The organism is Variovorax sp. GW821-FHT09B01 (assembly GCF_059418345.1).
In genome coordinates this window covers 110,976-166,647 of the sequence record NZ_JBWKPQ010000007.1, presented here as the reverse complement: position 1 = coordinate 166,647, position 55,672 = coordinate 110,976, and the positions used below count along the sequence as shown (strand labels likewise).

The window sequence follows — 55,672 nt, the reverse complement described above, 5'->3', positions numbered from 1 at the left end:
TACGTGATCAGCGTGCTGCTGTCCGAGGTGGTGCGGCGCGCCGCGACGCTCGCGCCGCTGATGCAGTTCGACCTGCGCGCCATGAGCCCGCAGATGCGCGAGCACCTCGACAGCGGCGAGATCGAACTGCTGATCTCGCCCGATTTCGCGATCGTGCCCGGGCATCCGTCCGAGCCGCTGTTCGAGGACACCTTCTCCTGCCTGCTGTGCCTCGACCAGGCCGTGAAGGGCAAGCGGCTCGGCGCCGAGCAGTACTTCGAGTCCGCCCACGTCGGCATCGAATGGGCTGGCGGCCGGCGCGTGACCTTCGACGCGCGGCTCATCTCCACGGGCCGGCGCACGCGCCGCCAGGACGTGATCGCGCCCAACTTCACGCTGGTGCCCGAGCTGCTGCTCGGCACCGCGCGCATCGCCACCCTGCCGACGCGGCTCGCGCACCAGATGGCGCGGCGCTTTCCGCTGCAGGTGCAGCCCTGTCCGGTCGAGATCCCGGGCTTCACCGAGAAGCTGCAGTGGCACAGGCACCAGGACCGCGACCCGGCGATCGTCTGGCTGCGCTCGCTGCTGCGCGAGACCGCGCAGGGGCTGCCCGAATTGAAGAGCCTGAAGGCCGCGCGTTCAGCGGCGCCGCGGCGGCGCGCCTGAACTCAGTGCACCACCTCGGCCGGCGGCAGCAGCCGGTCGATGCGCTCGCGCAATGACTCGGCGCGTTCGGTGCCGGCGGTCTTCTCGACCTCGGTCAGCATCAGCGCGGCGATGGTCAGCATGGCCTCGCGGTCGCGCGCCTCGCGCAACGCGTCGCGCATCTGCAGCGCGAAGCGCGGATCGCGGCGCACGAACATGCGCTCGCAGATGTCGAACAGGAACATGCGCGTGGTGGCCAGCGAGCGCTTGCCGTCGAAGGTGTCGGCGGCGGTCGAGACGTGGATGGGTTCGACGGCCGGCGCGGGCTGCGGTGCGGGCGTTGCCTCGGCCGCGGCTTCGGCCGCTTTCGGATCGTGCAGGTAGCCGCGCTCCACCAGCGTCATCAGCGCCTGCTCGGCTTCGCCGCGGCTCGCGAACAGCGGGCTGAAGTCGGTCAGCGAACGGCGGCCGTCGGCCATCAGCAGCAACGCCCGTTCGCGCTGGCTCAGGGTGCGCTGTCCGCCCTGGAGTTCGTCGCGCGCCTTGTCGGTCTTGGTGGGAAACATGCGGTGCCGCCGGGTCCGGGATGGAGCCCGAGCTTCGGGGATGCGCGTGACACCTTCATGAAGCGCCGAAAACCAAAGGCCTCAAGGAATGTCGATCCGCCAAAGGGTTGTACCGCTGCCATGGCAGCCGGGCTCCGTGCTTCAATTTCTTCGCCTCGCGAAAATCAACAAAGGGAGTCAGCCATGCGTTTCCACAAGCTCGATCTGAACCAGCTCGTGATCCTCGATGCCCTGCTGTCCGAACGCAGCGTCGGGCGTGCCGCCAGGCGGCTCTACCTGAGCCAGCCCGCCACCAGTTGCGCCTTGAGCCGCCTGCGCGAGTACTTCGAGGACGACCTGCTGGTCATGGTCGGAAAGGCCCAGGCGCTGACGCCGCTGGCCTGCGAACTGCAGCAGCCGATCCGCGACGTGCTGCTGCAGGTGCAGACCATCACGCGCATCCGGCCCTCGTTCGATCCGACGACCTCGGCGCGGCATTTCACGCTCGAATCGTCGGACAACGTCATCCTGGTGTTCCTGCAGGAAGCGGTGCGCCAGGCCGCGCTGCGCGCGCCGCTGATGGAATTCGACCTGCGCCTGCTCGGCGCGCGCTCCAAGGAGCACCTGGACAGCGGCGAGATGGAGCTGCTGATCTGCCCCGATTTCGCGGCCGTGCCGGGCCATCCGATGGAGCCGCTGTACGAGGAGTCGTTCTCCTGCGCGGTATGGACCGGCCATCCGACGGTGCGCGACCGGCTGGACGTGGCGCAGTACTTCGACTGCGGGCACGTGGGCCTGGCCTGGCCCGACGGACGGCGCGTGACGGTGGACGCCCACGTGGTCGAGATCGGGCGGCACAAGCGGCGCCAGGAGGTCATCGCGCCGAACTTCGCGCTGATGGCGGAGATGGTGCTCGGCACTTCGCGCATCGCGACCCTGCCCACCCGGGTGGCGTTGAAGATGGCCGAACGCTTGCCGCTGCGCGTGCTGCCCTGCCCGATCGAGCTGCCGCACTTTCACCAGGTGCTGCAATGGCACAAGTTCCTCGAGCGGGACCCGGCGCTGGGGTGGCTGCGTGCGCTGCTGCTGGAGATCGGGCGGGCGATGCCGGCGCTGGCCGCGCTCGAGGGTGGGAGCGTTGCGGCGCCGGGCCGGCGCCGTGCCGCGAAGCCGGCCGCAACCGCGGCCGCCTGAACCTGCCGGCCGAAGAGCCGTTCAGAGGTCGAGCACCAGCCGCGTGCCGGTGCAGCGCGAGACGCAGATCAACATCGTCTTGCCCGACTGCTGTTCCTCGCGCGAGAGGATGCCGTCGTTGTGCTCGAGCGCGCCATCGAAGTCCAGCACCGGGGTTTCGCAGGCACCGCACACGCCGCCCTTGCAGCTGTACGCGGGGTCGAGACCGGCCTCGAGCAGCGCATCGAGCACCGACTGTCCCGCGGCGACCCGCACCGACCGGTTGCTCCTGCGGCACAGCACCTCGAAGCCCTGGCCCGTTGCCGCGGCGGCCGGCTGGAGCGCCGTGAAGCGTTCGATGTGGGCGTGCGGATATCGATGCCACTCGCAGGCTTGCAGGAAGGCTTCGAGCATCGGCGCCGGGCCGCAGCCGTAGTAGTGGCTGTCGCTGCCCCGGCCCGCGAGCAGGCGGGTCAGGTCGGGCGGTCCGCCTTGCTCGTCGTCGAAATGCCAGGCGACCCGCGCGTGCGGGCCGAGGGCCGCGATCGCTTCCCCGAAGGCCGCTTCCCTCGCGCTGCGCGCGCAGTAGACCAGTTCCACCGGCCGCCCCTGCGCGACCAGGTGCTGGAGCATGCAGAAGATCGGCGTGATGCCGATGCCACCGGCGACCAGCACGCTGCGCGGCGCGTCGGCGTGCAGCGCGAAATGGTTGCGCGGGGGCGAGATCGCGAGGCGGTCTCCCACGCGCAGCTGCCGATGCACGCAACGCGAGCCGCCGCGGCCGTTGCGCTCGTCGAGCACCGCCAGCACATAGCGGTGGCGTTCGCCGGGCGCATTGCACAGCGAGTAGCTGCGCACCAGGCCGTTGGGCAGGTGCAGGTCGATGTGCGCGCCGGCTTCGAAAGGCGGAAACGCGAGGCCCGCGCCGGCGGGCCGCAACTCCACGCCGAGGATGCCCTCGGCTTCGTGGCGCAGGGTATGGACCATGGCGTCGAGTGTCGAAGCGGTCATGGCGGGCTCACAGCTTGAACAGCGATCGGGCATTGGTCTCGAACAGCTGCGCCATCTGCTGCGCGCTGCAGGCGGTGGCCTCGGTTTCATGGACTTCGTCGGCCACGTACTCGAAGGGATAGTCCATGGCGTAGAGCACGCGGTCGGCGCCCAGCTGGGCCTGGCAGAACGCGATGACCGGCGCGGACGCCATGCCGCTGGTGGTGACGAAGATGTTCTGGCGCAGGTAGTCGCTGGGCTTGCGCTCCAGCTTGGCCCAGGAGCCGTAACGGCCGGTGGCGGCGCCGGCCCGGTACATGAAGTCGAGCCGGCTGAGCCAGAACGGCAGGCCCTCGCCGAGGTGGCCGAGCACCAGCTTGAGCCGCGGATAGCGGTCGAACACGCCCGAGACGATCAGCGCCAGCGCATGCATGCCGGTCTCGACCGCGAAGCCGAAGATCGCGCCGTCGAGGCCGCGCGCCAGCAGCGGCGCGATCAGGCCGCGCGAGGGCGAGGTCGGATGCAGGTAGATCGGCACGTCGAGCGCCTGCGCCGCCTCGAAGATCGGCCAGCAGCGTGGGTCGTCGAGGTAGCTGTCGTGCGTGTGGGAATTGACGATGGCACCCTTCAGGCCGAGCGTGCGGACCGCGCGCTCGAGCTCCCTCGCGGCGCGCTCCGGGTCGTGCGGCGCGATCGCCGCCAGGCCGGCGTAGCGGTCGGGGTGGCGCGCGATGTGCTCGGCCAATGCGTCGTTGAACGTGATCGCGAGCGAGCTGGCCGTGGGCGCGTCGAACACCTGGATGCCCGGCGAGGCCAGCGACAGCAGCTGCATGTCGATGCCCGCGGCATCCATGTCGCGCAGGCGCCCCTCGCCCAGGTCCTGCAGCTTGGCGATGATGGACTGCGTGCGCGGCGAGGGATTGTTCAGGAAGTAGCGCCACGAACTGGTGAAGCCGGGGTCGTCGCTGTGGCCGCCGTCGATCAGCCGGCGGTAGGCCTGGATCAGTTCGGGCGGGGCATAGGCCTCCTCGGTGGCGATGCGGCGATAGGCGCGCGCGGGCGGCATGTCGAGGCGGTGGTCGTTCATGGCTGGGGACCTTCCGGCGCACGGACCTGGTCGCCCGCGCGGAAGATGTCGTCGTAGTCGCGCCCGCCCAGGCACTGGAATTCCCACCAGTTGCCGTCGCGGTCCTCGAGGTAGAAGCCGTAGTCGCCGTGCAGTTCGCGCGCCGGCAGCACGCGCCGTATGCCGTAGTCCTCCTGGTGCTGCAGCGCGAGCGCGCGCGCGATGTCGACCGCGGCGCGCGATTCGAGGTCGAGGCCCCAGTGGTTGTGCACGTCGAGCTTCTGTTCGCGCGGCGAGGGCAGGCAGACCACGGTCCAGTAGCCGCCGAGGCGGATCATCATGGCCCGTCCGGCGACATGCTCGACGCAGTCGAGGCCGAGGAATTCCTCGTAGAAGCGGCGCGAGGCCGCGAGATCGCGGCAGCTCAGCGTGCCGTGGGACAGGCGCAGCGGGCGGTTCAACTTGAGGGTGCTCATGGCTGGAGGCTCCTGGGGGAATGAAGAGGGTGGGTGACGACCGGGTTGACGAGCGGGCCGATGCCCAGGCCTTCGATCTCGACGCGCACCACGTCGCCGGGTTGAAGGAAGACGTTTCGGGGCATGCCGACGCCGGCCGGCGTGCCGGTGGCGATGAGGTCGCCGGGGCGCAGCGTCACGCGGCGGCTGAGGTAGGCGATCTGCTCGGCGATGCTGAAGATCATCTGGTCGGTCGACGCCTCTTGCTGCAGCACGTCGTTGACCCAGAGCCGCACGGTCAGCGCGTAAGGGTCGGCGACCTGGTGCGCGGGCACGATGGCCGGTCCGAGCGGTGCGGAGCCCTCGAAGCCCTTGCAGCTGAGCCAATCGAGCCAGCCTGGCCATTCCTCGCGGCGGAACAGGTCGCGCGCCGACAGGTCGTTGAGGATGGAATAGCCGAACACATGGTCCATCGCGCGTTCCACCGGCACGTCGCGCGCGGGCCGGCCGATGACGACGGCGAGTTCGGCCTCCCAGTCCAGCTTGTGCGAGCCGGCGGGCAGCACGATCGGCGCGCCGGGACCGATGATCGAATGGACCGCGGGTTTCGAGAAGAAGAAGGGGGCGGCGACCTTCTTGTCGATGTCGCTGCGTTGGCCCGCCGTCATCTCGTTCAGATGGCAGCGGTAGTTCGGGCCGCTGCAGAACAGGCCGCCGCCGACGACGGGCGGCGCCGGCCGCACCTGCGCCAGGTCGCGCGGCGTGGCGAGCGACCCGTCCTCGACCGCGGCGAGCCGCGGTTCGAGCATCGGCCAGGCCGCGATGAGTTCGGGCATCGTGGCCTCGGCCAGCGGCAGACCGTGCGCGGTGGCGAGGTCGCTCCAGGCGACCATCGTGTCGCCGAGCGCGAGGCCCGGTCGGCTGCGATCGTTGGCGTCCAGGTAAGAGACCAGGGTGAAGGGGCGCATGCGGGTTCCTTGTCGAGCCAGGGTTGCGGGCCGGTCACGAGGACGCGGGCGATGATGGGAAACGGGGTGCCAGCAGGAACAGCGCGGCCGCGAGGACCAGCATGGCGGCCGACAGGACGAGCGGCACGTCGTAGCTGCCGGTGCGCGCATGCAGCTGGGCGATCAGCAGGGCGCTGCAGGCGCCGCCGGCCATGAGGGCACCGTAGAAGACGCCGTAGGTGCGGCCGAAGCGTGCGATGGGGAAGTAGCGCGAGACCAGGTAGGCCAGCACGTCGAGTTCGGCGCCCATCGCGAAGCCGATCGTGAACGCCGCGGGCAGCGCCAGCATCGGGTGGCCGGTCGTCAGTAGCAGCAGGCCGCCCGCGAACAGCAGCATGACCACGGCGATGACCCGCGGCGCGAACAGGTGGTCGATGAGCAGCCCGGTGACCAGGCGCCCCAGCAGCACCGCCACCCCGATCAGCGCCGCCATCGTGCCCGCCTCGGTGGCGCTCAGGCCGCGGTCGCGCATCATCGCGATGAAGTGGACGATGTAGCCCGAGCCGAACAGCATCGGCAGCACGAAGGCGGCGATCAGCAGCCAGAACAGCGGGCGCCGGTGCAGCGGCAGATCGTGCGTGGCCTGGGCCGGCGCGGCCGCAGGCCGCACGGGCGTGCGGTCCACCTCGGGCCCGAGCAGCCACATCGCGGGCGCGCCGAGCAGCACGACGAAGGCCGACAGCGAAAGGTAGCCGCCGCGCCAGCCCACCGCTTCCACGATCCGCGGCAGCACGAGCGGCGCGAGGATCGCCACCACGCCGAGGCCGCTCATGGCCAGCCCGAGCGCGAGGCCGCGCTTGGCATCGAAGCGCGCGCTGATGGCGCGCGAGTAGCCCACGGGCGTCGCGGCCACGCCGAGCAGCGACAGCAGGGCCTGCAGGCTCAGGAACAGCGGCAGCGTGGCCGGCAGCAGCGCGATCGCCGCATAGCAGGCCGCCTGCGCGCACAGCGAGAACACGATCGGCGCGCGGATGCCGTGCCGGTCCATGAACCGGCCCGCGAACGGGGACAGCAGCGCGATGGCCGCGGTGTGCACGACGTTGGCCAGCGCCAGTTCGCTGCGCGACCAGCCCAGCGCATGGTTCAGCTCGGCGAAGAAGACCGAGCTCGTGTAATAGAACAGGGCCGACGAGCTGACACAGATGCCCAGCGTCGAGCCCAGCAGCAGGCGCCAGTGGCGCGCGAGTTCGGCGTTGTCAGCGCGCATCGCGGTCTCCGTCCGGCGCGGCCGTGGCCAAGGTCGCGGCGATGCCGGGATCGAGCGCGCCGTCGATCAGCACGAACAGCATGCGGCAGGGCCGCTGCGAGCGATTGGCCCACGCGTGGTTGGTGCCGCGCTGCACCACCACGCTGCCCGCGGCCAGCTTCACTTCGGAGTCGTCGAGCACCAGCGTGATCTCGCCCTCCATCACGATGCCGTAGTCGAGCGAGGCGGTGCGGTGCATCAGCGGATGCGGCGAGCCGGCCCGCGCGGTGGAGTGGGCGTCGTTGCCGGTGCGCGCGAACAGTTCCTTCATGCGTTGCGCGCCCTGCGCGAGGAACTCGGGCGTGTCGGGCGGCATGTCGACGAAGCGCAGGCGGGTGCCGCGCGGCGCGGGCGCCAGCGTCAACGGGCCCGGTGTCGGGTCGGGGCCGTTGTCGATGGCCGCGGGGCTGGCGCTGGTGTTCCAGAGCTCATGGAACACGGTGCCCGGAATGGCCGCGAGCTCGACCACGGTGGGCAACGCTCCGTCGATGGCGACGATGGCCTTGCCGGTGGCATCGTGGCCGGTGACCACGCGGTGGACCGGAGGGAGGGGAGTCAGTGGCATGGCTGTTGTCTCGGTGGGAGGAAGCAATGTCAGAACGCGTGCGTGATGCCCGCGTCGACGCCGGTGGAGCGGCCGCCGGCGAAGTTGCCCGCGGTGGTGGGCGGTCCGCCGGGCAGTGCCAGGAACGAGGCGCCGCGGTTCGACAGGCGCGCGACGTTGGCGTAGAGCGAGGTGCGCCGCGACAACGGGTACACGTAGCCGAGCGCGAGCTGCGTGCTGCCGTTGCCGTCGATGGGGCCGGCGCGGGTGCCGGGGGCGGGATGGGCATCGATGCGGCCCGCCTGGCGGCTGCGCGCATACGAGGCATTGAGGTGGCCGTGCGGCATCGGCAGGATGGCCGTGAACCGGACGACCGACTCCTTGCTGCCGGCCGCGCGGAACTGCCGCCACGACAGCGCGAGCCTGGCGCCGTCGAGGTCGTAGGACACCGAGGCCACGCTGTCGGTCAAGCGCCGCGCGGGCCCGCCGGCCACCACCTGCGCTTCGGAGCGGGATTGCGAGAAGCCCGCGGCAAAGGGGCCGGCGTCGTAGCTCAGCCGGTACTGCCGCATGCCGGCCGCGCCGCTGGCCGAGACATCGCCCTCGCGCAAGGCGTAGGCCAGTTCGCCGGAGAAACCGCCGAAGCGGGGGCTCAGGTACTGCAGCATGTTGCGCGCGTAGTACATGGTGGTCTCGAAGCGCGAGACCGGGCCGAACACCTCGCGCCAGGGGCCGTTCTGCGGCGTGTCGAACAGGTTGCCCGAGCTGCCGATGCCGATCAGCCACGGCTCGTTGTCGAGCCAGAGGCGGTGGGTGGGCGTGTTGTCATAGCCCAGGCGCAGCCGGCCATGCACGCTGCTGCCGATCTCGAGATAGGAATGGCGGTTCCAGAAATGCTCGGCCAGCGTGGGCGAGCCGAGCTTGCCGGTGTCGGCATTGATCAGCGCCTCGAGGCGGAAGCCGGCCTGCCAGCCCGCGCCCAGTTCCTCGCTGCCGCGCAGGCCCAGGCGGCTGATGCGGTAGCCGCCGCTGGACAGCGTGGTCTTCGAGCCCAGGCCGCCGTTGTGCACGCTGCGAATGCCGAGGTCGATGGTGCCGTAGAGGGTGGCCGAGGACTGGGCGGCGCTGTCGGTGGCGAGCGCGGCCAGCAGCAGGGCCGCGAACGCAGGAGGGCAGGCAAGGCTTGTCATGGATCGTGGGGTCTTTGCGGATGAGGAGGTCGCGAGCCCTTCGCGCAGCCCGTCGTGCGGCGCTGCGAAGACTCGTTCGGCGGAATGCGGGAAGGCCTAGCGCTCGAACCAGCGGGCGAGCCGTGCCTCGAGCTGCGCGGTCCCCGCGAGCTCGTCGCTGGCCCAGTCCACGTAGGCGTCGGGGCGTATCAGCAGGGCCTTCACGCCAGTCATCGACGCGGGGGGACGGCCCAGGCGCGCCGGCACCAGGTCGACCGGCAGGCCCGTGAGATCGAGCTGCGCGAACTGGCCGCTGTAGCCCTCGAGGTCGAGCAGCACGAAGCGCCTGTTGCGCAGCATCTGCGCGACCCGTCGCGAACGGCCGTCGAGCGTGATCACGTCGAAGTCGGGCAGGCATCGGCCGGCCAGCGCATGGCTGCCCGGTCCGGTGTCATAGGGGTTCTCGAGCCCGCACAGCTCGCGCACCAGCTGACGCTGTACCTCGGGCAGGGGCAGCAGGTGTTGCGCGAAGCGGCGCTTGAGGGCTACGCCTTCGGGCGAGAAGTTGAACTGCAGCGCGCATTGCGCCCTGACGCTGGCCAGCAGCGCCTGCATGACCGGATAGCGCTCGGCGTGATAGCTGTCGAGCGTGGATTCGGGCGCAATGCCCTGGATCACGTTCGCCATCTTCCAGCCGAGGTTGAAGGCATCCTGCAGGCAGAAGTTCATGCCGACGCCGCTGGCCGGATAGTGCACGCGCGCCGACTCGCCGACCAGGAACACGCGGCCCCGGCGCAGGCACGGGACGGCACGCATCTGGTCATCGAAGCGCGAGGCCCAGCGCAGCCGTTCGATGCCGTAGTCGGTGCCGTGCACATCGCGGATGCACTGGCGCACTTCGTCCACGGTCACGGGCTCGTCCCTGGGCGCATGGCGGCGGTCGCGGTGCACGATGTTGAAGCGCGTGATGCCCGCGCCGAACACGTAGCCGCGCACCCAGCCCATGTGGTTGTCGATGTCGATGCGCCCGCCGGGCCAGGGCGCTTCGAGTTCGGCATCGACGGCGATGCCCCGGAAGGTGCCCGCGTGGCCGTCGAACGCGAAGCCCCCGAGTTCGCGCACGGTGCTGCGGCCGCCGTCGGCGCCGATCAGGTAGCGTGCCCGCAGCGTGTGGCTCTCTCCCGATGCATCGAGCGCCTCCACCCGCACGCCGTCTCCGTCCTCGCGAAATGCCTGGAGCGCGGTGCCGTGCCGGATCTCGGCGCCGCTGTCGCCGGCCCATTGGCGCAGGATGTCCTCGGTGTGGTTCTGCGGCAGGCCCAGCGTGAAGCCGAAGCGCGTTTCGAGATGGCGCCACTCGATCGGCGTGAAGCCGGCCCAGATGTGCGTGGGACGGAAGGGATAGGCCGCGATCTCGCGCGTTCGTTCGATGAAGCGCTCGGCGATGCCGCGTGCATCGAAGAGTTCGAGCAGGCGCGGCAGCACGGTGCCGGCCCGCGACTGAACGCCGCCCTGGCGCCGCTCCAACACCAGGGTCCGCGCGCCCGAACCCGCCAGTTCGGCCGCCAGTGTCAGGCCCGATGGCCCACCGCCCGCCACGATCACATCCCACTGCATGCTTGTCTCCCTGCGACGGCGCGGCAAGGGAATCGCCGCGCTCTTGTGGCAGCGATGATCGATTCGCGGTGGGCATCCGCAAAATCTATTCTTTGGATGCTCCGTATTTAGCGGATCAATTCGACCTGGGACGTGCGACCGACGCGGCGCGGCGCTGCGAGCGCGCGCCGTCTCGTCGAACGCCGGTGACCTGCGACGGCGTTCAGCCGCCCGCGCTTTCCTTGCGGATCAGCCAGCGTCCATCGACGCGCTGCAGCTCGAGCGTCTTGCGGCCGCTCTCCTTGATCTTGTCGGCGGCGTAGCTCTGCTTGAACTTCGCGGTGGCCGTGTTGCCGTTGATGCTGACCACCAGGTTGTCGACCTTCACGCTGATGCTCGACTTGTTGCCGATGCGCTTGCGGCGTTCCTCTTCCCAGGCCTTGTGGCTGCTGCCCTTGGCGGGCTGGAAGTCGCTCGCGTAGCTGGCGAGGTACTTGTCGACGTCCTTCGAGGCCCAGGCGGCGGCCCAGGCGCGCACGGCGGCCTCGACCTCGGCCGGCGCAGCGGCGGCCGCGGCGGGCGCAGGCGCGGGTGCAGCGGCCGGGGCCGGTGCGGCTGCGGCCGGCGCTGCTGCCGCAGGGGCCGCGGCGGGGGCCGGCGTCGCTGCCGGTGCGGGTGCCTTCGCGGGTGCATCGGCCGCCACGGCCGGTGCGACTGCACAGAGGCCGGCCAGGGCCGCCGCCGCGAGCACGGCACCTGCGGAGGGACGGGGAAGGAATCGATTCATGCGCATGTCCTGGTTGTGTTGATGTCGGAACCGGTCGCCGAGGGCGATTTTCGATTCTGGCAGTGAAACCCGGCCCGCATGTGTCGGATCGTCGCGGCTGTACGGCCGCCGCAACGACAGGCCCTCGCGCACTCACCGGTTCCGGTGGTTCAGGCGGCGCGCGCGGGGCGCGGCGAGACCACGGCCGCATCGAGCGTGCGGTTGCGCATGCGCAGCGACAGCACCGCCGCCACGCACAGCACGCACAGCACCGCGCTCAAGGTCACGCCCAATCCGCGCGCATCGGACAGCAGGCCGAACAGCGGCGACACCAGGCCACCCACCGAGAGCGCGAGTCCCAGCGTGATGCCGCTGGCCGTGGCCGGGTTGCGCGGCAGGTAGTCCTGCGCCAGCGTCACCTGCGCCGCGAAGGGCAGGAACATGCACAGCCCCAGCAGCGCCGTGCAGGCCAGCGCCCAGGCGGGCGAGGACGCGAGCACCAGCCCGGCCATGGCCGGCACCGCGAGCAGGTAGCCCGCGCGGATCGTGCCCATGCGCCCGATGCGGTCGCCGAGCCAGCCGCCCAGCAGGGTGCCCACGGCACCGGCGGCGGTGAAGCCGGTCAGCGCCACCGCGCCCTGGAAGGCCGAGCCGTGCAGGTCGCGCGTGATGCGCAGCGAGAGCATCGACAGCACCGTGACGTAGGGGATCGACCAGCCGACGATGGTGGCGACCAGCAGCGCGAAGGCGCGCCAGTCGTTCGGCGCCCGCTGCGCCGCGGCCTGCGCGCGCCGGGCCGCGCCGGCCCGTGCCGCGTTCGCCGCGCCCTGGCCGCGGTTGGCCAGCAGCCACACGGCGCCCATCGCCAGCGCGGGCAGCCCGAGCAGGTAGCTGCGCGACAGCGCACCGCCGCCGACCACCGTGGTGGCGAGCACCGGCGCGAACGAGGCGCCGATGGTGCCGCCGACCGAGAACACGCTCATCGCCTTCTGCGAGGCGCCGCCGGCCGCGCGCGCGGCCACGGTGGCGCTCGGGTGGTAGGCCGCGATGCCGAGGCCGCACAGCACGGTCGCGAGCCAGGTCCAGAGGTAGTTCGAGCCCAGGCCCGCGAGCACCAGCCCCAGCGCCGCCACCAGGAAGCCCACCGGCACCAGCCAGGGCCGCGGATGGCGGTCGGCATAGAGGCCGAACAGCGGCTGCACCACGCTCGACAGCCCGGTGGCCGCGAGCATCAGCCCGCTCACGGCCGTGTAGCTGTAGCCGCGCTCCAGCACCATCAGCGGCAGCAGCGCGGGCACCAGGCCCTGGTAGAGATCGTTGACGGCGTGGGTGCCGGTGAGAAGCCCGAGGCGGCCCTTGTTCATCGGTGGCCTCCCGGCGTGGCCGGCGGCGGATTGCATTGCATGCGATAGCCCTTTCTGTGAAACCTCGTGTCGAGGCCGGGCCATGCTAGGAAGCCGTGCGAAGATGATCTCGCTACGAAAGAACAAGGATCGTCGAGAAATGGACAAGCTGCAGCCGCCCGCCGAATTCGACCTGCGCCCCGAGCATGGCGAATCGACGCCGCGTGCGGTCGCGGTGCTGGCGACCGATGCCGAGGGCCACGCCGTCATTCCGCTGCACAGCCATCGGCGCGGCCAGCTGATCCACGCGATCTCGGGCGTGATGATCGTGAGCGCCGAGGCCGGCAGCTGGGTGGTGCCGCCGGGGCGCGGCGCCTGGCTGCCGCCCGGCATGGTGCACGGCATCCGCATGGCGGGCGACGTGCGCATGCGCACCGTCTTCGTCGAGCCCGGCACCCGCGCCGGCCTCGGCGCCGACTGCCGCGTGATCCCGGTCGATGCGCTGCTGCGCGAGCTCATCGTGAGCGCGATCGCGCTGCCGCTGGACTATGCGCAGGGCGGGCGCGACGAACGCGTGATGGAGCTGATCCTCGACGAGATCGAGCGTGCGCCCGCGCTCTCGCTGCACGTGCCGATGCCGCGCCATGCGCGCCTGGCGGCGCTGTGCGAGGAACTGGTGCGCGATCCCTCGCTGCCGGCCTCGCTCGAGGCCTGGGCGAAGCGGCTGCACATGAACGCGCGCACGCTGGCGCGCCTGTTCCAGCGCGAGACCGGCATGAACTTCGGCGCCTGGTGCCGGCAGGCGCGGCTGCTGCTGAGCCTGCCGCGGCTGGCCGCCGGCGCCTCGATCCTCGAGGTGGCGCTGGCACACGGCTACGAGAGCCCGAGCGCCTATGCGGCGATGTTCCGCCGCACGCTGGGCATGCCGCCGAGCCAGTACCTGCAGGCGCCCGGCCCCGCCGAGGGGACCGGATGAGCGAGCCCGCTCAGCGCGCGTACACCAGATCGCGCAGCGCGAGCGAGACCCACGGCACGTAGGTGATCACCATCAGGCAGGCCAGGATCACGAGCACGAAGGGCACCAGGTGCTTCACGATCCGGTCGAGCGAGATGCGCGCCACGGTGCAGGCCGCGAACAGGTTCACGCCGAAGGGCGGGGTGATCATGCCCAGCGCCAGATTCACCACCATGATCAGGCCGAAGTGCACGGGGTCGATGCCGAAGTGCTGCGCCACCGGCGCGAGGATGGGCGCGAGCACGATGATCGCCGCGCTGGTCTCGATGAACATGCCGATCACGAACAGCGCCGCGTTCACGCCCAGCAGGAACATCGCGGGCGACTGCAACACTTCCTGCAGCCAGTGGCCGATGGCGTCGGGCACGCCGGCGCGCGTGATCAGGAAGGCGAACAGCCCCGCGTTGGCGATGATGAACATGATCACCGCCGAGGACAGCACCGACTTGCGCAGGATCGCGAACAGGTCGGTGAACTTGATCTCGCGGTAGATCACCATGCCCACGATCAGCGCGTAGAACACCGCCACCGCCGAGGCCTCGGTCGGCGTGAAGATGCCGCCGTAGATGCCGCCCAGGATGATGACCGGCATCAGCAGCGCCCAGCCGGCCTGCCACAGCGCGCGGCCGAAGGGCATGCGGCCCTCGCCGTCGGTCTTGCCCCAACCCTTCCACTTGCAGTAGACCCACACGAACAGCATCAGCGCGAGGCTGATCAGGATGCCGGGGCCGAAGCCCGCGATGAACAGCTCGCCGATCGACACCTCGGCGCTCACGCCGTACAGGATCATCGGGATCGAGGGCGGGATGATCACGCCGAGCTCGGCGCTGGTGGCCTGCAGCGCGGCCGCGTAGGAGGTCGGATAGCCGTGCTTGATGAGCGCCGGGATCAGGATGGCGCCGATCGCGAAGGTGGTGGCCACCGAGGAGCCCGAGACCGCCGCGAAGATCATGCAGGTCAGCACGCAGGTCATCGGCAGCCCGCCCTGGATGCCGCCCACGATGCTCTTGGCGAACTCCACCAGCCGGCGCGAGATGCCGCCGGTTTCCATCAGGTTCCCGGCCAGGATGAAGAAGGGGATCGCCGCGAGCGGAAACTTGTTGATCGAGTTGAACATCTCCTTGGCGGAGATCAGCATGTTGGCGTTCGTGACCTGGATGCCCAGGATCGAGGCCAGGCCGATCGAGACGGCCACCGATACCGACAGTGCGAAGCACAGCACCATCGTCGCGATCATGGTCGTGGTCATTGCGCGGTCTCCAGTTCGAGGCGCTTGGGATCGAGGTAGTTGCCCACGATGCCGAACAGCGAGAACACCGCGCCGACCGGCAGCGCCATGTAGGCCCAGATCATGGAGATGCTCTCGAGGCCGGCCATGCTCTGCACGCGGCCGCGGATCGCGTAGTCCCAGCCCCACCACAGCACGACCAGCATGAGCGCGAGCGCGGCCACGCTCACCACCGCGTCGAGGATGCGGCGCGTGCGCGGCGAGCTCCAGCGGTACAGCACGTCGACGCTGACCATGGCGCCCTGGCGGAAGGCCATCGGGATGCCGAGGAAGACCATCCAGATCAGGCTCACGCGGATCAGGATCTCGCTCCACTCGGCGGGCTGCTCGAGCACGAAGCGGGTGACGATCTGGAACATGCCGAGCGAGGCGGCGACCAGTAGCATCGCGCAGGCCAGGACCATGGACACCATCGTGGTCCATCGTTCCAGGCCGAGGAACTTGTTTTTCATCAGGAAGGTCCCGGAAGGGAAGTCAAAAACAGGAACGCCCGCCGGGCGTCGTGCCTGGCGGGCGCGGCTTCGGCCGGGCGCGGGTCGAAGCTTCGACGCTCACGCGGCGCGGGCCATCGCTCTCACTTGAAGTCGCGGATCTTGTCGAGGTTGGCCTTGCCGAATTCCTTCTCGAACTGGGCGTTGACCGGCGCGAGCGCCGCCACGAACTTGGCCTTGTCGACGTTGTCGATAACCGTCATGCCCTTGGCGCGCAGGTCGGCCACGCCCTTGGCGTCGTCCTCGTCCACGCGCGCGCGGTTGGCCTTGGTGCCTTCCTTGGCGGCGTCGATGAAGGCCTGCTTGTCGGCGGCGCTGAGCTTGTCGAACACCGCCTTGTTCATCACGAAGATGCACGGCGAGTAGACGTGGCCGGTCAGCGACAGGTGCTTCTGCACCTGGTCGAACTTGGCCGAGATGATCACCGGCAGCGGATTCTCCTGGCCGTCGACCGTGCCCTGCTGGAGCGCGGTGAACACCTCGGGGAAGGCCATGGGCGTGGTGATGATGCCGAAGCCCTTGTAGGCCGCGATGTGCACCGGGTTCTCCATGGTGCGCATCTTCAGGCCCTTGAGGTCCTCGGGCGCCTTCACGTCGCGCTTGCTGTTGGTCATGTGGCGGAAGCCGTTCTCGGCCCACGCGAGCGCCTTGAAGCCCTTGGCGTCGAACTTGGTCAGCAGGTCCTGGCCGATCGGGCCGTCGAGCACCGCGCGCGCATGCGCCTTGTCGCGGAACAGGAAGGGCACGTCGAGGATCTTGGTCTCGGGCACGAAGTTGGGGATCGGGCCGGTGGAGGAGAAGGCCAGCTCCTGCGTGCCCAGCTGCACCGCCTCGATCGACTCGCGCTCGCCGCCGAGCGAGCCGTTGTAGAAGGTCTGGACCTTGTAGCGGCCGCCGGTGCGCTTCTCGACTTCCTTCGCGAAGGTGTCGATGGCCACGCCCTGGTGGGAGTTCTGTGCCACGGAGATACTGATCTTCATGGTCGTCTGCGCGAAGGCCGCGCAGGCCATGCCCATGCCCAGCACCAGGCCAGCGGCCAGTCGGGTCAATTTCATTCGGAGTCTCCTGGGATTGGGGGGAAGCGAGTGGCGCGAGGCGCGCCGTACCGCAAAGGTATGACTATGCAACAGTTGGTAGCTTCACCGCGTCGGGATTTTCACGGACGTATTCGCGTATCACCGCGTCGAAGCTCTCGTCCGACCCCAGGCCGAGCGCGCGGGCGCGCGGCGTGTCGAAGCGGCCGGGCCAGGACTTCACGATGCGCCGGATCGTCGGCTCGGGCGTGCGGTCGAGCAGCGCGGTCGCGGCCGGGCCGGCCACGCGCTCGAGGGCCGCGGCCATCTCGCCGACGGTCGTGGACAGCGAAGGCAGGTTCACGGCGGTGCGCGGGCCCCATTCGGCCTCGCTCGCCTCGGCCGCGCGGATCAGCCCCTCGATGGTGCGCGCCGGCGAGGCGACGGCCACCGGCGTCTCGTCGGGCACCGGGCAGGCCGCGCGCAGCCCGGCCAGCGGCTCGCGGATCATGCCGCTGAAGAAGCCCGAGGCCGCGCCGTTGGGCTTGCCCGGGCGCACGCTCACCGTCATCAGGCGCACGCTGCGCCCGCGGACGAAGCCCTTGCGCGTGAAGTCGGCCACCAGTTGCTCGCCGATGAACTTCTGGATCCCGTAGCTGGTCTGCGGCGTGGGCAGCGTGTGGTCGTCGATCACCGGCGGCAGCGGCTGCTCGGGCGAGTCGCCGAACACCGCGAGCGAGCTCGAGAACACCAGCACCGGCCAGGTGCCGAGCGCGCGCAGGCGCTCGAGCAGGGCGTGAGTGGCGGCGAAGTTGCTGCGCATGCCGAGGTCGAAGTCGGCCTCGCACTCGCCGCTGACCGCGGCCGCGAGGTGGAACACGGCCTCGGCCTCGCGCCAGGGCGTGGCGTCGGCATCGGCGCCAAGCTGGTCGTTGAGGTCGCCAGTCACGAAGGCGACACGCGGGTCGGCCGCGAGGTCGGCCGGCGGCGGCGCGCGGTCGACCAGGGTGATCCTGGCGATGGGGGCGGGGGCCGCGCCCGCGAGCGAAAGGCGGCCCTGCGCGAGCAGCGTGCGGGCGAGGCGGGCGCCCAGAAAGCCGGCGCCGCCGGTGATGACGATCTGCATGTCGGTCCTTGTCTCCTTGTCGAGGGTCCGAGGATAAGCGCGGCCGGCGCGACACTCGGGGCTTCGCCAGTCCGTCGAACCGAACGATGAACCTCCGATTCGTGGAAGCCTTCCACTGGGCCGTGGCCCTCAAGAGCGTGACGCGCGCCGCCGAGAAGCTGCACCTCACGCAGTCCGCGCTGTCCAGCCGCATCGCCGCGCTCGAGCGCGAACTCGGCACCTTGCTGCTCGACCGCCGCGACAAGCAGTTCCGCCTCACGGTGGCGGGACAGCGCTTCCATGCCTTCGCGCAGAAGCTGCTCGAGATGCAGATGCACATCAAGGCCGAGATGGGCTCGGGCGCGGTGCGCGAGACGGTGCTGCGCGTGGGCGCGATCGAGTCGGTGGTGCACAGCTGGCTCACCGGCTGGCTCAAGCACATGCAGGCCACCTACCCGGACTTCGAGCTCGAGCTCACGGTCGAAACCACGCCGGTGCTGGTCGACCAGCTGCAGCGCGGCAAGCAGGACCTGGTGTTCGCCGCGTTGCCCGCGGTGGGCGACGGCGTGCGCACGCGCGCGGTGCCGCCGATGGCCATGTGCTTCGTCGGCCACCGCGAGCTGCACCTGCGGCGGCGCTACCGCATCGCCGACCTGCTGTCGCTCGACCTGCTGACCTTCCAGCGCGGCTCGCAGCCGCATGTGGCGCTGCTCGAGTTCTTCCGCGAGGCCGGCGGCGCGGCGCCGCGCGTGCATGCGATCTCGTCGATCTCGGCGATGGCGCAGCTGGTGGAGGCGGGCTTCGGGGTGGCCACCTTGCCGCGCGCGGTGGTCGATGGCCTGGCAAGGCGGCTGCCGCTGCGGGTGCTGCCCAGCGAAGGCACGCTGGAGCCATTGCCGATCTATGCGAGCTATCGCGACGATCCTTCCTCCTTGCTGCTCGAAGCGGCGGTGAGCTCTGCCGTGGTGCACGGATCGCACCGCGCTGGGTCATCGAAAAAATCGATGAGCTGAGCAAGAAACTTTGCGTTGGCGTTCGGGCGCGCGGATTCCCACAATCCGCCCACCACAACGAAGAGACAAGCAGCCGCTCGCCAACGCCATGCCAGCCAACGACGTATCGACCTCCCTGCCCACCGGCGCGAGCAGCGCACGCGAAGTGCGGCAAGCTGCCCGCGCCGGCCGCCTGAGCGGCCACACCAGCGGCCTGGCCAGCGCCCATGTGCAGGGCAACCTCGTGATCCTGCCGCAGGCCCATGCGGGCGACTTCCTGCGCTTCTGCCAGGCCAATCCCAAGCCCTGTCCGCTGCTCGGCGTGACCGAGGTCGGCGATCCTTCGCTCCCCGCGCTCGGCGAGGACATCGACCTGCGCAACGACCTGCCGCGCTACCGCGTCTGGCGCGAGGGCGAACTGGTCGACGAGCCCACCGACGTGCGCGCGCTGTGGCGGGACGACATGGTCGGCTTCGTCATCGGCTGCTCGTTCACCTTCGAGCATGCGCTGCTGGCCGAGGGCATCGCGCTGCGCCACGTGGCGCAGGGCCGCAACGTCGCGATGTACCGCACCGGGCTGCAGACGGTGCCGGCCGGTCCGTTCCGCGGGCCCCTGGTGGTGTCGATGCGCCCGCTGCGCGCGGCCGATGCGATCCGCGCAGTGCAGATCACCTCGCGCTTTCCGGCCGTGCACGGCGCGCCGGTGCACCTCGGCGATCCCGCGCTGATCGGCATCCGCGATATCGGCCGACCCGAGTATGGCGATGCCGTCGAGGTGATGCCCGACGAGCTGCCGGTGTTCTGGGCCTGCGGCGTGACGCCCCAGGCCGCGCTCGCGGCCGCGCGGCTGCCGCTGGCGATCACGCATGCGCCGGGCGCGATGCTGGTCACCGACCTGCCGCACCACCGGCTCGCCGCGCTGTAGCGCGCCGCCCCTGGTTCCGATCGCCGCCGGTTCCCTGGGCAGGGACCGCGCGGCGCCGTTCCCGCCCCGACCCACCCTGGAGAAGACACACCATGAAAAACAGCACCCTCGAGGCCACCGCGCCGACGCCCGTCGACGGCACGGAGGACGCCGGCGACGCCGACTGGCTGCGCACCCTGAACCCGAACGAGAAACGCACGCTCGCGGCCTCGTTCAGCGGCTACGCGGTCGATGCCTTCGACTACTACACGCTGCCGCTGGTCACGCCGATCCTGCTGTCGCTGTGGGGCATGAGCAAGACCGAGGTCGGGCTGATCGGCACCGCCACCCTGGTGGCCTCGGCGCTCGGCGGCTGGGCCGCGGGCATCCTGGCCGACCGCTATGGCCGGGTGCGCATCCTGCAGCTCACGATCCTGGTGTTCGCGATCTTCACATTCGCCTGCGGCCTGGCCCAGACGCCCGGGCAGCTGCTGGTGGCGCGCACGCTGCAGGGCCTGGGCTTCGGCGGCGAATGGGCCGTGGGCTCGGTGCTGATCGCCGAGATGATCCGGCCGGCCTACCGCGGCAAGGCGGTCGGGCTGGTGCAGAGCAGCTGGGCCGTGGGCTGGGGCGCGGCGGTGCTGGTGTCGATGGCGCTGTTCTCGTTCCTGCCACCCGAGGTCTCGTGGCGCGTGATGTTCCTGCTGGGCCTGCTGCCGGCGCTGCTGATCGTCTTCATCCGGCGCTCGATCAGCGACCCCGAGATCTACGTGCAGACCCGCGCCGCGGTGGCGCGCGGCGAGCGCAGCGGCAACTTCCTCGCGATCTTCAAGCCCGGCGTGCTCGGCACCACGGTGCTCGCGAGCCTGCTGTTCACCGGCATGCAGGGCGGCTACTACGCCATCGGCGTGTGGCTGCCGACTTTCCTGAAGAACGAGCGTCACCTGACGGTGCTGAGCTCGGGCGGCTACCAGTTCATGTTCATCGTCGGCGCCTTCGTCGGCTACCTCTGCGGCGCCTACCTGTCGGACCGCCTGGGCCGCCGCCGCGCCTTCATCCTGTTCGCCATCGGCGCCGGCCTGCTGGTCTATGCCTACACGCTGCTGCCGATCACCGACGGCCTGATGCTGCTGCTGGGCTTTCCGCTCGGCTTCTTCATGTCGGGCATCTTCAGCGGCGCGGGCGCCTTCCTGGCCGAGCTGTTCCCCAACGAACTGCGCGGTTCCGGGCAAGGCTTTTGCTACAACTTCGGGCGCGGCATCGGCGCCACCTTTCCGGCGCTGGTCGGCGTGCTGAGCGACCGCATGCACCTGCCGCTGGGCACGGCCATCGGCGTCTGCGCGGCGGTGGCCTATGCGATGGTCGTGGTGGTGGCGCTGTGCCTGCCCGAGACCCGTGGCCGCGACCTGCGCCAGAACTGACCCGATTCCGCTCCCTTTCCTCGCGAAGACCTATCCTTGTTCCCCATGACCACGCAAACCCTTCTCCCGTCCCGCTGGCAGTTCTGGATCGACCGCGGCGGCACCTTCACCGACCTCGTGGGCCGCGATCCCGAAGGCGGCCTGCACACGCTCAAGCTGCTGTCGGAGAACCCCGAGCAGTACCGCGACGCGGCCGTCGAGGGCATCCGCCGGCTGCTGAAGCTGGCACCGGGCGAGGCCGTGACGCCCGAGCGCGTGGAGTGCGTGAAGATGGGCACCACGGTGGCCACCAACGCGCTGCTCGAGCGCAAGGGCGAGCCCACGGTGCTGGTCACGACGAAGGGCTTCCGCGACGCGCTGCGCATCGCCACCCAGGCAAGGCCGCGCCTGTTCGATCGCCGCATCGTGCTGCCCGAGCTGCTGTACCGGCGCGTGATCGAGGCCGACGAGCGCATCGACGCGCAGGGCGGCACCGTGCAGGCGCTCGACGAGGCGCCGCTGCGCGCGCAGCTGCAATCCGCCTTCGACGAGGGCCTGCGCGCCTGTGCCATCGTCTTCATGCACGGCTGGCGCCACACGGCGCACGAGCTGGCGGCCGAAGGCATCGCGCGCGCCATCGGCTTCACGCAGGTGTCGGTGTCGCACAAGACCAGCCCGCTGATGAAGCTGGTGCCGCGCGGCGACACGACGGTGGTCGACGCCTACCTGAGCCCGATCTTGCGCCGCTACGTCGAGCAGGTGTCGCAGCAGATGCCGGGCGTGCCGCTGTTCTTCATGCAGAGCTCGGGCGGGCTCACGCAGGCGCACCGCTTCCAGGGCAAGGACGCGATCCTCTCGGGTCCGGCCGGCGGCATCGTCGGCATGGTGCGCACCGCGCTCGATGCTGGCCATGCGCGCGTGATCGGCTTCGACATGGGCGGCACCTCGACCGACGTGTCGCACTACGCGGGCGAGTTCGAGCGCTCGTTCGAGACCCAGGTGGCCGGCGTGCGCATGCGCGCGCCGATGATGAGCATCCACACGGTGGCGGCCGGTGGGGGCTCGATCGTCTCCTTCGACGGCGCGCGGCTGCGCGTCGGGCCCGAGTCGGCTGGCGCCAATCCCGGCCCCGCGAGCTACCGCCGCGGCGGCCCGCTGACCACCACCGACGCCAACGTGCTGCTCGGCAAGATCCAGCCCGCGCACTTCCCGCGGGTGTTCGGCCCGGGCGCCGACCAGCCGCTGGACCGCGACGCGGCCGAGCGCGGCTTCGCCGCGATGGCACGGCGCATGACCGAGGCCACGGGCCGCGCGGTCGGCGCCGAGGAGGTCGCGAGCGGCGCGCTGCGCATCGCGGTGGCGAGCATGGCCAATGCGATCAAGCGGATCTCGGTGGCGCGCGGCTACGACGTCACGCAATACACGCTGCAGTGCTTCGGCGGCGCGGGCGGCCAGCATGCCTGCCTGGTGGCCGATGCGCTGGGCATGCGCAGCGTCTACCTGCATCCGCTGGCGGGCGTGCTCTCGGCCTTCGGCATGGGGCTGGCCGACCAGCTGGCGCTGCGCGAGCGCGCGCTCGAGCGTCGGCTCGACGCGGCGGGCCTGGCCGAGGCGCGCGAGGCCGCCATCGGCCTGGCCGGGCAGGCGGTGGAGGAACTGCGCGGGCAGGGCGTGGCGGAGGCCGCGATCGAGGTGCTGCATCGCGTGCAGCTGCGCTACGAGGGCACCGACACGGCACTGCCCTGCGCGCTGCCGATGGACACGCCGGCCGCCGAGGCCATCGCAGCGATGCGCGACGAGTTCGAGCAGGCCTACCGCCGGCGCTTCGCGTTCCTGATGAGCGAGCGCGCGCTGGTGATCGAGGCGGTGGCGGTCGAGGCGGTGGGCGCGGGCGAGCGCACGCGCGCCGCGGCGGCGACCGGCACGGCCGCATCGCATGTGCCCGAGTCGCTCGCAGCCGTGCGCATGTACTGCGAGGCCGACGAAGCCGCCGCGGGCTGGCGCGATGCCGCGCTGTTCGACGAGGCCGCGCTGCGCCCCGGCGCGGTGGTCGACGGCCCGGCGATCCTGGCCGGCCGCAACGCCACCACCGTGGTCGAGCCCGGCTGGCAGGCACGCGCCACGGCCGACGGCGTGGAGCTGCACCGCGTGCGCGAGCGCGCCACCAGCCACGCGATCGGCACGCGCGCCGACCCGGTGATGCTCGAGGTCTTCAACAACCTCTTCATGAACATCGCCGAGCAGATGGGGCTGCGGCTGCAGAACACGGCCTACTCGGTCAACATCAAGGAGCGGCTCGATTTTTCGTGCGCGCTGTTCGACGTCGAGGGCAACCTGATCGCCAATGCGCCGCACATGCCGGTGCACCTGGGCTCGATGAGCGAGTCGATCAAGACCGTGATCGCCTGCAACCCCGACATGAAGCCCGGCGACGTGTTCGTGCTCAACGACCCCTACCACGGCGGCACGCACCTGCCCGACATCACGGTGGTGACGCCGGTCTACCTCGACGCGGCCGATGCGCGGCCCTCGTTCTACGTGGCCTCGCGCGGCCACCATGCCGACGTGGGCGGCATTACGCCGGGATCGATGCCGCCGTTCTCGAAGACCATCGGCGAGGAGGGCGTGCTGATCGACAACTTCAAGCTGGTGGAGGGCGGCCGGCTGCGCGAGGTCGAACTCCGCGCATTGCTCGGCGGCGGCGCGCATCCCTCGCGCAACATCGAGCAGAACCTGGCCGACCTGCGCGCGCAGATCGCGGCCAACGAGAAGGGCGTGCAGGAGCTGCAGGCCATGGTGGCGCAGTTCGGCCGCGAGACGGTGGCGGCCTACATGGGCCATGTGCAGGACAACGCCGAGGAGTCGGTGCGGCGCGTGATCACGGCGCTGAAGGACGGCGAGTTCGTGCTGCCGCTGGACAACGGCGCGCGCATCCAGGTGCGCGTGAAGGTCGACGCGGCGGCACGCTCTGCGACGGTGGACTTCAGCGGCACGAGTGCGCAATTGCCGAACAACTTCAATGCGCCGCGCGCGATCACGATGGCGGCGGTGCTCTATGTGTTTCGCACGCTGGTCGATGACGACATTCCGCTCAACGCGGGCTGCCTCAAGCCGATCGAGGTGATCGTGCCCAGCGGCTGCATGCTGAACCCGTTGCCGCCCGCGGCGGTGGTGGCCGGCAATGTCGAAACCTCGAGCTGCGTGACCAATGCGCTCTATGGTGCGCTCGGCGTGATGGCGGCGAGCCAGTGCACGATGAACAACTTCACCTTCGGCGATGGCGCGCACCAGTACTACGAGACCATCTCGGGCGGTTCCGGCGCGGGCGAAGGCTTCGACGGCACGAGCGTGGTCCAGACCCACATGACCAACTCGCGGCTCACCGATCCGGAGGTGCTGGAGTTCCGTTACCCGGTGCGGCTCGACAGCTACAGCCTGCGTTCGGGGTCGGGTGGAGCGGGGCGCTGGCGTGGTGGTGACGGGGGTGTGCGGCGGGTTCGGTTCCTGGCACCGATGACGGCTTCGATCCTCAGCAATGGGCGGCACCATGGTGCGTTTGGTGGTTCTGGTGGTGAAGCAGGGGTGGTAGGGGTCAATCGCGTGGAGCGGGCTGATGGGAGTGTCGAGGCGCTTGATCACATCGGGCAGGTGCAGATGGAAGCGGGGGATGTGTTTGTGATCGAGACGCCTGGTGGGGGTGGGTGGGGCGCTTTGGGTTGAGGTTGGGGCGGGCGCGCGCCGACGGGGTACTCCCCTCCGCGAATGTCCCCCGGCCTTCGGCCTCCTCCTTGATTTCGCTGCGGGGAGTACCCCGCCGACGCGCGCCAGACGCGCAGCGCTTGATCGGCCGGCACAACCCGAGCGCCTCCGTGCACAGGGCAGTGGGTGCTTCCCGCAGCGAAATAAAGGAGGAGCCGAAGGCGGGGGACATTCGCGGAGGGAAGTACCCGCTGTCCTGTGCACGCGCCCCGAACCTCAACAAGAAAAACCACCCCCAAGCCAACAGAAAAACTGGTTGGACGCGATGGAGCAGCGCCCCTACGCTTGCAAGACCCAGCAAGGATCTCCATGCCAGCCAACGAAGCACCAGATTTCTTCATGACCGACGGCCAGTCGGACTACCAAATGGTGCGCCCCTGGCAGAAGCCTTCACCACGAGGCAATGTCGGTGTGATCAGCCAGTTGGCGCTCGACAGCCGCGGCCGCGTGTTCGTGCTGCAGCGCTCGGCACCGCAACTGCTGATCTACGGACCCGATGGCGAGCTCGACACGGTCTACGAAAACCCCAGGCTCACCAGCGGCCACGGTCTCTTCATCGATGGGGCCGACAACGTCTACCTCGTGTCGTACGACGCCCATCAGGTGCTGGCGCTCGATGCCGCGCTCGAAACGCGTTTCGAACTCGGCCACTTCAATGCGCCGCGCTGGGGTGCGCCGTTCAATCATCCGACCGACGTGGCGGTTGCGCCCGACGGCGAGATCTATGTGAGCGATGGCTATGGCAATGCCTGCGTCCATCGCTTCTCGGCCGAGGGGCGGCATCTGCAGACCTGGGGCGGCGTGGGGCAGGGGCCCGGAGAGTTCTCGACGCCGCATGGCGTGTGGGTGCTGGCCGATGACCGCGTGGCCGTGTGCGACCGCGACAACGACCGCATCCAGCTCTTTGATCGCGAGGGGCGCTATCTGACGCAGTGGGCAGGCCTCTTGCGGCCGATGGACATCTGGTCGAACGGCCGCGAGGTGTTCGTGACTGAGCAGGCGCCGCGCGTGAGTCGGCTCGATCTCTCAGGCGCCGTGCTGGGGCGCTTTCGCACTTTCGGCGTGTATGGCCATGGCCTGTGGGGCGCGGCCGATGGCAGCCTGTTCGTGGCCGAGCAGGGGCACGGCATGCATTGCGTGACCAAGTACGAACGCATCGGGCCGGCGGGGGCGGCTGCGCTACGCTCTCGTGCATGAAAGCGTTGCCTCAGGATTTTCTCGACGTTCTGCGCCTGCCCGTGCTGCACGAGGACGACCTCGATGCGCAGGCGAGCTTCTACGACCGCGATGCGGTGTCCGACTTCTACCGCGCCACGGTGAAGGAAGGCACGGGCGACGAGGTGCTGCAGGCCGCGGCCGCGCTACTGCCCGAACTGCATCCGCTGCGCGCCGCGCTGTTCGCGATCCTCTGCGGCGGGCTGGTGGAGAACGGTGCCGATCCGCGGCTGCTGTTTCCGGCGGCGCTGCGGCGCCTGGCCCAACTGCTCGCATCGCTCGCACCCTATTGCGCCGCGGAGCCGATGGAGGACGATGAAGAAGAGGAAGCGCCCGAGGAGGAACCGGCCGACGTCCTCGCCTGGCGCGCCGCCGAAGCCGCGCTCGAGGCGCTGCCGCCGGCCGAGCGCCTGCAGGTCGAGGCGAGCCGGCAGGCGGTCGATTTGCTGGTGCTGCCGCTGATGGCGATGCTGATGCGCGACGTCCGCAACCATCGCGAACTGCTGGCCGACGAGGCGCTGCGCGCGCGCATCGAGGCGTTGTCGGTCAACGACACCTTGCCCTTCGAGGAACTGCATTTCCTGCACCGCGCCGCCCAGATGGCCTACGAGGACGAACTGGTCGTGCTGCTGCCCGCTTCGAACGCCGGAATGATCGTGCGCGCCCACGGCATCAACAACAACTTCCACGCCTTCTCGCTGTTGCAGGACCTGTTCAGCGAGCATGCCGAGACCTTGGGCATCCGGCAGCCGCTGGCCGATCGTCTCGGCGCCGATGACGAGCCGCGCGACAGCGACTCGGCGCAGTACCTCTGGCTGCAGGCCAAGGCCTATGCCGGTGGTGAACTCGTCGACCGCATGGCCTGGGCCTGGGGTGAAGGCACTTTGCGCGAGAACGCACGCCGGCAGGGACGGCTGGTGCTCGTCGCGCTGGAGACCGAAGACAAGCCCGCGCGCGGCTGGAACGGTTTCAACCAAAACTTCCACTCAGAACAGAAGCCGCAAGTGAGCCTGGTGCGCTTCCTCACGGCCGAAGAGGTAGCCACGTACCTCGTGTGACCCCGACGGCGCTTCCTCGTGCACAGGGCAGTGGGTGCTTCCCGCAGCGAAATAAAGGAGGAGGCCGAAGGCCGGGGGACATTCGCGGAGGGAAGTACCCGCTGTCCTGTGCACGCGCCCCGGACAAGAAACATAAAGGCCCTCCGAAGAGGGCCCAAAGACGCAGACCTTACATCCCCACGTAGTTAGGCCCACCGCCCCCTTCAGGCGTGACCCACACGATGTTCTGCGTCGGATCCTTGATGTCGCAGGTCTTGCAGTGCACGCAGTTCTGCGCGTTGATCTGCAGCCGCTGCTTGCCCGCGCTGCCTTCGTCGGGCACGAACTCGTATACGCCCGCCGGGCAGTAGCGGCTCTCGGGGCCCGCGAACTTCGCGAGGTTGACGTTGACCGGCACCGACGCGTCCTTCAGCGTCAGGTGGGCCGGCTGCTGTTCCTCGTGGTTGGTGTTGCTGATGAACACGCTCGAGAGCCGGTCGAAGGTGAGCTTGCCGTCGGGCTTGGGGTAGGCGATCGGCTGGCATTCCGAGGCCGGCTTCAGGTACTGGTGGTCGGGCTTGGTGCGGCGCAGGGTCCAGGGGATGTTGCCCTTGAGCAGCCATTGCTCGATGCCGTTCATCAGCGTCGCGACCAGCAGGCCCTTCTTGAACCAGGCCTTGAAGTTGCGCGCCTTCTTGAGTTCGGCATGCAGCCAGCTCTTCTCGAAGGCCGCCGGGTAGGCCGTGAGCTCGTCGTGCTGGCGGCCGGCCTGCAGCGCGTCGAAGGCGGCTTCGGCGGCCAGCATGCCGGTCTTGATCGCGGCATGGCTGCCCTTGATGCGGCTCACGTTGAGGTAGCCGGCCTCGCAGCCGACCAGCGCGCCGCCCGGGAACACCGTCTTGGGCAGCGACTGCAGGCCGCCGGCCGTGATCGCGCGCGCGCCGTAGCCGATGCGCTTGGCGGGCTTGATGCCCTTGGCCTCGTCGCCTTCGAGATACCAGCGGATGTTGGGATGCAGCTTCCAGCGCTGCATTTCCTCGAACGGGCTCAGGTACGGGTTGCTGTAGTCCAGGCCGGTGATGAAGCCCATGGTGACCTTGTTGTCCTCCATGTGATAGAGGAAGGCGCCGCCGTAGGTGTCGCTCTTCATCGGCCAGCCGGCCGTGTGCAGCACGAAGCCGGGCACGTGGCGCTTGGGGTCGATCTCCCAGACTTCCTTGACGCCCAGGCCGTAGGTCTGCGGATCCTTGCCCTCGTCGAGCTTGAACTTGGCGATCAGCTGGCGGCCCAGGTGGCCGCGCGCGCCCTCGGCGAACACCGTGTACTTGCCCAGCAACTCCATGCCGAGCTGGAAGTTCTCGGTCGGCTCGCCGTCCTTGCCCACGCCCATGTTGCCGGTGGCGACGCCGCGCACGGCCCCCTTCTCGTCGTAGAGCACCTCGGCGGCCGGGAAGCCCGGGAAGATCTCGACGCCGAGGTTCTCGGCCTGCTGCGCCAGCCACTTGGTGAAGGCGCCGAGGCTGATGATGTAGTTGCCGTGGTTCTGGAAGCAGTCGGGCAGGAAGGCGTTGGGCGTGCGCAGGCTGGCCTTCTCGCCCAGGAACACCATCGCGTCGTCGGTCACGGGCTGGTTCAGCGGCGCGCCGAGTTCCTTCCAGTCGGGCAGCAGTTCGTTGAGCGCGCGCGGGTCCATGATGGCGCCCGACAGGATGTGGGCGCCGGGCTCCGAGCCCTTCTCGAGCACCACGACCGAGACCTCCTTCTCGTGCTGGGCGGCGAGCTGCTTCAAGCGGATCGCGGTCGAGAGTCCGGCCGGCCCGCCACCGACGACGACGACGTCGTACTCCATGGCTTCGCGGGGACCGTACTGGGCAAGGATTTCGTCGTGGGTCATGGGGGTCTCGTCGATATGATGGGAGGCACTGGCGCTTCGTGGCTGCCGGGCATTTTATGCGGGCGCCACGGGCCGCCCCCGCGGGGCGTGTCGCCCGTGTTTTCACGTCGCCTTCGCGACTCCACAGGAACAGCACTCCATGGCGTACAGCATCGATCTCTCGGGCCGCGTGGCCTTCGTCACCGGCGCCTCGAGCGGCCTCGGCGCGCAGTTCGCGAAAACGCTCGCGCGCGCCGGTGCCGCCGTGGTGCTCGCGAGCCGGCGCGTCGACAAGCTCAAGGAGCTGCGCGCGCGCATCCAGGGCGAGGGCGGCGACGCCCACGTGGTCGAGCTCGACGTGACCGACATCGGAAGCATCAAGGCGGCGGTGGCCCGCGCCGAGACCGAGGTCGGCGCCATCGACGTGCTGGTCAACAACTCGGGCGTGAGCACCACCCAGCGGCTGCAGGACGTGACGCCCGAGGACTACGACTTCATCTTCGACGCCAACCTCAAGGGCTCGTTCTTCGTCGCGCAGGAAGTCGGCAAGCGCATGCTGGCGCGTGCCAAGGGCGCGGCGCCGGGCACCTACATCGGCGGGCGCATCATCAACATCGCCTCGGTGGCCGGGCTCAAGGTGCTGCCGCAGATCGGCGTCTACGCCATGAGCAAGGCCGCGCTGATCCAGATGACAAAGGCCATGGCGCTTGAATGGGGCCGCTTCGGCATCAACGTCAACGCGCTGTGCCCGGGCTACATCGAGACCGAGATCAACGAATCGCACTGGAGCACCGAGGGCGGCGCCAAGCTCGTGAGCATGCTGCCGCGCAAGCGCGTGGGCAAGCCCGAGGACCTCGACGGCCTGATCGTGCTGCTGGCCAGTGGCGAGAGCCATTTCGTGAACGGCGCCGTGATCGCCGCCGACGACGGGTTCGCACTCTGAGCCCGCGCGCCTGGTTCGGGGTCGCGGCCGGCCTGGGCGCGGGGGCGCTCTGGGGACTGGTGTTCGTCGTGCCGCGCATGGTCGGGGACTTCGCCATGGTCGACATCGTCTCGGCGCGCTTCGCCGTCTTCGGCGCCGTGTCGGCGCTGGCCGTGTTCGCGCGGCCCGCGGCGCAGCGCTGGCCCACGGGGCGCCAGGCGCTGGCCGCGCTCGGCCTCAGCGTGCTGGGCTTCAGCGGCTATTACCTGCTGCTGGCCTTCGGCATCGTGGCCGCGGGCACCGAGGTGCCCAGCCTCATCATCGGCACCATCCCGGTCTGGATGATGCTGCTGGGCCGCCCGCCGGGGCTGCGCATGGCCGCGCTGCTGCCCGGCCTGCTGCTCACCGGCGCCGGCATCGCGCTGATGATCTGGGGCGCGTGGTCGGCGCAGCAGGGCGGCGCGCACGGCGGCGGGCGTTTCGCCTGGGGCATCGTGCTCTCGCTCGGCGCGATGGCGAGCTGGACCGTCTACGGCCTGCTCAACGCGGCCTGGCTGCAGCGCCACACCGAGATCCACGCGGCCGACTGGGCCAACTGGCTCGGCATCGCCACCGGCCTGGGCGCCGTCGGCCTCTGGCTCGCGGCCGGCAGCGACCTCGCGGCGCTGCGGGCCCAGCCCGACGGCCTGCTGTTCGTCGTGCTGGCGCTCGCGGGCGGCTTCGGCTCCTCGTGGCTCGCCACCATCCTCTGGAACATCGCGAGCCAGCGGCTGTCGGCCAGCCTCTGCGGCCAGCTCATCGTGAGCGAGACGCTGTTCGCGCTGGTCTATTCCTTCGTCTGGGACGGCCGCTGGCCGCAGGCCACCGAGCTGGTGGCTGCGCTGCTGTTCGTCCTCGGCATCCTCGCCTCGATCAAGGCCCACCGATGAGAATCGAAATCCCCGAGAAGAAGAAACTGGTCTATGAAATGTCGATCCCGATCCGCTGGGGCGACATGGATGCGATGGGCCACCTCAACAACGGCACCTACTTCCGCTACCTCGAGACCGCGCGCATCGACTGGATGCATTCGATCGGCTTCGAGCCCGAGCCCGGCGGCGAGGGCATGGTGATCGTGAACGCCTTCTGCAACTTCTACCGCCAGATCGAGTACCCGGGCAACGTGCTGCTCAAGATGTACGTGAGCGATCCGGGCCGCACCACCTTCGAGAGCTGGGCCACGATGGCGCGTGCCGACCAGCCCGATGTGATCTGCGCCGCGGGCGGCGCGACCACGATCTGGGTCGACTTCCCGAAGCAGAAGGCGCTGGCGCTGCCCGACTGGCTGCGCGCGCTGGTCAGCGGCGACTGACCGTGGGCGCCGGCGTTCAGGCCGGCCGCAGCACGATCCGCGCCTCGAAGCCCTGGGCCGCGCCAGGCGGCGGCGAGGCCAGCTCGAGCTTCGCGCCATGCTTCTCGACGATGGTGCTCACGATCGAGATGCCGAGGCCGTAGCCGGCGCGGTCGGAGCTGTGGCGCACATGGCGCTCGCGCAAGGTCGCGAGCTGCTCGGCGCTGACGCCCGGACCGGCATCGCGCACCGCGAGCACGCAGGGCGCCATCACCTCGATCACCACGCGGCCGTCGCCGCCATAGCGCAGCGCGTTCTCCGCCAGGTTGCGCAGCGCGATCGCGAGCGCGTCGACGTCGCCCAAGGCCACCGGCGCGACGCTGTCGGGCACCTTGAGCGCGAGGCGCTCGGCATGCTGCGGGTCCTGCCAGAACTCCTGCGCGACCGTGCCGGCCAGCTGCACCAGGTCGACCCGCGCGCGCGCCAGCGAGGCGCCCGATTCGGCGCGCGAGAGCTGCAGCAGCTTCTCGGCGCGGTGGCTCAGGGTGCGCAGCGCGTCGAGCGCGGCCTGCACGTCGTTGCGCTGCAGGTCGTGCTCGAGCGCGGTCTGCAGCCGCAGCCGCGCGGCCGCCAGCGGCGTGCGCAGCTCGTGCGCGGCATTGGCCGCGAGCGCGCGCTCCACGTCGAGCGAATGCGACAGGCGCTCCAGCAGCAGGTTGACGTGGTCGCCCACGGTGCGCAGCTCGCGCGGCAGGTTGGGCAGGGCGATCGGGCGCAGGTCGGCGCCGCTGCGCTGCTCGATCTCGCCGGTGAGCCGCTGCAGCACGCGCAGCTCGGTGCGCGCCACGTTGCGCAGCACCAGCGCCAGCAGCGGCAGCACCGCGCCGAACGGGATGATCAGGCCGAACAGCGTGCGGTTGAGCGCGCGGCGGCGCTCGTCGAGCGGATCGGCCACCTGGAAGAACAGGCCCAGCGTGGGATGGCGCACGGTGTAGATGCGCCAGTTCGGGTTGTTCGCGAAGCCGGCGGCCAGCGGCACGTCGAAGGTGTCCTCGGGCGCCTCGGCCGAGCGCAGCAGCACGTGCTCGTGCAGGTCGACGATCTGGTAGATCACCGCATCCTCCGAGAACAGCTGCTTGGGCGCGATCAGCGGCGCACGCGGCGGCTCCTGGCCCGGGTGCTGCAGCTTCTCGAGCTCCTGCACCGCCATCGCGAACATGCGGTGCGAGACCTCGACCAGCTCGTTGTCGAAGTTGTGGTTGATCTCGCGGTCCACGTACCAGACCACCGCGAACACGCACAGCAGCCAGACGCCGCCGACCCACAGGATCAGCGTGCGCGTGAGCCGGCCGGCCAGGGTGTCGCGCTCGCTGCGCGCGCGAGGTGCCGCCGCTTCGGTCATCGGCTATTCCTCCTCGTCGGCCGAGAGCCGGTAGCCGAGCCCGCGCAGGGTCTGGATGTGGCTGCGGCCGAGCTTGCGCCGCAGCCGGCTGATGAAGACCTCGAGCGTGTTGCTGTCGGCCTCGTCGCCGAAGCCGTAGAGCGCATCCGCCAGGTTCTCGCGCGTGTGGATGCGCTCGGGCCGCGTGGCCATCACGCGCAGCAGCGCCCATTCCTTCTGCGTCAGCGTCACCGGCTGGCCGTCGCGGCGCACGCGGTCGTGCGCGATGTCGATCTCGAGCGTGCCCAGCTGCAGCACCGGCGAGTTGCCCGCGCTGCGCCGGCGCTCCACCGCGCGCAGCCGCGCCAGCAGCTCGGCCGGGTCGTAGGGCTTGATCAGGTAGTCGTCGGCACCGGCATCGAGGCCGCGGATGCGGTCGGTGACCTGGTCGCGCGCGGTCAGCACGATGACGATCGGCGGTTCGCGCAGCGCGCGCACCTGGGGCAGCAGCGAGAGGCCGTCGCCGTCGCCCAGGTGCAGGTCGAGCAGCACCGCCGCGTACTGCACCGAGAGCAGCGCGCCGCGCGCATCGGCGAGGCTGGGTGCCACGTCGACCACGAAGGCCTTGGCCAGCAGGTAGCCGCAGACGGCATCCGCCAGCGCCACATCGTCTTCGACCAGCAGTATGCGCACGCGGTGGCACTCCTCGGATTCGGTGGGAAAGCCGCAGTCTAGCGTCCGGACCGCGGTCAGCTTCCGCTCAGCCGGCTTCAGCTTCGGTTCAGGTGGCTTCAGCCCTGGTTCATTCGCACGGCCTAGGCTGGCCCCTATTTTTGCCGATGGCCGCTTTTGCTTCGATGACCCGCCGTATCCCGAACCTTCGCCTGGGCGCCTGGACCCTGATCTCGTTTGCGCTGCTGTTGCTCTGGGATGCCGCCGGGGCCGACCTGCCGCTGGCGCGCTGGATGGGCACGCCGATGGGTTTTCCGCTGCGCGAGAACCCGTTCCTGGTCCACGTGATGCACACCGGCGCCAAGAACCTGAGCTGGGCGCTGCTGGTCGCGCTGTTCCTCGCGATCCGCTGGCCCGTGGGCTTCCTGCGGCGGCTCGACCGCGCGAGCCGCGCGCAGCTGGCGCTGACCGTGCTGGCCTCGGTGTTCGCCGTCAGCCTGCTGAAGCACGCGAGCCACACCAGCTGCCCCTGGGACCTGCAGGAATTCGGCGGCATGGCGCACTACGTCTCGCACTGGTCCTGGGGCGTGCGCGACGGCGGCCCGGGCGGCTGCTTCCCGGCCGGCCATGCGTCCACCGCCTTCGCCTACCTCGGCGGCTACTTCGTGCTGCGGCGCGTCGCCCCCCGCATCGCGCTGGCCTGGCTGGCTGCGGCCCTGGTCGGCGGCCTGCTGCTCGGCGTGACGCAGCAACTGCGCGGCGCCCACTACATGAGCCACACCCTCTGGAGCGGCTGGGTCTGCTGGACGGTGGGCCTCGCCATCGACATGGTGATCCGTCGCGCCCGCCGCTCGACGGATGTTGTTGCGTTGCAGCAAGCCTGAACGCTGCCTGAACTGCAAGTTCAGGCTCCTTTCAGGCCCGCTTCCTACATTTGTCGCATGTCTGTCACGCGCATAGAGCCCGCGCCGCTCCGGTCCGGCCTCCCCTCGATCTCCGAATCCTCGTCGGGCCCCGCGTCCGAAACCCCCTGGGAGGCGGTGCGCCAATGGCTGGAGCGGCCGCGATCGGCTCGCCAGATGGTGCTGTGGCTGGCCCTGTACCTGGGCCTGGCCGCCAACTGGCCGCTGTGGAACGAACTGGCCCGCATCGGCGGCGCGCCCAGCACCTACCTGCCGACCATCGCCGCGATGAGCCTGCTGAGCTTCTGCGGCACGGTCGCGATGCTCTCGTTCACCGCCTGGACGCGCTGGATGAAGCCGCTGTGGCTGGCGGTGGCCGTGCTGGCGGCGCTGGTGCAGCACTACATGCTCGAGTACCGCGTGGTCATGGACCCGACCATGATCGCCAACGTGCTGCAGACCGATCCCAACGAGGCGCGCGACCTGCTGAGCTGGCGCATGGGCTTCAACCTGCTGGTGGTGATCGCGCCGGTCGGCTTCGTGCTCTGGTTCGCGCGCATCACGCCGATGCGCCTGATCTCGCAGCTGTGGCGCAACGCCGTGCTGTTGCTGCTCATGGTGGCCGTCGCGCTGGTCGCGGCCGTGGCCATGAACCGGCAACTGGCGCCGCTGATGCGCAACAACGTGCACCTGCGCTACATGATGAACCCGATCGCCAGCCTCTACTCGACCGGCGCCGTGTTCATCAAGCCGCTGTTCAAGCGCAGCGGCAAGCTGATCCCGATCACGGCGGGCACCACGCTCGGTGCCAGCTACGCGGCCCAGCAGAAGCCGCCGCTGTTCGTGGTGGTGGTGGGCGAGACCGCGCGCGCCGACCACTTCGGCCTCAACGGCTATGCGCGCGACACCACGCCCGAACTCGCGAAGCGCGACGTGCTGAGCTACCGCACGGTGTATTCCTGCGGCACCAACACGCTGGCCTCGGTGCCCTGCATGTTCTCGCCGCTGGGCAAGCAGGGCTACGAATCGCGCAAGGACGACTACGAGAACCTGGTCGACGTGCTGCAGGCCGCCGGGCTGGCCGTGTTCTGGCTCGACAACCAGGCCGGCTGCAAGGACGTCTGCACCCGCATTCCCAATGCCTCGGCCCTCGACAACCTGCCGCCCGCCACCAAGAGCGCGCTGTGCGACGGCGAGGAGTGCCTCGACGACGTGATGCTCGAGGGCCTCGATGCGCGCATCGCCGCGCTGCCGGCCGAGCGCCGCGCCAAGGGCGTGGTGCTGGTGATGCACCAGATGGGCAGCCACGGGCCGGCCTACTACAAGCGCTCGGGCGCCGACATGAAGCGCTTCCAGCCCGAGTGCAAGACCAATGCGCTCGCCGAGTGCGGCCATACCGAGCTGATGAACGTCTACGACAACTCGATCGCGCAGACCGACCGCTTCCTCGGCCGCACCATCGACTGGCTCAAGGGCCAGTCGAAGCAGTACGACCCGGGCCTGCTCTACGTGAGCGACCATGGCGAGTCGCTGGGCGAGTTCGGCCTGTTCCTGCACGGCGTGCCCTACAGCTTCGCGCCCGAGGCACAGAAGCACGTGCCCATGGTCACCTGGTTCAGCGCCGGCCTGAGCGAGCGCCGCAAGCTGTCGCGCCCGTGCATGGAGGCCGGCCTCGATGCACCGCTCACCCACGACAACCTTTATCACACGGTGCTGGGCCTGATGGACGTCAACACGCCGACCTACAAGCCCGCGCTCGATGCGCTGGCCACCTGCCGCAAGGGCGGCGCGGCCTGAGCGCCGGCAGCGCCGCTTATTTCTTTTCGCGCGGCAGCCGCCCCATCAGGAAGAACTCGGGATTCGGCTGCATGCCGCTGAAGCTCGCGAGCCGATTGCTCAAGCCGAAGAAGGCGGTGATGGCCGCGATGTCCCAGATGTCCTCGTCGTCGAAGCCGTGCGCGTGCAGCGGCGCGAAGTCGCTGTCGTCGATCTCGTGCGAGCGTTCGCAGACCTTCATCGCGAAGTCGAGCATTGCGCGCTGGCGCGGCGTGATGTCGGCCTTGCGGTAGTTGACCGCCACCTGGTCGGCCACCAGCGGCTTCTTCTCGTAGATGCGCAGCAGCGCGCCGTGCGCCACCACGCAGTAGAGGCACTGGTTGGCCGCGCTGGTCGTGGTCACGATCATCTCGCGGTCGCCCTTGGTGAGCGAGCCTTCCTCCTTGAGCATCAGCGCGTCGTGGTAGGCGAAGAAGGCGCGCCATTCGGCGGGCCGGCGCGCGAGCGCGAGGAACACATTGGGCACGAAGCCGGCCTTTTCCTGCACCGCGAGGATCGCGGTGCGGATGTCTTCGGGCAGGTCGGCGAGTTCGGCGAGGGGGTAGCGGGTGGTCATGGTGTCTCCGGGTGGTTCTGCGCGCCATCATAGGCACGCCGGCCCCGTGGCTACGCGCCTGGCAGCGCCGGCGCACCGCCACCCGCCTCCAGCACCGCCAGATCGCTCTCGTCCTTGAGCCCCACGCCGCTGAGCCCGCGCCGCAGCGCCTCGCGCATCAGCCAGGCCAGCTTGAAGGCCGCGAGTTCGTACGACAGGCCTTCGGGCCGCACGTTCGAGATGCAGTTGCGCTCGGCATCGTGGCGGCCCTTGCGTGGCGCGTGGGTCAGGTAGATGCCGAGGCTGTCGGGCGAGCTGAGGCCGGGCCGTTCCCCGATCAGCATCACCGAGAGCGTGGCGCCGAACAGTTCGGCCACCTCGTCGGCGAGCGCGACGCGCGCCTGGGTCGCGATGACGACGGGGGCGAAGCGGGTATCGGGCGGCAGGTGAGGGCGCAGCGCCGCGAGCAGCGGCGCCGCGTGGCGCGCGACCGCGAGCGAGGACAGGCCGTCGCCGATCACGATGCAGACATCGGCCGATCCGTCGACGTCGGCGCGCAACCGGTCCGCGTCGCCGGCATCGAGCTGCCGCCCCAGGTCCGGCCGCCGCAGGTAGGTGGCGCGGTCCTCGGCGCGGCTGCGGGCACGCACGGCCTGCCAGCCGTCGTGATGCAGCGCGGCTTCGAGCGCTTCGACGTCGAGTGCCGCATGGATCGCATCGCGCGCCATCGCATGGGCCCAGCCGAAGCGCAGCGTCTCGTCGGTCGGCATGCCGGCGCCGGCGCGGCCCAGCGCGAGCCGCGCGGGCGTGGCCGAGCGCCACTGGCCCCAGGGGTTGGGTGTGACAGCGTCGCTCATGAAGACAGCGCCGACAGGGCGCTCATATCGGCCAGCAGCCGGTTGGAAGTGGGCGGCGCGATCCGCCCCGCCGCATCGGTGATCTGCATGCGCTGCAGCCAGGCCTCGAACTCGGGCGCGCGCTTCAGGCCCAGGGTCTGGCGCAGGAACAGCGCGTCGTGGAACGAGGTGCTCTGGTAGTTGAGCATCACGTCGTCGGCGCCCGGGATGCCCATGATGAAGTTGATGCCCGCGGTGCCCAGCAGCACCAGCAGGTTGTCCATGTCGTCCTGGTCGGCCTCGGCATGGTTGGTGTAGCAGATGTCGCAGCCGATCGGCAGGCCCATGAGCTTGCCGCAGAAGTGGTCCTCGAGGCCGGCGCGGATGATCTGCTTGCCGTCGTACAGGTACTCGGGGCCGATGAAGCCGACCACGGTGTTGATGAGCAGCGGCTTGTAGCGGCGCGCCAGCGCATAGGCGCGCACCTCGCAGGTCTGCTGGTCGACGCCGAAGTTGGCATTGGCCGACAGCGCGCTGCCCTGGCCGGTCTCGAAATACATGAGGTTGTCGCCGACGGTGCCGCGCTGGAGCGACTGCGCGGCGTCGTGGGCCTCGGCCAGCAGCTCGGGCGTGACGCCGAACGAGAGGTTGGCCTTCTCGGTGCCCGCGATCGACTGGAACACCAGGTCGACCGGCGCGCCGGCCTCGGCCAGGCGCAGCGTGTTGGTGACGTGCGTGAGCACGCAGCTCTGGGTGGGGATCTCGAAGCGCTGGATCAGTTCGTCGAGCATGTGCAGCAGGCGACCGAGCACCGGCAGGCTGTCGGACACCGGGTTCAGGCCGATCACCGCGTCGCCCGCGCCGTAGAGCAGGCCGTCGAGCGTGGAGGCGGCCACGCCGCGCAGGTCGTCGGTCGGGTGGTTGGGCTGCAGCCGCACCGCGAGGTGGCCGGGCAGGCCGATGGTGTCGCGAAAGCGCGTGACCACGTTGCACTTCTTCGCGACCGAGACCAGGTCCTGGTTGCGCATGAGCTTCGACACCGCCGCCACCATCTCGGGCGTGAGGCCCGGCGCGAGGGCCGTGAGCGCCGCGGTGTCCGCCTGCTCCGACAGCAGCCAGTTGCGGAAGTCGCCGACCGTGAGGTGCGAGACCGGCGCGAAGGCCCGTGCATCGTGGCCGTCGATGATCAGCCGCGTGATGTTGTCGCTCTCGTAGGGGATCAGTGCCTCGTTGAGGAACTGCGCGAGCGGCGTGTCGGCCAGCACGTGGCGCGCGGCCATGCGCTGCTGCGCGGTGGCCGCGCCGATGCCCGCGAGGTAGTCGCCCGAGCGCGCGGGACTGGCCGCGGCCATGACCTGGCGCAGGTCGTCGAAGGAAAAGCCCTGGCCGGCGATGGTGGTGCGGTAGCGCATCGTTCGATCAGGCGGCGGGCGTGGAGGTGGGCGCCGACAGCATCTCGTCGGGTGCGGCCGCATTGCGCTGCGCCGAGGTCGCGAGGAAGTAGCCGTAGGCCAGCGCCATCAGCACGAGGAACAGCAGGGTGAGCATCGGGTTGAACCACACCATCGCGCCGAGGCACACCAGGCCCAGGCCCAGCGCGATGGCGGGAAACACCGGGTAGAAGGGCGCGCGGTAGCTGCGCGGCAGCGCGGGCTCGGTGCGGCGCAGCCTGAACAGCGCGGCCATCGAGACCAGGTACATCACGATCGCGCCGAGCACGGCCATGGTCACGATGTTGGCCGTGAGCGTCTGGCCGCCGAACTGCACCCACTCGTCGCTGAAGATCGCCACCACGCCGACGACGCCGCCGGCCAGCAGCGCGCGGTGCGGCGTGTCGAAGCGCGGGCTCAGGCCCGCGAAGTAGCGCGGCAGGTAGCCCGCGCGCGCCAGCGCGAAGATCTGGCGCGAGTAGCCCATGATGATCCCGTGGAAGGAGGCGATCAGGCCGAACAGGCCGATCCACACCAGCATGTGCAGCCAGCCGCTGTTGTCGCCCACCACGGCCTTCATGGCCTGCGGCAGCGGGTCGTTGATGTTGGCGAGCTTGCGCCAGTCGCCCACGCCGCCCGCGAAGATCATCACGCCGAAGGCCAGCACCACCAGCGTGACGATGCCGGTGGTATAGGCGATCGGGATCGTGCGGTGCGGATCGCGCGCTTCCTCGGCCGCCATGGCCGCGCCCTCGATCGCGAGGAAGAACCAGATCGCGAACGGGATCGAGGCGAAGATGCCCGCGATGGCCGCGCCGTTGAGCACGCTGCCGCCGGCCCAGCCGTTGGCCACGAAGTTGGCCATCGACCATCCCGGTGTGACCACGCCCATGAACACCAGCAGCTCGAAGATCGCGAGCACGGTGACGAACAGCTCGAAGGCCGCGGCGATGCCGATGCCGATCCAGTTGAGGCCGATGAAGATCACGTAGGCGCCGAGCGCGAACCACTTCGGGTTGATGCCCGGGAACTGCACGTTGAGATACGCGCCGATCGCCAGCGCGATGGCTGGCGGCGCGAACACGAACTCGATCAGCGTGGCGAAGCCGGCCACGAAGCCGCCATGCGGGCCGAAGGCGCGGCGCGCGTAGGCGAAGGGGCCGCCGGCGTGCGGGATGGCGGTCGAGAGTTCGGTGAAGCTGAAGATGAAGGTGGTGTACATCGTGGCCACCAGCACCGTGGCGACCAGGAAGCCCAGCGTGCCGGCGGTGTTCCAGCCGTAGCTCCAACCAAAGTACTCGCCCGAGATCACGAGGCCGACCGCGATGCCCCAGAGCTGCAGGGGACCGAGCACTTTCTTCAGGTGGCCGCTGCCGCCGGGGGAGGGCGCCGCGGGCGTGGCTTCGGTGGAAGGCATGGGAGTTCCTCTCTCGGGGGATGTTGACAGTACCCCCGCCGCGAAGCAAGGGCCGTTCCATCGCCGGCTTCGGCGCTTCATGCGCGCTGGCCATAATCGGCCCTTTCCCACCATTCCCTCGAGGTATTCCGTGAAGTCCCTGTTCTGTGCCGCTCTCGTGTCCTTCTGCGCCGTGTCCGCCGCGTGGGCCCAGTCCGCGCCCGTCACCACGGCCAGCGGCCTGATCTACCAGTCGCTCAAGGAAGGCACGGGCGCCTCGCCGGCCGCGACCGACGTGGTCAAGGTGCACTACCGCGGCACCTTCCCCGATTCGGGCAAGGAGTTCGACAGCTCCTACAAGCGCAACGAGCCCACCGAGTTCCCGCTCAACGGCGTGATCCCGTGCTGGACCGAGGGCGTGCAGAAGATGAAGCCGGGCGGCAAGGCCAAGCTGACCTGCCCGCCGTCGATCGCCTACGGTTCGCGCGGCGCGGGCGGCGTGATTCCGCCCAATGCCACGCTGAACTTCGAGATCGAACTGATCTCGGTGACCAAGCGCTGAGCTTCAGATCTGCGCCATGCCGCCGTCGACGAAGAGTTCGGTGGCGTTCACGAAACTGCTGTCGTCCGAGGCCAGGAACACCACGGCCTTGGCGATCTCGTCGGGCGTGCCGACGCGGCCCAGCGGAATGGTCTGGGCCTGCGATTCGATGAAGCCCTCGACCTGTTCGGGCGTGAGGCCCAGCAGCTCGTAGGCCGGGGTCGGCACCACGCCCGGGCTCACCGCGTTGACGCGGATGCCGGCGTCCTTCAGGTCCACGGCCCAGCTGCGCGCGAAGCTGCGCACCGCGGCCTTGGTCGCGCTGTAGACGCTGAAGGCCGGCGTGCCCTTGATGCTGGTGATCGAGGCGTTCAGCACGATCGACGAGCCCTTGCCCATCAGCGGCAGCGCCTTCTGCACGGTGAACAGCAGGCCGCGCACGTTGATGCCGAAGGTCTTGTCGAAGTGCTCCTCGGTGATCTGGCCCAGCGGCACCAGGCTGCCGCCGCCCGCGTTGGCGAACAGCACGTCGAGCCGGCCCTTCTGCGCGCGGATGGTGTCGTAGAGGCGATCGAGGTCGTCGAGCTTCGAGACGTCGCCGAGCACGCCCGTGACGTTGCGGCCGATGGCTTTCACGGCCGCGTCGAGCTCGGCCTGGCGGCGGCCGGTGATGAAGACGTGGGCGCCTTCGGCCACGAAGCGCTGCGCGGTGGCCAGGCCGATGCCGCTGGTGCCGCCGGTGACGAGGGCGATCTTTCCATCGAGCTTGAGCGAAGAGGTGGACATGACTTCTTTCCTTGGGTGGTGCCGCGAGGCGGCGTTGACGATGGAAGGAAGTTTGGGCGCGACCCCCGTGCCGACCAAGACGCCGCGCGCCACTTGTTTATTCACGAATCACTAATAATCGGCCGATGGACCAGATCGCCGCCATGCGCGTCTTCGCCCGTGTGGTCGAGGCCGGCACCTTCACGCGCGCCGCCGACTCGCTGCAGATGCCCAAGCCGACCGTGACGAAGATGGTGCAGCAGCTCGAGACCCATCTGCGCGTGAAACTGCTGCAGCGCACGACCCGGCGCGTGACGGTCACGCCCGAGGGCGCGGCCTACTACGAGCGCACCGCGCGCGTGCTGGCCGAGCTCGAGGACATCGAGTCGGACCTCACGAACGCGCAGGCCAATCCGCGCGGGCGACTGCGCGTGGACGTCGGCTCTTCGCTGGCCAACATGATCCTGATCCCGCAACTGCCGGCCTTCCATGCGCGCTATCCCGAGATCGAACTCGAGATCGGCGTGGGCGACCGGCCCGTGAACCTGGTCGGCGATGCGGTGGACTGCGTGATCCGCGCCGGCCCGCTCGACGACCAGACGCTGGTGGCGCGCCGCATCGCGACCATGCCCTTCGTGACCTGCGCCACGCCCGGCTACCTCGAACGCCATGGCGTGCCGAAGACCCCGGCCGACATCGGCGACGGCCGGCATCGCGTGGTGGGCTACTTCTCTTCGCTGAGCAACCGGCCGGTGCCGCTGCGCTACGGCCGCGGCGAGGACCGCATCGAGATCCACGGCCACACCGTGGTGGGCGTGAACGAGAGCACCGCGCACCTGAGCGCGATGCTCACGGGCATGGGCCTGGCGCAGACCTTCGACCTGATGGCCGCGCCGTATCTCGCGAGCGGTGCCTTGGTCGAGGTGCTGCAGGGCTTTGCGCCCGAGCCCTATCCGCTGCACGTGGTGTACCCGACCAACCGGCACCTGAGCGCCAAGCTGCGCGTGTTCGTCGACTGGGCGGTGGAGCTGTTCGCGCCCTACGACAGGCAGCGCAAGCCGCGCTGAAGGAAGCCCGTCGGCCTCAGCCGGGCTGGTACTGGTACAGCCAGGTCTCGGTCAGTGTCTGGTCGCCGTTCTTCAGGAACAGGCGCATGTCGACCGGCTCGTTGCCCTCGGCCGTGAAGTCGAACTGCGCGCGCCAGTGGCCGGTGACGCCGTTGGGCACCGCCTCCGCGAAGATGTAGGAGAACTTGCCGCGCGAGGCCGTGAGCACCAGCTCGGGCTTGACGCCGAACGGGATGTTGGCGAGCGGCGCGCCGATGAACTCGACCATGAACTTGCGCACGCCCGGCGGCCGCGGCTGGCCCGGCTGGCCGCCGCGCCCGATGCGCGTGGCCACGCAGCGCGCCAGCGGCGAGGGATAGGGCTCCTGGTCGGTCCAGTGCAGCCGGTACTTGAGGTTGTAGCTGGCGCCGGCCTTGGCATCGGCCTTGGGCACCCAGAAGGCGACGATGTTGTCGTGGATCTCGTCGTCGGTCGGGATCTCGATCAGCTGCACCGAGCCCTCGCCCCAGTCGCCCAGCGGCTCGACCCACAGGCTCGGGCGCTTCTCGTAGTACACGCCGTCCTGGAAGTGGTCGAAGGCGCGGTCGCGCTGCAGCAGGCCGAAGCCCTTGGGACCCGTGTCTGCGAAGGCCGAGGCGCGGGTCTGCGTCGGGTTGTTGAGCGGGCGCCAGATGCGCTCGCCCGCGCCGTTCCAGATCGCGAGGCCGTCGGAGTCGTGCACCTCGGGGCGCCAGTCGATCGCGGTGGGCTTGGCGGTCTCGGAGTACCAGTACATCGAGGTCAGCGGCACCAGGCCCAGGCGCGCCACGTCGCGGCGCAGGAACAGGCGCGAGTCGATGTCCATGATCACGGCCTTGCCGCGCTGCATCACGAACTTGAACACGCCGGTGATGCTCGGTCCCTCGAGCAGCGCATAGACCGTCATCGAGTTCGTGTTGCCGGCCGCGGGCGTCTCGAAATAGAAGCGCGTGAAGGCCGGGAATTCCTCGGGCCGGTCGGGCACGGCCACCTCGAGCGCGATGCCGCGCGCCGACAGGCCGTACTGGAACAGCTCGCCGATGGCGCGGAAGTACGAGGCGCCGAGGAAGGCGACCCAGTCGTTCTTCTGCCAGTCGAGCTTGGCCTGGTCGCCCAGGCGGCTTTCCTGCAGGCGGAAGCCCGCGAAGCCGGCGCCCTCGGGCAGCGCGCGCGCGGGGCTGTCGGCGGGCATCGAGAAGTAGGAGGGGCTGTAGAGCACCTCGCGCGCGAAGCCGTCGCCGTCGGAGCTCTCGAGCACGTGCATGCGCACCGGCGTCTGGAAGAAACGGCCGAGGTGGAAGAAGGTGACCGGGAAGGCGCCAGGCCCGTCGCGGAACAGGGCGTTGGCGGGGTCGAACTTGAGCTTGCCGTGCGCGTCGTAGTCGATCTTCTCGAGCACCTGCGGCGCGATCGGCGCCGGTGCCGCGTAGGGCCGGCCGGCCAGCGACTTGGCCTCGGCGACCAGGTTGTCGAACGAGAAGGGCCTCGGCTGGCTCAGCTGCAGCCCGCTGGCGGCCAGCGCTTCGGCGGGCAGCCCGAGGGCGGCGAGGGTGGCGGCGGCGCTGCCGGCGGCAAGGAAGGATCGGCGATCAAGCATGTTTTCTTGAGGGTTGCGATTTCTCTGGCGAGTTCGGGTGAACTCCGGGAGACGGACGAAGGAGGGAACGCACTGGCGCGGTGGCCGGCGCGGCGCCTGTCGGGCGAGCCGGACGATCCTAATGCAGCGCGGAACTCCTTCGTCGCAGGCGCCGGCCTGTGCGGGAGGGCACGGGTTCGGCGGGCGGGACGAGTCTGGAGCTTGCCGCGGCGACGGCCTGCGGCGCGTCAGCCATTCCGCGCAAACGCCATCGGACAAGGCCGGCGATGCGGCGAAATTGTGCGTTTGTGTATCGAGCCGGGTTCAGCCCACGGCGTGCAGCGCATACACCGCGTACATCGGCACGCCGAAGAAGGCGCCGATCGCGCGCGACAGCATGCCGTGCGGAAAGCCATAGCCCGCCATCACCTCGTGGGTGCCCGCGAGCCGCAGCCGCGGATGCGCGCGTGCCAGCTCGGCCGGCCGGCGCAGGCCCCAGCGGAACTGCGCGCCCGTGGGCCGCACCGAGGGATGCCGGTGCGCGCGGCCGGTGGCGAGCCAGCACATGGCATCGAAGGCCAGCACCGAACCCGCGGGCGCGCGCTCGCCGAAGGTGGCGAACACGGCCTCGACCTGCGCGGGCTCGAGGTACATCAACACCCCCTCGGAGAACAGGAACACCGGCGGCCCGTCGCGCACGGGCAGGTCGAGGCCGTCCCACCAGTCGGGAGCCGTGAGGTCGAGCGGCCGCACCTCGTGGCGTGGCTCGTCGTCGGCCAGCAGCGCGCGGCGCACCGCGAGCACTTCGGGCAGGTCGGCATCGGTCATGCGCGCCTTGCCGTCGTCGAGCCATTGGAAGTAGTGGCTCAGGCCGCAGCCGAGGTTGACCACGTGGCCGCCGGTATGCGCCTGCAGGAAGTCGCGCGCGAGCGCGCGGAAGCAGCGCGTGCGCGCCAGCACGCCATAGACCGTGGCGCGGTCGCGCGGCAGCGGCGGGGCCTGGTCCTCGAGCATGGCCAGCAGGCGCGCCGCGCTCGCATCGCCGATCGCCATGCGCGGAAACATCGCATCGCCGAAGGCGCGCGCGGCCAGCGGGATGCGCAGCGTCGAGGGCACGGCCGAAAGGCCGGAAGCGGACAGGGCGGCGTCGGAGGGCATGCGGGGACTGGAAGTGAGGGCGGGGGCGAAGTCTCTCGCCTGCTGAAGAGACGGGCAAGGGCGCGCGCTGTTCGGTCGCGGCGGAAATTGGTCGTTCGCCGTATCCATACATGCACAGTGATGGATCGCATACGAATAGAGCTATTGGATTCGAATGAATTCGCTATGTAAGAATAAACATATCGAAAAACATGGAGACGAGGTGGATATGAAACATTGGTCCGCGGGCGTGGTGTCCGGTCTGGTGGCGGTCGTGGTCGCCGGTTGCGGCGGTGGTGGCGATGGCGGGGTGTTCCTGCCGGTGGTGCCGCCGCCCGCGCCCGCGCCGCCTTCTCCTCCACCGCCGCCGCCCCCCGCGCCGCCGGCGCCCACGGTCAAGCTCGAAGGCGCCATCGACCGTCCCGCCGACTACGCCGAGGCCGACCTGGCCGCGCGCGCCGCCCTCACGCAGACCGTGAACTTCAACAGCGGCAGCACGCCACAGACCCGCACCTACACCGGCACCAGCCTCTGGTCGCTGCTGTCCGACGCGGGCCTGCAGGCCGACGCCGCGCACAAGAACGACCTGCTGAGCCGCCACGTGCTGGCCACCGGCGCCGACGGTTACCGGGTGGTGTTCGCGCTCGGCGAGCTGAGCCCCGACTTCGGCAACAAGCCCGCGATCGTGGCCTATGCCGAGACCACCGGCGCCGGCTCGGGGCCGCTGGCCGCGGCCGACGGGCCGTTCCGCGTCACCGCGCCGGGCGACATCAAGGGCGGGCGCTATGTCTCGCAGCTCGTGCGGCTGCGGGTGCAGCCCTCGGCCGCCACCGCCGCCGGCACGGGCGGCGGCGTGTCGACGAGCTTCGCGGTGTCGGGCGCGGTCAGCACGCCGCTGAGCTTCGACCTCAAGGCGCTGCAGGCGATGGTGCCGGTCACGCAGACCGTGGGCGCCAACGTCTACACCGGCGTGAGCCTGTGGACGCTGCTCAACGGCCTGGGCCTGCGCCTGCCTGCGGGAAAGAACCCCAGCCTGTCGATGTATGCCGTGGCCACCGGCAGCGACGGCTATCGCGCCGCGGTCTCGCTCGGCGAGATCGATCCGGGCTTCGGCAACAAGGGTGCGATCGTCGCCTACGACATGAACGGCGCGGGGCTCGGTGCCAACGGCGTCGCGCGCCTGGTGGTGCCGGGCGAGGTCAAGCAGGGCCGCTCGGTGTCGAACCTGGTGGCGATCGAGGTGTTCGCGGCGGACACGCCCTGAACTGCGGGTCGACGCGCGGCCGTCTCAGCCGGGCCGGCCGCGCGCGTTCACGTAGGCCCAGGCCTCGAGGCCGGAGGCCAGCCGCACCCGTTCGCGCCGGTAGTCCTCGACCTCGCAGGCATCGGACTGCGTGAGCTCGGCCGGCGTGATCGCGAACACCGCGCCGTCCACGCAATCCTCCGCGCGGCCGGTGGGCGCGATGATCGGATGGTGGCTCTTGCCGCTGGTCGCGAGCACCGCCGGGTCGCGGATCGCGAGCCGCTCCAGGCGGTAGCCGGGCAACTGGTCGAGCTGGCCCGCGAGCAACCGGCCGAAGGTCGCCAGTTGCACCGATTGGAGCTGCAGCGTGCCGTAGGAGAACAGGCGCTCGGTGGCGCCGTGGTCCGTGCTCATGGCGACGAGCGTCCCGCGTCGCCGGCATGCGGCAACAGCTGCTCGCGCGGCGGCGCCCAGGCCGACCAGACCTCGCCGGGCAGCGCGTGATCGCGCGCGGGCGGTGCCTCGGCCACGCTGCCGAGGCTCACGAAGCCCGCGAGGAATTCCTCGGGACGCACGCCGAGCTCGCTGGCCAGCACCGGATCGAAGCAGCGCTCGCCGCTCAGCACGATCGCGCCGAAGCCCAGTTGATGCGCGGCATTGAGCAGGTTGCCGAGCGCGGCGCCGGCGGCCAGCCATTGCTCGCGCGCGGGCACCTTGCTGCGCGCGCGCGGCACGACCACGAAGGCCAGCAGCGCGGGTGGGCGTGTCGCATGCTCGCGCGCGCGGCGCCGGTCGGAGGCCGAGGCCAGCGGATCGCGGTGCAGCTTCTCGGCCTCGAAGCGATCGGCCAGCGCGGCGCGCTGCGCCTCGCGGAACTCGATCACGCGCCACGGATGCAGCCCGCCATGGTCGGGCGCGCGCAGTGCCGCCTGCAGCATCGCATCGATGTGCTCGGCCGTGGGCGCGGGCGGGCGCAGCCGCTTGGGCGAGACCGAGCGGCGCTCGAGCAGCGGCGCCAATGCGGCCTCGGTGCGCGAGGCCTGGAGTTCGTGGCGCAGCGCTTCGCTCTGCGCGAGAAAGCCGCGTGCCCAGGCCAGCACCCGTTCGCCCTGCGGCGTGAAGCCCTCGAAGCGCTGGCCGCGTTCGGCCGGCGGCGCCGAGGTGCGCAGCAGCGCATGGCCGTACTCGGCTTCGAGCGCCTGGAGGGCCTGCGCGAGCTCGGCCGGCGACATGCGGCTGGCCTGCGCCGCGCGGCCCAGGTGGCGCTCGTCGGCGAGCGCGAGCAGGCCGTGGAGAGGGGTGGTGCTGATCATGGGGAACACGGGACGTGAAAAGGGCGGGAGATTCGCGAGCGGATTCGCTATATTTTAAAAAGCATAGCGAAAGCCATGGCGGGAGCGGGACATCGCCAGGCTCAGCCGCCCGGTCGCCGGCCGCGCTCGCGTGCCAGGTGCCGGTAGACGGTGCTGCGATGGATGCCGAGCCGGTGCGCGGCCTCGGCCACGTCGTGCCCGCAGTCCTGCAGCGCCTGCGCGATCGCCTGCCGCGTGATCGCCACGAGCGGCGGCGGGCCGCCGAAGCCGGGGCTCGTGGTGTCCGGGACGGGGGCGGCCGGCATGCCGGGCATCGCGCGCAGGTTCGCCGGCAGCGCGTCGAGGCCGATCGCATCGCCGGGCTCGGCCAGCGCCACGAGCGAGCGCAGCACGCTGCGCAGCTCGCGCACGTTGCCGGGCCAGGGGCAGGCCGCGAGCGCCTCGAGCGCCTCGTCCTCGAGCCGCAGCCCACGCGCGGCCGCACCCGATTCGAGGAACAGCCGCGCGATCAGCGCATGCCGGTCGGCGCGCTCGCGCAGCGGCGGCAGCGCCACGGTGAAGCCGGCCACGCGGTACATCAGGTCGGCGCGAAAACGCCCGGCCGCCACCAGCGCCGGCAGGTCGCCGTGCGTGGCGCAGGCCAGGTCGAAATCCACCGCCACGCCCTGGCCGCCGCCCAGCGGGCGCACCGTGCGTTCCTCGAGCACGCGCAACAGCCGCGTCTGCAGCGCCAGCGGCATCTCGGCGATCTCGTCGAGGAACAGCATGCCGCCATGCGCCTCGCGGATGCGGCCCGGCGCGCCGCGGCGGCGGGCGCCGGTGAAGGCGCCGTCCTCGTAGCCGAACAGCTCGGCCTCGATCAGGGTCTCGGGCAGCGAGGCGCAGTCGACCGCGACGAAGGGCCCGGCGCTGCGCCGGCTCGCCGCATGCAGCCGGCGCGCGAACACCTCCTTGCCGCTGCCGGTCTCGCCGTTGACCAGCACCGGCACGCCCTGGTTCAGCACCCGCACCGCGCGCTCGAGCAGCGGCTGCACGTCGTCGGGCGGCGGCGCGGCGGCCGAGTCCTCGGGCGTCCATTGGCGCCGCGCGCCGCGCGACAGCGTTTCGCCGGGCCGGGCCGAGCGCTCGAGCACGGTCGCGATCTGGCGTCCGCCCGGCAGCGTGAGCAGGCTGCGGCGGCGCTCCATGCGCGCCCAGTCGCGGCCGAGGAAGGTGGCGGCGTCGAGGTCGAGCAGCTCCTGCCACGAGTGCCCGAACAGTTCGAGCGCCACGTGGTTGGCCGCGGCGATGCGGCCGTCGACGATCACCATCAGGCCTTCGCGCGCGGTGCCGATCAGCGAGGGCCGCGGATGGAAGCGCAGCAGGTGGCCGCTGGCCTCGCTGAGCATCATGCGGTGGCCGACCTGCTGCGCCGCCATGCGCACCAGCCCGAGCGCATGGCTGTTGACGCGCACCGTCTCGCCCGAGATGTCGAGCGCGCCCGCCACCTCGCCGCGGCCGGTGAAGATCGGCGCCGCCGCGCAGCCCAGCGTGCCGTTGCGCGCCAGGTAGTGCTCGCCGCCGAGCACCATCAGCGCCTCGCGCTCGGCCAGCGCGGTGCCGATGGCATTGGTGCCGCGCTGGTGTTCCGACCAGCCGGCGCCGGGCCGCAGCGCGAGGCGCTCGGCCTTGGGCAGGAAGTCGGGGCTGCCGATCTCGTCGAGGATCAGGCCGCTGGCGTCCGACAGCACCACCACGCAACCGTTGCCGGTGGCGTGCTCGGCCAGGCCGTCGAGCTCGGGCTGGGCGCAGTCGAGCAGCCGCATCGCCTGTTCGCGCCGCTCGCGCAGCAGCGCCACCGCCATCGGCTCGCACTCGCCGCCGCGCGGATCGACCGGCAGGCTGCGGCGCCACGAGCGCGAGATGTGCGGCGCGATCCAGGGCTCGGGGTCGCGGCCCTGCACGAAGAAGAGCTCCCGGGCCTGTTCCACCTGCGACGAGGGCGATTGCGAGTCGGTCATCCACGGCTCCAGTCGGTTCGGGGTGCGAGCCGGTTCGCCCGGTTCGCCTTTCGCGACATGCTAGCCGTCATGTTCGCGTGGATATGTCGCAGATTGCGAAAGAAAACCCTTGCGACACGGCGGCGCCCTGGAGGGGCACCTTCGGGATTTCACCGAGGCCGGCGGGTACGGGCCTTGCAGACCTTCGTGCGGGACGCCGCATGTCGCGGCGCCTGCAACACACATGGAGACACGCATGGACATGCTCGAACCGGGCAAATTCGGTACCGCGGTGCCGTTCAAGAAGCGCTATGGCAACTACATCGGCGGCGAGTGGGTGGCGCCCGTGGACAACCAGTACTTCGAGAACATCACGCCGGTGACCGGCCAGGTCTTCTGCGAGGTGCCGCGCTCGAGCGCCGCCGACATCGACCGCGCCCTCGACGCCGCGCACAAGGCCAAGGCCGCCTGGGGCCGCACCTCGACCACCGAGCGCGCGAACATCCTCAACCGCATCGCCGACCGCATGCAGGAGAACCTGGCCGTGCTCGCGGCCGCCGAGACCTGGGACAACGGCAAGCCGATCCGCGAGACCACCGCGGCCGACCTGCCGCTGGCGATCGACCATTTCCGCTACTTCGCCGCGTGCATCCGCGCGCAGGAAGGCGGCATCAGCGAGATCGACCACGAGACCTTCGCCTACCATTTCCACGAGCCGATCGGCGTGGTCGGCCAGATCATCCCGTGGAACTTCCCGCTGCTGATGGCGGTGTGGAAGCTCGCGCCCGCGCTCGCGGCCGGCAACTGCGTGGTGATCAAGCCGGCCGAGCAGACGCCGGTGTCGATCCTGGTGCTGATGGAGATCGTCGGCGACCTGCTGCCGCCGGGCGTGCTCAACGTGGTCAACGGCTTCGGCGTGGAAGCCGGCAAGCCGCTGGCCTCGAGCAACCGCATCGGCAAGATCGCCTTCACGGGCGAAACCACCACCGGCCGGCTGATCTCGCAGTACGCGAGCCAGAACCTGATTCCCGTCACGCTCGAGCTCGGCGGCAAGTCGCCCAACATCTTCTTCGCCGACGTGCTCGACAAGGACGATGCCTTCTTCGACAAGGCGCTCGAGGGCTTCGCGATGTTCGCGCTCAACCAGGGCGAGGTCTGCACCTGCCCCTCGCGCGCGCTGATCCAGGAATCGATCTACGACCGCTTCATGGAGCGCGCGCTGAAGCGCGTGGCCGCGATCCGCCAGGGCAGCCCGCTCGAGATGGAGACCATGATCGGCGCGCAGGCCTCGAGCGAGCAGCTCGAGAAGATCCTGTCGTACCTCGACATCGGCCGGCAGGAAGGCGCGCAGGTGCTGATCGGCGGCGAGCGCAACACGCTCGCGGGCGACCTCAAGGACGGCTACTACGTGAAGCCGACCGTGTTCAAGGGCCACAACAAGATGCGCATCTTCCAGGAAGAGATCTTCGGCCCGGTGGTGTCGGTCACCACCTTCAAGGACGAGGAGGAGGCGCTGGCGATCGCCAACGACACGCTCTACGGCCTGGGCGCGGGCGTCTGGAGCCGCGACATGAACCGTGCCTTCCGCATGGGCCGCGGCATCCAGGCCGGGCGCGTGTGGACCAACTGCTACCACCAGTACCCGGCGCATGCGGCCTTCGGCGGCTACAAGCAGTCGGGCATCGGCCGCGAGAACCACCGCATGATGCTCGACCACTACCAGCAGACCAAGAACCTGCTGGTGAGCTACGGCGAGAACAAGCTCGGCTTCTTCTGATCCCCTTGCCGCAAGGCACGCCCCGCGCGGCCCGTGACGGGACGCGCGGGGCGTTCGTGCATCTTCGAAGGAAGGCTTTCCATGACACAAGAAGTCCTGCGCGTGACCGCGACCGACGCGGCGCTGGCGCTGATCGACAGGCTTGCCGCGAAGCACGGTGCGCTGATGTTCCACCAGTCGGGCGGCTGTTGCGACGGCAGCGCGCCCATGTGCTATGCCCAGGGCGAGTTCATCGTCGGCGACTACGACCGGCTGCTGGGCCACATCGGCGGCATGCCGTTCTATATCAGCGGCCCGCAGTTCGAGTACTGGCAGCACACGCAGCTGATCATCGACGTGGTGCCGGGGCGCGGCGGCATGTTCTCGCTCGAAGGGCCCGAGGGCGTGCGCTTCCTGACCCGCTCGCGGCTGTTCACCGACGAGGAATGGGCCGTGCTCGAGGCGCGCGAGCGCGACGGCGCCAAGGCCTGAGCCTTCCCGCGCTCCCGGGCGGAATCCGGGGCGAAAGCCCTGGCGCTTGGCTTTCGCTATGTTGCGTCGTATATTGCGGTGTCGTTTTCGCCAGACCGCGCCGTCGCGCGCCCCGCCGATGCAGCAGCCGCCTTTTCGTCTTCTCGCCGCCGCCGATGCCGCGCTCACGCGCGTCGATCGCGCGGATTCGCCGCTGCGCTATGCCGCGGTCGACTGCTGTGCCACGCCCGAGCCCGAGGCGCACGAGGCCGTCGCGGCCGGCCGCGCGCGGCTGGTGGACCTCGACCACCACCTCCATTGCTCGGTGATCGGCACCTGCCTGAGCACGGCCGAGCTGCGCAAGCTGATGGCGCGCTTCGCCGACGTGAAGGGCGCCAGCGACCTCGACATCCACCACGACGCGGTGCGGCAGACCTCGCACGACCCGCAGGTCGCGAAGGCGCTGCAGAAGGCGCTCGACCACCGGCATGCGCCGGCGCTGCAACGCGCCTCGAAGCTGGCCGACGCCGAGGCGCTGACCGCCTACTGGGACGAGTCGCTGCACCAGGGCGAGGTGCCCGGCGCCTACTGGGCCGTGCTGACGCACCGCAAGACCACGCCGGCGCTGCGCCAGCGCGTGTTCGGCGACGTCCACATGCTCTCGCACCTGGTCGGCGCGGCCAACCGTGCCGACATTCGCCGTCTCGTGGCGCTGGAGCGCGACAACGCGGAGTTGCGCGAGAAGCTCGACCGCCAGCAGCTGCGTTCGCAGGAACTGATGGAGGAGCGCGACCGGCAGATCGCGGCGCTGCGGCGCGAATTGATCGAGGCCGCGGCCGCCGCGGCGCCCGAACGGCAGGACCGCGTGGAGGAGAGCGACAGGGCCGAGAAGGCGGCCGCGCTGATCGCCCTGCAGACCGCGCGCCGCGAACGTGCCGAGCAGACCGCCGCCGCCGCGCAGGCCGAGGCCGCGCAGCTCGCCGAGACGTTGGAACACCTGCGCCGCCACACCCAGGCACTGGGCCGCGAGCTCGGCGCCGCCGAGCTGCAACTAAGGCTCAACGCGGACGACGGCGGGCGCAACGACCAGTCGGCGCAGCTCGATGCGCAGCTGCAGGGCCGCCGCATCCTCTACGTGGGCGGCCGGCCCAGCACCTATCCGGCGATCCGCGACCTGGTGCTGCGCCACGGCGGGGAATTCCGGCGCCACGGCGGCGGCCTCGAGGACCGTGCGGGCCTGCTGGCCGCGGCCGTCTCCTGGGCCCATGTGGTGGTGTTCCCGGTCGACTGCATCGACCACGAATCGGTGGACAACCTCAAGCGGCTGTGCACGCGCCAGCAGGTGCGCTATATGCCGCTGCGCAGCGCGGGCATCGGCTGCTTCGCCGCGGCCTTCTCGGGGCCGGCGGAAGGCGCGCAGGCGCAGGGCGAGGGCAGGGAGGACGGGCCGTCCGGCACGTCGCCGATCTGCCCGCGCCACGGCTGAGCCGGGCGCGCGCCTCGCCCCGATGTTCATCCGCCAGCTGAACTACGTCGTCGCGCTCGCGCGCGAACAGCACTTCGGCCGTGCCGCCGCCGCCTGCAACGTTTCGCAGCCCGCGCTCTCGGGGGCCATCCGCAGCATCGAGGAAGAACTCGGCGTGGTCATCGTGCAGCGCGGCCGGCGCTTCGAGGGCTTCACGGCCGACGGCGAGCGCGTGCTGGCCTGGGCGCGCCGCGTACTGGCCGACTGCGAGGGCCTGCGGCAGGGCGCGCGCGCCGGCGGCAACGACCCCGTGGGCGTGCTGCGCATGGGTGCGATCCCGGCCTCGCTGCCGCTGGTGCCGCGGCTCACGCAGGACTGCCTGCGCCGGCATCCGCGCCTCAAGCACGAGGTCTACACGCTGTCGGCCGCCGAGATCCTGCGCAAGATCGCCGACTTCGAGCTCGACATCGGCCTGAGCTACCTCGACGACGACCGGCTCGGCGCCTTCCAGACCTTGCCGGTGTTTCGCGAGCGCTATGTGCTGGTGGCGGCCGACGAGGCCATGTTCGAGGGTGCGGCCTCGATGTCGTGGTCGGATGCCGCGAGCCTGCCGCTGTGCCTGTTCACCACCAACATGCAGTGCCGCCGCGGCATGGACGCGGCCTTCGCCGCCGCCGGCGTGAAGGCCGTGCCGCAGGTCGAGACCGACTCGATGACGGTGCTCTACGCGCATGTGCGCCAGGCCGGCCTCTACGGCATCCTGCCGCACAGCGTGCTGTGCCTGGCCGAGGGCGCCGAGCAGTTGCGCTGGCGGCCGATGTCGCCGCAGCTGCAGCGCGACATCGGCCTGGTGGTGCTGGCGCAGCAGCCGCACGCGCCGGTGCTCGATGCCGCGCTGCGTAGCTTCCGCGACCTCGACTTGCAGGGCTGGGTCGACGGGCTGCTCGGCGCGCCCCTTACTTCCTGAAGCGCGCGGCCTCTTCCGAACCGCCGGTGGCATTGCCCGCGCTGTACGAATGCGCGCCCACGCCCGCGAGCTGGCCGCCCTGCACGATCAGGTACTCGTTGCGGATCGGCCGGTTCTCGAAGTAGCACTCGAGGATCTCGCGCGTGCCGGCCGCATAGCGCGACTGCGCCGACAGGCTGGTGCCCGAGATGTGCGGCGTCATGCCGTGGTGCGGCATCGTGCGCCACGGATGGTCGGCCGGCGCCGGCTGCGGGAACCACACGTCGCCCGCATAGCCCGCGAGCTGGCCGCTCTCGAGCGCCGAGGCGATCGCGTCGCGGTCGCACAGCTTGCCGCGCGCCGTGTTGATCAGGTAGGCGCCGCGCTTGAACTTCTTCAGGCTGTCGGCATTGATCATGTGCTCGGTCTCGGGATGCAGCGGGCAGTTCAGCGTCACCACGTCGCAGACCTGGGTCAGGCTCTCGAGGCTGGTGTGGTGCGTGAGGTTGAGCTCCTTCTCGACCGACTCCGGCAGGCGATGGCGGTCGAGGTAGTGCAGCTTCACGTCGAAGGGCCGCAGCAGCCGCAGCACGCGCAGCCCGATGCGCCCGGCGGCCACCGTGCCCACCTGCATGCCCTCGAGGTCATAGGAGCGCGCCACGCAGTCGGCGATGTTCCAGCCGCCTTTCACCACCCAGTTGTACGAGGGGATGTAGTTGCGCACCAGGCCCAGCGTCATCATCACCACGTGCTCGGCCACGCTGTTGCTGTTGCAGTAGGTGACCTCGGCGACCGTGATGCCGCGGTCGATGGCGGCCTGCAGGTCGGTGTGGTCCGAGCCGATGCCCGCGGTCACGATCATCTTGAGCTTGGGCGCCTTGGCGATGCGCTCGGCCGTCATGTAGGCGGGCCAGAAGGGCTGCGAGATCACGATCTCGGCGTCGTGCAGCTCGCGGTCGAGCACGCTTCCTTCGCCGTCCTTGCTCGAGGTGACCACGAGCTGATGGCCGTTGGCCTCGAGGTACTTGCGCAGGCCCAGCTCGCCCGAGACGCTGCCCAGCAGGGTGCCGGGCTGGAAGTCGATGCGCCGCGGCGTGGGCAGGGTCTGCCCGTCGGGATAGCGCTCCAGGTGCGGCAGGTCGTCGCGGGCATAGGTGGTGGGATAGCCCGTCACGGGGTCGTCGTAGAGCACGCAAACAATCTTGGCCAAAGTCATCTCCTGGTTGATGCGGCAGCACATCGCTGCACGGGAGAGATGGTTTCGCGAACGGCATGGCGGCGCCAATCGTTTGATCCGATGCGGCGATAGGCGAGGCTTATCGAAAGAACTGCGCGCTACCATGCCCCCGCGCTTCGGCGGCGCGCATCGCGACCGTCGAGGGCTTTCACATCCAACCAGGAGCACCCATGAAGATCAGCGCACGCAACGTCCTTTCGGGCAAGGTCATTTCCATCGTCCGCGGCCCCGTCAGCACCGAGGTCACGCTCGAGATCGCGCCCGGCGTCCAGGTCGTCTCGACCATCACCAGCAACTCGGCC

Annotated in this window: 51 protein-coding genes (2 of these 51 only partly in view); 22 read left to right on the top strand and 29 right to left on the bottom strand. The window is 70.1% G+C overall.

Annotated features, from left to right (window positions below; all coding sequences use genetic code 11):
- On the top strand, nt 1–645 hold the 3' portion of the coding sequence (locus tag AC07RV_RS21445) for a LysR family transcriptional regulator (RefSeq protein ID WP_296782104.1). The gene continues 315 nt to the left of window position 1, outside the view; the window shows 645 of its 960 coding nt (coding positions 316–960); its start codon lies off the left edge, out of view; the stop codon is at nt 643–645.
- A 2-nt stretch (nt 646–647) separates the two neighbouring features.
- On the opposite strand, the gene AC07RV_RS21440 is transcribed toward AC07RV_RS21445, so the two are convergent.
- Nucleotides 648–1,190 carry a hypothetical protein gene (locus tag AC07RV_RS21440; RefSeq protein WP_296782103.1) on the bottom strand — a complete coding sequence of 181 codons (543 nt, stop codon included), beginning with the start codon at nt 1,188–1,190 and terminating at the stop codon, nt 648–650.
- A 183-nt stretch (nt 1,191–1,373) separates the two neighbouring features.
- On the opposite strand from AC07RV_RS21440, the gene AC07RV_RS21435 reads away from it, so the two are divergent.
- Nucleotides 1,374–2,363, top strand: a complete 990-nt coding sequence (locus tag AC07RV_RS21435; RefSeq protein WP_296782102.1) for a LysR family transcriptional regulator — start codon at nt 1,374–1,376, stop codon at nt 2,361–2,363.
- Between the two features lie 21 nt (nt 2,364–2,384).
- Here AC07RV_RS21435 and AC07RV_RS21430 read toward each other — a convergent pair whose 3' ends face one another.
- From AC07RV_RS21430 to AC07RV_RS21385, 10 genes are all read right to left on the bottom strand, one after another.
- The gene (locus AC07RV_RS21430; protein ID WP_296782101.1) at nt 2,385–3,353 is read right to left on the bottom strand and encodes a PDR/VanB family oxidoreductase; all 969 of its coding nucleotides are present in this window, start codon (nt 3,351–3,353) and stop codon (nt 2,385–2,387) included.
- Nucleotides 3,354–3,360: 7 nt separating this feature from the next.
- Entirely contained in the window at nt 3,361–4,419 is a 1,059-nt protein-coding gene (locus AC07RV_RS21425) for an amidohydrolase family protein (protein WP_296782100.1), read from the bottom strand.
- Nucleotides 4,416–4,874 (bottom strand): VOC family protein, encoded by a 459-nt coding sequence (locus AC07RV_RS21420; protein ID WP_296782099.1) that lies wholly within the window; start codon nt 4,872–4,874, stop codon nt 4,416–4,418. Before AC07RV_RS21420 ends, AC07RV_RS21425 begins: the two co-directional genes overlap by 4 nt.
- Nucleotides 4,871–5,821 carry a fumarylacetoacetate hydrolase family protein gene (locus tag AC07RV_RS21415; RefSeq protein ID WP_296782098.1) on the bottom strand — a complete coding sequence of 317 codons (951 nt, stop codon included), beginning with the start codon at nt 5,819–5,821 and terminating at the stop codon, nt 4,871–4,873. Before AC07RV_RS21415 ends, AC07RV_RS21420 begins: the two co-directional genes overlap by 4 nt.
- A gap of 34 nt (nt 5,822–5,855) precedes the next feature.
- A complete protein-coding gene (locus AC07RV_RS21410) occupies nt 5,856–7,067 on the bottom strand; it encodes an MFS transporter (protein ID WP_296782097.1) in 1,212 nt (403 codons plus the stop codon).
- The gene (locus tag AC07RV_RS21405) at nt 7,057–7,671 is read right to left on the bottom strand and encodes a cupin domain-containing protein (protein ID WP_296782096.1); all 615 of its coding nucleotides are present in this window, start codon (nt 7,669–7,671) and stop codon (nt 7,057–7,059) included. Before AC07RV_RS21405 ends, AC07RV_RS21410 begins: the two co-directional genes overlap by 11 nt.
- Before the next feature lie 29 nt (nt 7,672–7,700).
- Nucleotides 7,701–8,840 (bottom strand): porin, encoded by a 1,140-nt coding sequence (locus tag AC07RV_RS21400; protein ID WP_296782095.1) that lies wholly within the window; start codon nt 8,838–8,840, stop codon nt 7,701–7,703.
- Nucleotides 8,841–8,936: 96 nt separating this feature from the next.
- On the bottom strand, nt 8,937–10,436 hold the full coding sequence (locus AC07RV_RS21395; protein WP_296782094.1) for an FAD-dependent monooxygenase: 1,500 nt from the start codon (nt 10,434–10,436) through the stop codon (nt 8,937–8,939).
- A 202-nt stretch (nt 10,437–10,638) separates the two neighbouring features.
- The gene (locus AC07RV_RS21390; protein WP_296782093.1) at nt 10,639–11,202 is read right to left on the bottom strand and encodes a L,D-transpeptidase Cds6 family protein; all 564 of its coding nucleotides are present in this window, start codon (nt 11,200–11,202) and stop codon (nt 10,639–10,641) included.
- A gap of 149 nt (nt 11,203–11,351) precedes the next feature.
- Nucleotides 11,352–12,545 (bottom strand): MFS transporter, encoded by a 1,194-nt coding sequence (locus AC07RV_RS21385; protein WP_296782092.1) that lies wholly within the window; start codon nt 12,543–12,545, stop codon nt 11,352–11,354.
- Nucleotides 12,546–12,684: 139 nt separating this feature from the next.
- Here AC07RV_RS21385 and AC07RV_RS21380 point away from each other — a divergent pair, with 139 nt between their 5' ends.
- Complete coding sequence (locus tag AC07RV_RS21380) at nt 12,685–13,500, top strand: AraC family transcriptional regulator (RefSeq protein WP_296782091.1); 816 nt, start codon at nt 12,685–12,687, stop codon at nt 13,498–13,500.
- A gap of 10 nt (nt 13,501–13,510) precedes the next feature.
- Here AC07RV_RS21380 and AC07RV_RS21375 read toward each other — a convergent pair whose 3' ends face one another.
- From AC07RV_RS21375 to denD, 4 genes are all read right to left on the bottom strand, one after another.
- The gene (locus tag AC07RV_RS21375) at nt 13,511–14,788 is read right to left on the bottom strand and encodes a TRAP transporter large permease (protein WP_296782090.1); all 1,278 of its coding nucleotides are present in this window, start codon (nt 14,786–14,788) and stop codon (nt 13,511–13,513) included.
- Nucleotides 14,785–15,279: a TRAP transporter small permease gene (locus AC07RV_RS21370; RefSeq protein ID WP_093344873.1), complete on the bottom strand. Its 495-nt coding sequence runs from the start codon at nt 15,277–15,279 to the stop codon at nt 14,785–14,787. Before AC07RV_RS21370 ends, AC07RV_RS21375 begins: the two co-directional genes overlap by 4 nt.
- 122 nt (nt 15,280–15,401) lie before the next feature.
- Complete coding sequence (locus AC07RV_RS21365; protein ID WP_296782089.1) at nt 15,402–16,373, bottom strand: TRAP transporter substrate-binding protein; 972 nt, start codon at nt 16,371–16,373, stop codon at nt 15,402–15,404.
- A gap of 64 nt (nt 16,374–16,437) precedes the next feature.
- A complete protein-coding gene (denD, locus tag AC07RV_RS21360) occupies nt 16,438–17,457 on the bottom strand; it encodes a D-erythronate dehydrogenase (protein ID WP_296782088.1) in 1,020 nt (339 codons plus the stop codon).
- Nucleotides 17,458–17,543: 86 nt separating this feature from the next.
- Here denD and AC07RV_RS21355 point away from each other — a divergent pair, with 86 nt between their 5' ends.
- The 6 genes from AC07RV_RS21355 to AC07RV_RS21330 all read left to right on the top strand — a co-directional run bounded on the left by AC07RV_RS21355 (nt 17,544) and on the right by AC07RV_RS21330 (nt 26,764).
- Nucleotides 17,544–18,449 carry a LysR family transcriptional regulator gene (locus tag AC07RV_RS21355; protein ID WP_057597662.1) on the top strand — a complete coding sequence of 302 codons (906 nt, stop codon included), beginning with the start codon at nt 17,544–17,546 and terminating at the stop codon, nt 18,447–18,449.
- 88 nt (nt 18,450–18,537) lie between these two features.
- The gene (locus AC07RV_RS21350; RefSeq protein ID WP_296782087.1) at nt 18,538–19,353 is read left to right on the top strand and encodes a putative hydro-lyase; all 816 of its coding nucleotides are present in this window, start codon (nt 18,538–18,540) and stop codon (nt 19,351–19,353) included.
- 92 nt (nt 19,354–19,445) lie between these two features.
- Entirely contained in the window at nt 19,446–20,753 is a 1,308-nt protein-coding gene (locus AC07RV_RS21345) for an MFS transporter (RefSeq protein ID WP_296782086.1), read from the top strand.
- A 45-nt stretch (nt 20,754–20,798) separates the two neighbouring features.
- A complete protein-coding gene (locus AC07RV_RS21340) occupies nt 20,799–24,452 on the top strand; it encodes a hydantoinase B/oxoprolinase family protein (RefSeq protein WP_296782085.1) in 3,654 nt (1,217 codons plus the stop codon).
- 348 nt (nt 24,453–24,800) lie between these two features.
- Entirely contained in the window at nt 24,801–25,688 is an 888-nt protein-coding gene (locus tag AC07RV_RS21335) for a 6-bladed beta-propeller (protein ID WP_296782084.1), read from the top strand.
- A complete protein-coding gene (locus AC07RV_RS21330; protein ID WP_296782083.1) occupies nt 25,685–26,764 on the top strand; it encodes a hypothetical protein in 1,080 nt (359 codons plus the stop codon). The genes AC07RV_RS21335 and AC07RV_RS21330 overlap by 4 nt, the downstream gene beginning before the upstream one ends.
- A 169-nt stretch (nt 26,765–26,933) precedes the next feature.
- Here the strand turns inward: AC07RV_RS21330 and AC07RV_RS21325 are convergent, their stop codons facing one another.
- On the bottom strand, nt 26,934–28,637 hold the full coding sequence (locus AC07RV_RS21325) for an electron transfer flavoprotein-ubiquinone oxidoreductase (RefSeq protein WP_296782082.1): 1,704 nt from the start codon (nt 28,635–28,637) through the stop codon (nt 26,934–26,936).
- Nucleotides 28,638–28,776: 139 nt separating this feature from the next.
- Between AC07RV_RS21325 and AC07RV_RS21320 the strand changes: the two genes are divergently transcribed.
- The 3 genes from AC07RV_RS21320 (at nt 28,777) to AC07RV_RS21310 (ending at nt 30,889) form a co-directional block, all read left to right on the top strand.
- A complete protein-coding gene (locus tag AC07RV_RS21320; RefSeq protein ID WP_093344855.1) occupies nt 28,777–29,559 on the top strand; it encodes an SDR family oxidoreductase in 783 nt (260 codons plus the stop codon).
- A 77-nt stretch (nt 29,560–29,636) separates the two neighbouring features.
- Entirely contained in the window at nt 29,637–30,467 is an 831-nt protein-coding gene (locus AC07RV_RS21315) for a DMT family transporter (protein WP_366929008.1), read from the top strand.
- Nucleotides 30,464–30,889: an acyl-CoA thioesterase gene (locus tag AC07RV_RS21310; RefSeq protein ID WP_093344850.1), complete on the top strand. Its 426-nt coding sequence runs from the start codon at nt 30,464–30,466 to the stop codon at nt 30,887–30,889. Before AC07RV_RS21315 ends, AC07RV_RS21310 begins: the two co-directional genes overlap by 4 nt.
- A 16-nt stretch (nt 30,890–30,905) precedes the next feature.
- Here AC07RV_RS21310 and AC07RV_RS21305 read toward each other — a convergent pair whose 3' ends face one another.
- A complete protein-coding gene (locus AC07RV_RS21305) occupies nt 30,906–32,270 on the bottom strand; it encodes a sensor histidine kinase (protein WP_296782081.1) in 1,365 nt (454 codons plus the stop codon).
- 3 nt (nt 32,271–32,273) lie between these two features.
- A complete protein-coding gene (locus AC07RV_RS21300; RefSeq protein WP_093344845.1) occupies nt 32,274–32,942 on the bottom strand; it encodes a winged helix-turn-helix domain-containing protein in 669 nt (222 codons plus the stop codon).
- Nucleotides 32,943–33,106: 164 nt separating this feature from the next.
- Between AC07RV_RS21300 and AC07RV_RS21295 the strand changes: the two genes are divergently transcribed.
- Both AC07RV_RS21295 and AC07RV_RS21290 read left to right on the top strand, forming a co-directional pair.
- Complete coding sequence (locus AC07RV_RS21295) at nt 33,107–33,805, top strand: phosphatase PAP2 family protein (RefSeq protein ID WP_296782080.1); 699 nt, start codon at nt 33,107–33,109, stop codon at nt 33,803–33,805.
- 57 nt (nt 33,806–33,862) lie between these two features.
- A complete protein-coding gene (locus tag AC07RV_RS21290) occupies nt 33,863–35,620 on the top strand; it encodes a phosphoethanolamine transferase (protein WP_296782079.1) in 1,758 nt (585 codons plus the stop codon).
- A gap of 16 nt (nt 35,621–35,636) precedes the next feature.
- Here AC07RV_RS21290 and AC07RV_RS21285 read toward each other — a convergent pair whose 3' ends face one another.
- From AC07RV_RS21285 to eat, 4 genes are read right to left on the bottom strand one after another with little or no spacing between them, the layout of a single operon-like run.
- The gene (locus tag AC07RV_RS21285; RefSeq protein ID WP_093344841.1) at nt 35,637–36,215 is read right to left on the bottom strand and encodes a peroxidase-related enzyme; all 579 of its coding nucleotides are present in this window, start codon (nt 36,213–36,215) and stop codon (nt 35,637–35,639) included.
- A 50-nt stretch (nt 36,216–36,265) separates the two neighbouring features.
- Entirely contained in the window at nt 36,266–37,051 is a 786-nt protein-coding gene (eutC, locus tag AC07RV_RS21280; protein ID WP_296782078.1) for an ethanolamine ammonia-lyase subunit EutC, read from the bottom strand.
- Nucleotides 37,048–38,442 (bottom strand): ethanolamine ammonia-lyase subunit EutB, encoded by a 1,395-nt coding sequence (locus tag AC07RV_RS21275; RefSeq protein WP_296782077.1) that lies wholly within the window; start codon nt 38,440–38,442, stop codon nt 37,048–37,050. Before AC07RV_RS21275 ends, eutC begins: the two co-directional genes overlap by 4 nt.
- A gap of 7 nt (nt 38,443–38,449) precedes the next feature.
- Nucleotides 38,450–39,877: an ethanolamine permease gene (gene eat / locus AC07RV_RS21270; protein WP_296782076.1), complete on the bottom strand. Its 1,428-nt coding sequence runs from the start codon at nt 39,875–39,877 to the stop codon at nt 38,450–38,452.
- A gap of 130 nt (nt 39,878–40,007) precedes the next feature.
- Between eat and AC07RV_RS21265 the strand changes: the two genes are divergently transcribed.
- Nucleotides 40,008–40,418 carry an FKBP-type peptidyl-prolyl cis-trans isomerase gene (locus AC07RV_RS21265; RefSeq protein ID WP_057597061.1) on the top strand — a complete coding sequence of 137 codons (411 nt, stop codon included), beginning with the start codon at nt 40,008–40,010 and terminating at the stop codon, nt 40,416–40,418.
- A 3-nt stretch (nt 40,419–40,421) separates the two neighbouring features.
- On the opposite strand, the gene AC07RV_RS21260 is transcribed toward AC07RV_RS21265, so the two are convergent.
- On the bottom strand, nt 40,422–41,183 hold the full coding sequence (locus AC07RV_RS21260; RefSeq protein ID WP_296782075.1) for a glucose 1-dehydrogenase: 762 nt from the start codon (nt 41,181–41,183) through the stop codon (nt 40,422–40,424).
- A 125-nt stretch (nt 41,184–41,308) separates the two neighbouring features.
- Here AC07RV_RS21260 and AC07RV_RS21255 point away from each other — a divergent pair, with 125 nt between their 5' ends.
- The gene (locus AC07RV_RS21255) at nt 41,309–42,229 is read left to right on the top strand and encodes a LysR family transcriptional regulator (RefSeq protein ID WP_208512778.1); all 921 of its coding nucleotides are present in this window, start codon (nt 41,309–41,311) and stop codon (nt 42,227–42,229) included.
- Nucleotides 42,230–42,245: 16 nt separating this feature from the next.
- Here the strand turns inward: AC07RV_RS21255 and AC07RV_RS21250 are convergent, their stop codons facing one another.
- Together AC07RV_RS21250 and AC07RV_RS21245 are read right to left on the bottom strand one after the other, a co-directional pair.
- On the bottom strand, nt 42,246–43,844 hold the full coding sequence (locus AC07RV_RS21250; protein ID WP_296782074.1) for an OpgD/OpgG family glucan biosynthesis protein: 1,599 nt from the start codon (nt 43,842–43,844) through the stop codon (nt 42,246–42,248).
- Between the two features lie 303 nt (nt 43,845–44,147).
- Complete coding sequence (locus AC07RV_RS21245; RefSeq protein ID WP_296782073.1) at nt 44,148–44,981, bottom strand: class I SAM-dependent methyltransferase; 834 nt, start codon at nt 44,979–44,981, stop codon at nt 44,148–44,150.
- Between the two features lie 208 nt (nt 44,982–45,189).
- On the opposite strand from AC07RV_RS21245, the gene AC07RV_RS21240 reads away from it, so the two are divergent.
- Nucleotides 45,190–46,224 (top strand): molybdopterin-binding protein, encoded by a 1,035-nt coding sequence (locus tag AC07RV_RS21240; RefSeq protein ID WP_296782072.1) that lies wholly within the window; start codon nt 45,190–45,192, stop codon nt 46,222–46,224.
- A gap of 24 nt (nt 46,225–46,248) precedes the next feature.
- Here the strand turns inward: AC07RV_RS21240 and AC07RV_RS21235 are convergent, their stop codons facing one another.
- The 3 genes from AC07RV_RS21235 to AC07RV_RS21225 all read right to left on the bottom strand — a co-directional run bounded on the left by AC07RV_RS21235 (nt 46,249) and on the right by AC07RV_RS21225 (nt 49,516).
- Nucleotides 46,249–46,617: a gamma-glutamylcyclotransferase family protein gene (locus AC07RV_RS21235; protein ID WP_296782071.1), complete on the bottom strand. Its 369-nt coding sequence runs from the start codon at nt 46,615–46,617 to the stop codon at nt 46,249–46,251.
- Nucleotides 46,614–47,516 carry a nitroreductase gene (locus AC07RV_RS21230; protein WP_296782070.1) on the bottom strand — a complete coding sequence of 301 codons (903 nt, stop codon included), beginning with the start codon at nt 47,514–47,516 and terminating at the stop codon, nt 46,614–46,616. Before AC07RV_RS21230 ends, AC07RV_RS21235 begins: the two co-directional genes overlap by 4 nt.
- Before the next feature lie 101 nt (nt 47,517–47,617).
- Nucleotides 47,618–49,516: a sigma-54-dependent Fis family transcriptional regulator gene (locus AC07RV_RS21225; protein WP_296782069.1), complete on the bottom strand. Its 1,899-nt coding sequence runs from the start codon at nt 49,514–49,516 to the stop codon at nt 47,618–47,620.
- A 235-nt stretch (nt 49,517–49,751) separates the two neighbouring features.
- On the opposite strand from AC07RV_RS21225, the gene adh reads away from it, so the two are divergent.
- From adh to AC07RV_RS21205, 4 genes are all read left to right on the top strand, one after another.
- Nucleotides 49,752–51,272, top strand: a complete 1,521-nt coding sequence (gene adh, locus AC07RV_RS21220; RefSeq protein WP_296782068.1) for an aldehyde dehydrogenase — start codon at nt 49,752–49,754, stop codon at nt 51,270–51,272.
- 81 nt (nt 51,273–51,353) lie between these two features.
- Entirely contained in the window at nt 51,354–51,743 is a 390-nt protein-coding gene (locus tag AC07RV_RS21215; protein WP_296782067.1) for a DUF779 domain-containing protein, read from the top strand.
- Between the two features lie 118 nt (nt 51,744–51,861).
- Nucleotides 51,862–53,208, top strand: coding sequence for a DUF2325 domain-containing protein (locus tag AC07RV_RS21210; protein WP_296782066.1), 1,347 nt, complete (start codon nt 51,862–51,864; stop codon nt 53,206–53,208).
- Nucleotides 53,209–53,230: 22 nt separating this feature from the next.
- The gene (locus AC07RV_RS21205; protein WP_296782065.1) at nt 53,231–54,154 is read left to right on the top strand and encodes a LysR family transcriptional regulator; all 924 of its coding nucleotides are present in this window, start codon (nt 53,231–53,233) and stop codon (nt 54,152–54,154) included.
- Here the strand turns inward: AC07RV_RS21205 and AC07RV_RS21200 are convergent.
- Entirely contained in the window at nt 54,144–55,343 is a 1,200-nt protein-coding gene (locus tag AC07RV_RS21200; protein ID WP_296782064.1) for an NAD-dependent formate dehydrogenase, read from the bottom strand. The two genes, AC07RV_RS21205 and AC07RV_RS21200, sit on opposite strands and share 11 nt — an antisense overlap.
- A gap of 197 nt (nt 55,344–55,540) precedes the next feature.
- On the opposite strand from AC07RV_RS21200, the gene AC07RV_RS21195 reads away from it, so the two are divergent.
- A protein-coding gene (locus AC07RV_RS21195) for a TOBE domain-containing protein (protein WP_093344803.1) crosses the window boundary here: on the top strand, nt 55,541–55,672 show its 5' portion. It continues 78 nt past the right edge of the window; the window shows 132 of its 210 coding nt (coding positions 1–132); the start codon lies at nt 55,541–55,543; its stop codon lies beyond the right edge, outside the window.

Coding starts and splice junctions, on each gene's coding strand:
- AC07RV_RS21365 (WP_296782089.1), bottom strand. CDS start 16,373: ATGAAATTGACCCGACTGGCCGCTGGCCTGGTGCTGGGCATGGGCATG.
- AC07RV_RS21315 (WP_366929008.1), top strand. CDS start 29,637: ATGGTCGGGGACTTCGCCATGGTCGACATCGTCTCGGCGCGCTTCGCC.
- AC07RV_RS21240 (WP_296782072.1), top strand. CDS start 45,190: ATGAAACATTGGTCCGCGGGCGTGGTGTCCGGTCTGGTGGCGGTCGTG.
- AC07RV_RS21310 (WP_093344850.1), top strand. CDS start 30,464: ATGAGAATCGAAATCCCCGAGAAGAAGAAACTGGTCTATGAAATGTCG.
- AC07RV_RS21275 (WP_296782077.1), bottom strand. CDS start 38,442: ATGCGCTACCGCACCACCATCGCCGGCCAGGGCTTTTCCTTCGACGAC.
- AC07RV_RS21320 (WP_093344855.1), top strand. CDS start 28,777: ATGGCGTACAGCATCGATCTCTCGGGCCGCGTGGCCTTCGTCACCGGC.
- AC07RV_RS21235 (WP_296782071.1), bottom strand. CDS start 46,617: ATGAGCACGGACCACGGCGCCACCGAGCGCCTGTTCTCCTACGGCACG.
- AC07RV_RS21290 (WP_296782079.1), top strand. CDS start 33,863: ATGTCTGTCACGCGCATAGAGCCCGCGCCGCTCCGGTCCGGCCTCCCC.
- eutC (WP_296782078.1), bottom strand. CDS start 37,051: ATGAGCGACGCTGTCACACCCAACCCCTGGGGCCAGTGGCGCTCGGCC.
- AC07RV_RS21400 (WP_296782095.1), bottom strand. CDS start 8,840: ATGACAAGCCTTGCCTGCCCTCCTGCGTTCGCGGCCCTGCTGCTGGCC.
- AC07RV_RS21345 (WP_296782086.1), top strand. CDS start 19,446: ATGAAAAACAGCACCCTCGAGGCCACCGCGCCGACGCCCGTCGACGGC.
- AC07RV_RS21330 (WP_296782083.1), top strand. CDS start 25,685: ATGAAAGCGTTGCCTCAGGATTTTCTCGACGTTCTGCGCCTGCCCGTG.
- AC07RV_RS21335 (WP_296782084.1), top strand. CDS start 24,801: ATGCCAGCCAACGAAGCACCAGATTTCTTCATGACCGACGGCCAGTCG.
- AC07RV_RS21245 (WP_296782073.1), bottom strand. CDS start 44,981: ATGCCCTCCGACGCCGCCCTGTCCGCTTCCGGCCTTTCGGCCGTGCCC.
- AC07RV_RS21250 (WP_296782074.1), bottom strand. CDS start 43,844: ATGCTTGATCGCCGATCCTTCCTTGCCGCCGGCAGCGCCGCCGCCACC.
- AC07RV_RS21355 (WP_057597662.1), top strand. CDS start 17,544: ATGAACCTCCGATTCGTGGAAGCCTTCCACTGGGCCGTGGCCCTCAAG.
- AC07RV_RS21325 (WP_296782082.1), bottom strand. CDS start 28,637: ATGACCCACGACGAAATCCTTGCCCAGTACGGTCCCCGCGAAGCCATG.
- AC07RV_RS21230 (WP_296782070.1), bottom strand. CDS start 47,516: ATGATCAGCACCACCCCTCTCCACGGCCTGCTCGCGCTCGCCGACGAG.
- AC07RV_RS21375 (WP_296782090.1), bottom strand. CDS start 14,788: ATGACCACGACCATGATCGCGACGATGGTGCTGTGCTTCGCACTGTCG.
- AC07RV_RS21440 (WP_296782103.1), bottom strand. CDS start 1,190: ATGTTTCCCACCAAGACCGACAAGGCGCGCGACGAACTCCAGGGCGGA.
- AC07RV_RS21435 (WP_296782102.1), top strand. CDS start 1,374: ATGCGTTTCCACAAGCTCGATCTGAACCAGCTCGTGATCCTCGATGCC.
- AC07RV_RS21255 (WP_208512778.1), top strand. CDS start 41,309: ATGGACCAGATCGCCGCCATGCGCGTCTTCGCCCGTGTGGTCGAGGCC.
- AC07RV_RS21215 (WP_296782067.1), top strand. CDS start 51,354: ATGACACAAGAAGTCCTGCGCGTGACCGCGACCGACGCGGCGCTGGCG.
- AC07RV_RS21225 (WP_296782069.1), bottom strand. CDS start 49,516: ATGACCGACTCGCAATCGCCCTCGTCGCAGGTGGAACAGGCCCGGGAG.
- AC07RV_RS21285 (WP_093344841.1), bottom strand. CDS start 36,215: ATGACCACCCGCTACCCCCTCGCCGAACTCGCCGACCTGCCCGAAGAC.
- AC07RV_RS21410 (WP_296782097.1), bottom strand. CDS start 7,067: ATGCGCGCTGACAACGCCGAACTCGCGCGCCACTGGCGCCTGCTGCTG.
- AC07RV_RS21385 (WP_296782092.1), bottom strand. CDS start 12,545: ATGAACAAGGGCCGCCTCGGGCTTCTCACCGGCACCCACGCCGTCAAC.
- denD (WP_296782088.1), bottom strand. CDS start 17,457: ATGCAGATCGTCATCACCGGCGGCGCCGGCTTTCTGGGCGCCCGCCTC.
- AC07RV_RS21405 (WP_296782096.1), bottom strand. CDS start 7,671: ATGCCACTGACTCCCCTCCCTCCGGTCCACCGCGTGGTCACCGGCCAC.
- AC07RV_RS21260 (WP_296782075.1), bottom strand. CDS start 41,183: ATGTCCACCTCTTCGCTCAAGCTCGATGGAAAGATCGCCCTCGTCACC.
- AC07RV_RS21395 (WP_296782094.1), bottom strand. CDS start 10,436: ATGCAGTGGGATGTGATCGTGGCGGGCGGTGGGCCATCGGGCCTGACA.
- AC07RV_RS21305 (WP_296782081.1), bottom strand. CDS start 32,270: ATGACCGAAGCGGCGGCACCTCGCGCGCGCAGCGAGCGCGACACCCTG.
- AC07RV_RS21380 (WP_296782091.1), top strand. CDS start 12,685: ATGGACAAGCTGCAGCCGCCCGCCGAATTCGACCTGCGCCCCGAGCAT.
- AC07RV_RS21415 (WP_296782098.1), bottom strand. CDS start 5,821: ATGCGCCCCTTCACCCTGGTCTCTTACCTGGACGCCAACGATCGCAGC.
- adh (WP_296782068.1), top strand. CDS start 49,752: ATGGACATGCTCGAACCGGGCAAATTCGGTACCGCGGTGCCGTTCAAG.
- AC07RV_RS21430 (WP_296782101.1), bottom strand. CDS start 3,353: ATGACCGCTTCGACACTCGACGCCATGGTCCATACCCTGCGCCACGAA.
- AC07RV_RS21370 (WP_093344873.1), bottom strand. CDS start 15,279: ATGAAAAACAAGTTCCTCGGCCTGGAACGATGGACCACGATGGTGTCC.
- AC07RV_RS21205 (WP_296782065.1), top strand. CDS start 53,231: ATGTTCATCCGCCAGCTGAACTACGTCGTCGCGCTCGCGCGCGAACAG.
- AC07RV_RS21340 (WP_296782085.1), top strand. CDS start 20,799: ATGACCACGCAAACCCTTCTCCCGTCCCGCTGGCAGTTCTGGATCGAC.
- AC07RV_RS21390 (WP_296782093.1), bottom strand. CDS start 11,202: ATGAATCGATTCCTTCCCCGTCCCTCCGCAGGTGCCGTGCTCGCGGCG.
- AC07RV_RS21420 (WP_296782099.1), bottom strand. CDS start 4,874: ATGAGCACCCTCAAGTTGAACCGCCCGCTGCGCCTGTCCCACGGCACG.
- AC07RV_RS21295 (WP_296782080.1), top strand. CDS start 33,107: ATGACCCGCCGTATCCCGAACCTTCGCCTGGGCGCCTGGACCCTGATC.
- eat (WP_296782076.1), bottom strand. CDS start 39,877: ATGCCTTCCACCGAAGCCACGCCCGCGGCGCCCTCCCCCGGCGGCAGC.
- AC07RV_RS21210 (WP_296782066.1), top strand. CDS start 51,862: ATGCAGCAGCCGCCTTTTCGTCTTCTCGCCGCCGCCGATGCCGCGCTC.
- AC07RV_RS21350 (WP_296782087.1), top strand. CDS start 18,538: ATGCCAGCCAACGACGTATCGACCTCCCTGCCCACCGGCGCGAGCAGC.
- AC07RV_RS21425 (WP_296782100.1), bottom strand. CDS start 4,419: ATGAACGACCACCGCCTCGACATGCCGCCCGCGCGCGCCTATCGCCGC.